The 56,329-nt window shown below is 62.7% G+C and carries 51 protein-coding genes, 1 tRNA gene and 1 riboswitch (2 of these 53 running past the window's edge); of the genes, 25 read left to right on the forward strand and 27 right to left on the reverse strand.

The window, feature by feature from the left end:
* From M0654_RS09460 to M0654_RS09470, 3 genes are all read left to right on the forward strand, one after another.
* Nucleotides 1-762: the 3' portion of a DUF1236 domain-containing protein gene (locus tag M0654_RS09460; protein ID WP_248682867.1), read on the forward strand. The gene continues 33 nt to the left of window position 1, outside the view; 762 of the gene's 795 nt are visible here — the last part of the coding sequence; its start codon lies beyond the left edge, outside the window; its stop codon occupies nt 760-762.
* Between the two features lie 23 nt (nt 763-785).
* Nucleotides 786-971 (forward strand): hypothetical protein, encoded by a 186-nt coding sequence (locus M0654_RS09465; protein WP_248682868.1) that lies wholly within the window; start codon nt 786-788, stop codon nt 969-971.
* Between the two features lie 65 nt (nt 972-1,036).
* A complete protein-coding gene (locus M0654_RS09470; RefSeq protein WP_248682869.1) occupies nt 1,037-1,435 on the forward strand; it encodes a DUF1236 domain-containing protein in 399 nt (132 codons plus the stop codon).
* Between the two features lie 59 nt (nt 1,436-1,494).
* On the opposite strand, the gene galE is transcribed toward M0654_RS09470, so the two are convergent.
* The 3 genes from galE to mscL form a co-directional block, all read right to left on the reverse strand.
* Nucleotides 1,495-2,529 carry a UDP-glucose 4-epimerase GalE gene (gene galE / locus M0654_RS09475; protein ID WP_248682870.1) on the reverse strand — a complete coding sequence of 345 codons (1,035 nt, stop codon included), beginning with the start codon at nt 2,527-2,529 and terminating at the stop codon, nt 1,495-1,497.
* 155 nt (nt 2,530-2,684) lie between these two features.
* Entirely contained in the window at nt 2,685-3,854 is a 1,170-nt protein-coding gene (locus M0654_RS09480; protein ID WP_248682871.1) for a pyridoxal phosphate-dependent aminotransferase, read from the reverse strand.
* A 116-nt stretch (nt 3,855-3,970) separates the two neighbouring features.
* Nucleotides 3,971-4,402, reverse strand: a complete 432-nt coding sequence (gene mscL, locus M0654_RS09485) for a large conductance mechanosensitive channel protein MscL (protein WP_118848639.1) — start codon at nt 4,400-4,402, stop codon at nt 3,971-3,973.
* A 216-nt stretch (nt 4,403-4,618) separates the two neighbouring features.
* On the opposite strand from mscL, the gene M0654_RS09490 reads away from it, so the two are divergent.
* Nucleotides 4,619-8,131, forward strand: coding sequence for a hybrid sensor histidine kinase/response regulator (locus tag M0654_RS09490; protein ID WP_248682872.1), 3,513 nt, complete (start codon nt 4,619-4,621; stop codon nt 8,129-8,131).
* A gap of 229 nt (nt 8,132-8,360) precedes the next feature.
* A complete protein-coding gene (locus tag M0654_RS09495; protein WP_118848637.1) occupies nt 8,361-9,599 on the forward strand; it encodes an OpgC family protein in 1,239 nt (412 codons plus the stop codon).
* 54 nt (nt 9,600-9,653) lie between these two features.
* Here M0654_RS09495 and M0654_RS09500 read toward each other — a convergent pair whose 3' ends face one another.
* Nucleotides 9,654-11,189 (reverse strand): UxaA family hydrolase, encoded by a 1,536-nt coding sequence (locus M0654_RS09500; RefSeq protein ID WP_248682873.1) that lies wholly within the window; start codon nt 11,187-11,189, stop codon nt 9,654-9,656.
* A gap of 24 nt (nt 11,190-11,213) precedes the next feature.
* Nucleotides 11,214-11,915, reverse strand: coding sequence for a FadR/GntR family transcriptional regulator (locus tag M0654_RS09505; RefSeq protein WP_248682874.1), 702 nt, complete (start codon nt 11,913-11,915; stop codon nt 11,214-11,216).
* Nucleotides 11,916-12,092: 177 nt separating this feature from the next.
* Here M0654_RS09505 and M0654_RS09510 point away from each other — a divergent pair, with 177 nt between their 5' ends.
* From M0654_RS09510 to M0654_RS09520, 3 genes are read left to right on the forward strand one after another with little or no spacing between them, the layout of a single operon-like run.
* Nucleotides 12,093-13,100, forward strand: coding sequence for a zinc-binding alcohol dehydrogenase family protein (locus tag M0654_RS09510; RefSeq protein WP_248682875.1), 1,008 nt, complete (start codon nt 12,093-12,095; stop codon nt 13,098-13,100).
* A gap of 43 nt (nt 13,101-13,143) precedes the next feature.
* A complete protein-coding gene (locus M0654_RS09515; protein WP_248682876.1) occupies nt 13,144-13,878 on the forward strand; it encodes an SDR family oxidoreductase in 735 nt (244 codons plus the stop codon).
* 17 nt (nt 13,879-13,895) lie between these two features.
* The gene (locus M0654_RS09520) at nt 13,896-15,173 is read left to right on the forward strand and encodes an L-fuconate dehydratase (protein ID WP_248682877.1); all 1,278 of its coding nucleotides are present in this window, start codon (nt 13,896-13,898) and stop codon (nt 15,171-15,173) included.
* Here the strand turns inward: M0654_RS09520 and M0654_RS09525 are convergent.
* The 3 genes from M0654_RS09525 to M0654_RS09535 form a co-directional block, all read right to left on the reverse strand.
* Nucleotides 15,170-16,573 (reverse strand): mannitol dehydrogenase family protein, encoded by a 1,404-nt coding sequence (locus M0654_RS09525; RefSeq protein ID WP_449289663.1) that lies wholly within the window; start codon nt 16,571-16,573, stop codon nt 15,170-15,172. The genes M0654_RS09520 and M0654_RS09525 overlap by 4 nt on opposite strands.
* A 112-nt stretch (nt 16,574-16,685) precedes the next feature.
* A complete protein-coding gene (locus M0654_RS09530; RefSeq protein WP_248682879.1) occupies nt 16,686-17,090 on the reverse strand; it encodes a hypothetical protein in 405 nt (134 codons plus the stop codon).
* An 891-nt stretch (nt 17,091-17,981) separates the two neighbouring features.
* On the reverse strand, nt 17,982-18,602 hold the full coding sequence (locus tag M0654_RS09535) for an SOS response-associated peptidase (protein ID WP_248682880.1): 621 nt from the start codon (nt 18,600-18,602) through the stop codon (nt 17,982-17,984).
* Between the two features lie 381 nt (nt 18,603-18,983).
* On the opposite strand from M0654_RS09535, the gene M0654_RS09540 reads away from it, so the two are divergent.
* Entirely contained in the window at nt 18,984-19,268 is a 285-nt protein-coding gene (locus M0654_RS09540) for a GIY-YIG nuclease family protein (RefSeq protein ID WP_248683056.1), read from the forward strand.
* A gap of 97 nt (nt 19,269-19,365) precedes the next feature.
* Nucleotides 19,366-20,253 (forward strand): hypothetical protein, encoded by an 888-nt coding sequence (locus M0654_RS09545; RefSeq protein WP_248682881.1) that lies wholly within the window; start codon nt 19,366-19,368, stop codon nt 20,251-20,253.
* Nucleotides 20,254-20,276: 23 nt separating this feature from the next.
* Here the strand turns inward: M0654_RS09545 and M0654_RS09550 are convergent, their stop codons facing one another.
* Genes M0654_RS09550 through M0654_RS09560 form a run of 3 tightly spaced genes read right to left on the reverse strand, consistent with a single transcriptional unit; the run spans nt 20,277 to nt 25,539 of the window.
* On the reverse strand, nt 20,277-22,490 hold the full coding sequence (locus M0654_RS09550; protein ID WP_248682882.1) for an FAD-dependent oxidoreductase: 2,214 nt from the start codon (nt 22,488-22,490) through the stop codon (nt 20,277-20,279).
* A 13-nt stretch (nt 22,491-22,503) separates the two neighbouring features.
* Nucleotides 22,504-23,712, reverse strand: coding sequence for an acetyl-CoA C-acetyltransferase (locus M0654_RS09555; protein WP_248682883.1), 1,209 nt, complete (start codon nt 23,710-23,712; stop codon nt 22,504-22,506).
* Nucleotides 23,713-23,745: 33 nt separating this feature from the next.
* The gene (locus tag M0654_RS09560) at nt 23,746-25,539 is read right to left on the reverse strand and encodes an acyl-CoA dehydrogenase C-terminal domain-containing protein (RefSeq protein WP_248682884.1); all 1,794 of its coding nucleotides are present in this window, start codon (nt 25,537-25,539) and stop codon (nt 23,746-23,748) included.
* A gap of 429 nt (nt 25,540-25,968) precedes the next feature.
* On the opposite strand from M0654_RS09560, the gene M0654_RS09565 reads away from it, so the two are divergent.
* The 4 genes from M0654_RS09565 to M0654_RS09580 all read left to right on the forward strand — a co-directional run bounded on the left by M0654_RS09565 (nt 25,969) and on the right by M0654_RS09580 (nt 32,416).
* Nucleotides 25,969-29,871: an SEL1-like repeat protein gene (locus tag M0654_RS09565; RefSeq protein ID WP_248682885.1), complete on the forward strand. Its 3,903-nt coding sequence runs from the start codon at nt 25,969-25,971 to the stop codon at nt 29,869-29,871.
* A gap of 286 nt (nt 29,872-30,157) precedes the next feature.
* Entirely contained in the window at nt 30,158-31,084 is a 927-nt protein-coding gene (locus tag M0654_RS09570; protein ID WP_248682886.1) for a sulfite exporter TauE/SafE family protein, read from the forward strand.
* A complete protein-coding gene (locus M0654_RS09575) occupies nt 31,084-31,881 on the forward strand; it encodes a TIGR02186 family protein (protein ID WP_248682887.1) in 798 nt (265 codons plus the stop codon). The genes M0654_RS09570 and M0654_RS09575 overlap by 1 nt, the downstream gene beginning before the upstream one ends.
* Before the next feature lie 97 nt (nt 31,882-31,978).
* Nucleotides 31,979-32,416, forward strand: a complete 438-nt coding sequence (locus M0654_RS09580) for a universal stress protein (protein ID WP_248682888.1) — start codon at nt 31,979-31,981, stop codon at nt 32,414-32,416.
* Nucleotides 32,417-32,436: 20 nt separating this feature from the next.
* Here the strand turns inward: M0654_RS09580 and pdeM are convergent, their stop codons facing one another.
* From pdeM to M0654_RS09605, 5 genes are all read right to left on the reverse strand, one after another.
* Nucleotides 32,437-33,189 carry a ligase-associated DNA damage response endonuclease PdeM gene (gene pdeM, locus M0654_RS09585; RefSeq protein ID WP_390919890.1) on the reverse strand — a complete coding sequence of 251 codons (753 nt, stop codon included), beginning with the start codon at nt 33,187-33,189 and terminating at the stop codon, nt 32,437-32,439.
* Between the two features lie 11 nt (nt 33,190-33,200).
* Nucleotides 33,201-35,723 (reverse strand): ligase-associated DNA damage response DEXH box helicase, encoded by a 2,523-nt coding sequence (locus tag M0654_RS09590; RefSeq protein WP_390919891.1) that lies wholly within the window; start codon nt 35,721-35,723, stop codon nt 33,201-33,203.
* A 38-nt stretch (nt 35,724-35,761) separates the two neighbouring features.
* Complete coding sequence (locus M0654_RS09595; RefSeq protein ID WP_390919892.1) at nt 35,762-36,406, reverse strand: YitT family protein; 645 nt, start codon at nt 36,404-36,406, stop codon at nt 35,762-35,764.
* Nucleotides 36,406-37,056, reverse strand: a complete 651-nt coding sequence (locus M0654_RS09600; RefSeq protein WP_245450364.1) for a YitT family protein — start codon at nt 37,054-37,056, stop codon at nt 36,406-36,408. Before M0654_RS09600 ends, M0654_RS09595 begins: the two co-directional genes overlap by 1 nt.
* Before the next feature lie 120 nt (nt 37,057-37,176).
* Nucleotides 37,177-38,121, reverse strand: a complete 945-nt coding sequence (locus M0654_RS09605) for a methyltransferase (protein ID WP_248682890.1) — start codon at nt 38,119-38,121, stop codon at nt 37,177-37,179.
* A gap of 150 nt (nt 38,122-38,271) precedes the next feature.
* Here M0654_RS09605 and M0654_RS09610 point away from each other — a divergent pair, with 150 nt between their 5' ends.
* Genes M0654_RS09610 through M0654_RS09620 form a run of 3 tightly spaced genes read left to right on the forward strand, consistent with a single transcriptional unit; the run spans nt 38,272 to nt 40,378 of the window.
* Nucleotides 38,272-38,538 carry a DUF6460 domain-containing protein gene (locus M0654_RS09610; protein ID WP_118848615.1) on the forward strand — a complete coding sequence of 89 codons (267 nt, stop codon included), beginning with the start codon at nt 38,272-38,274 and terminating at the stop codon, nt 38,536-38,538.
* Nucleotide 38,539: 1 nt separating this feature from the next.
* Nucleotides 38,540-39,022 carry a CAP domain-containing protein gene (locus M0654_RS09615; protein ID WP_248682891.1) on the forward strand — a complete coding sequence of 161 codons (483 nt, stop codon included), beginning with the start codon at nt 38,540-38,542 and terminating at the stop codon, nt 39,020-39,022.
* 3 nt (nt 39,023-39,025) lie between these two features.
* Nucleotides 39,026-40,378, forward strand: a complete 1,353-nt coding sequence (locus tag M0654_RS09620; RefSeq protein ID WP_248682893.1) for an MATE family efflux transporter — start codon at nt 39,026-39,028, stop codon at nt 40,376-40,378.
* Here the strand turns inward: M0654_RS09620 and M0654_RS09625 are convergent.
* Nucleotides 40,354-41,445 (reverse strand): quinone-dependent dihydroorotate dehydrogenase, encoded by a 1,092-nt coding sequence (locus M0654_RS09625; RefSeq protein WP_248682894.1) that lies wholly within the window; start codon nt 41,443-41,445, stop codon nt 40,354-40,356. The genes M0654_RS09620 and M0654_RS09625 overlap by 25 nt on opposite strands.
* A complete protein-coding gene (locus M0654_RS09630) occupies nt 41,442-41,792 on the reverse strand; it encodes a DUF952 domain-containing protein (RefSeq protein ID WP_248682895.1) in 351 nt (116 codons plus the stop codon). Before M0654_RS09630 ends, M0654_RS09625 begins: the two co-directional genes overlap by 4 nt.
* 84 nt (nt 41,793-41,876) lie before the next feature.
* On the opposite strand from M0654_RS09630, the gene M0654_RS09635 reads away from it, so the two are divergent.
* The 3 genes from M0654_RS09635 (at nt 41,877) to M0654_RS09645 (ending at nt 43,897) form a co-directional block, all read left to right on the forward strand.
* On the forward strand, nt 41,877-42,308 hold the full coding sequence (locus M0654_RS09635; RefSeq protein ID WP_248682896.1) for a hypothetical protein: 432 nt from the start codon (nt 41,877-41,879) through the stop codon (nt 42,306-42,308).
* 105 nt (nt 42,309-42,413) lie between these two features.
* On the forward strand, nt 42,414-43,061 hold the full coding sequence (locus tag M0654_RS09640) for a response regulator (protein WP_248682897.1): 648 nt from the start codon (nt 42,414-42,416) through the stop codon (nt 43,059-43,061).
* A gap of 170 nt (nt 43,062-43,231) precedes the next feature.
* On the forward strand, nt 43,232-43,897 hold the full coding sequence (locus M0654_RS09645; protein ID WP_118848610.1) for a S24 family peptidase: 666 nt from the start codon (nt 43,232-43,234) through the stop codon (nt 43,895-43,897).
* A gap of 31 nt (nt 43,898-43,928) precedes the next feature.
* Here the strand turns inward: M0654_RS09645 and M0654_RS09650 are convergent, their stop codons facing one another.
* Nucleotides 43,929-44,825, reverse strand: coding sequence for a transporter substrate-binding domain-containing protein (locus tag M0654_RS09650; RefSeq protein ID WP_248682898.1), 897 nt, complete (start codon nt 44,823-44,825; stop codon nt 43,929-43,931).
* A 59-nt stretch (nt 44,826-44,884) separates the two neighbouring features.
* Here M0654_RS09650 and M0654_RS09655 point away from each other — a divergent pair, with 59 nt between their 5' ends.
* A complete protein-coding gene (locus tag M0654_RS09655; RefSeq protein ID WP_248682900.1) occupies nt 44,885-46,807 on the forward strand; it encodes a glycosyltransferase family 2 protein in 1,923 nt (640 codons plus the stop codon).
* 35 nt (nt 46,808-46,842) lie between these two features.
* Here the strand turns inward: M0654_RS09655 and M0654_RS09660 are convergent, their stop codons facing one another.
* The 3 genes from M0654_RS09660 to M0654_RS09670 all read right to left on the reverse strand — a co-directional run bounded on the left by M0654_RS09660 (nt 46,843) and on the right by M0654_RS09670 (nt 48,369).
* The gene (locus M0654_RS09660) at nt 46,843-47,031 is read right to left on the reverse strand and encodes a hypothetical protein (protein ID WP_248682901.1); all 189 of its coding nucleotides are present in this window, start codon (nt 47,029-47,031) and stop codon (nt 46,843-46,845) included.
* 116 nt (nt 47,032-47,147) lie between these two features.
* Nucleotides 47,148-47,221 (reverse strand) — tRNA-Gly (locus M0654_RS09665).
* Between the two features lie 35 nt (nt 47,222-47,256).
* Nucleotides 47,257-48,369: a 2'-deoxycytidine 5'-triphosphate deaminase gene (locus tag M0654_RS09670; protein ID WP_248683059.1), complete on the reverse strand. Its 1,113-nt coding sequence runs from the start codon at nt 48,367-48,369 to the stop codon at nt 47,257-47,259.
* Between the two features lie 83 nt (nt 48,370-48,452).
* A riboswitch (SAM riboswitch) is annotated at nt 48,453-48,531 on the forward strand.
* A gap of 45 nt (nt 48,532-48,576) precedes the next feature.
* Between M0654_RS09670 and M0654_RS09675 the strand changes: the two genes are divergently transcribed.
* Nucleotides 48,577-49,761 (forward strand): O-succinylhomoserine sulfhydrylase, encoded by a 1,185-nt coding sequence (locus M0654_RS09675; protein ID WP_248682902.1) that lies wholly within the window; start codon nt 48,577-48,579, stop codon nt 49,759-49,761.
* Nucleotides 49,762-49,918: 157 nt separating this feature from the next.
* A complete protein-coding gene (apaG, locus tag M0654_RS09680; protein WP_118848605.1) occupies nt 49,919-50,311 on the forward strand; it encodes a Co2+/Mg2+ efflux protein ApaG in 393 nt (130 codons plus the stop codon).
* Nucleotides 50,312-50,362: 51 nt separating this feature from the next.
* On the opposite strand, the gene M0654_RS09685 is transcribed toward apaG, so the two are convergent.
* The 3 genes from M0654_RS09685 to M0654_RS09695 all read right to left on the reverse strand — a co-directional run bounded on the left by M0654_RS09685 (nt 50,363) and on the right by M0654_RS09695 (nt 53,692).
* Nucleotides 50,363-51,352 carry an Hsp33 family molecular chaperone gene (locus tag M0654_RS09685; protein ID WP_248682903.1) on the reverse strand — a complete coding sequence of 330 codons (990 nt, stop codon included), beginning with the start codon at nt 51,350-51,352 and terminating at the stop codon, nt 50,363-50,365.
* Nucleotides 51,353-51,529: 177 nt separating this feature from the next.
* Nucleotides 51,530-52,447 (reverse strand): ornithine carbamoyltransferase, encoded by a 918-nt coding sequence (gene argF, locus M0654_RS09690; protein ID WP_248682904.1) that lies wholly within the window; start codon nt 52,445-52,447, stop codon nt 51,530-51,532.
* Between the two features lie 48 nt (nt 52,448-52,495).
* On the reverse strand, nt 52,496-53,692 hold the full coding sequence (locus M0654_RS09695) for an aspartate aminotransferase family protein (protein ID WP_248682906.1): 1,197 nt from the start codon (nt 53,690-53,692) through the stop codon (nt 52,496-52,498).
* A 409-nt stretch (nt 53,693-54,101) separates the two neighbouring features.
* Here M0654_RS09695 and M0654_RS09700 point away from each other — a divergent pair, with 409 nt between their 5' ends.
* Nucleotides 54,102-54,641, forward strand: a complete 540-nt coding sequence (locus M0654_RS09700) for a GcrA family cell cycle regulator (RefSeq protein WP_118848600.1) — start codon at nt 54,102-54,104, stop codon at nt 54,639-54,641.
* A 195-nt stretch (nt 54,642-54,836) separates the two neighbouring features.
* Complete coding sequence (locus tag M0654_RS09705; RefSeq protein WP_248682908.1) at nt 54,837-55,274, forward strand: PACE efflux transporter; 438 nt, start codon at nt 54,837-54,839, stop codon at nt 55,272-55,274.
* Nucleotides 55,275-55,279: 5 nt separating this feature from the next.
* Here M0654_RS09705 and phoB read toward each other — a convergent pair whose 3' ends face one another.
* The gene (gene phoB / locus M0654_RS09710) at nt 55,280-55,963 is read right to left on the reverse strand and encodes a phosphate regulon transcriptional regulator PhoB (protein ID WP_248682909.1); all 684 of its coding nucleotides are present in this window, start codon (nt 55,961-55,963) and stop codon (nt 55,280-55,282) included.
* A 26-nt stretch (nt 55,964-55,989) separates the two neighbouring features.
* Nucleotides 55,990-56,329: the 3' end of a phosphate signaling complex protein PhoU gene (gene phoU, locus M0654_RS09715; protein WP_248682910.1), read on the reverse strand. The gene runs 374 nt beyond the window's last position; only the last 340 of its 714 coding nucleotides appear in the window; its start codon lies beyond the right edge, outside the window; the stop codon is at nt 55,990-55,992.

Here is a 56,329-nt window from a genome sequence, read left to right on the forward strand (position 1 = left end):
GCGCTTCTTGCCGGCTCGACACTTTCAGCCACGGCAATCGTCGCGCCCGCCATTGCACAGACCTCCGGTCAGGCATCGGGTCAGGCGTCCGGTCAAGGCTCCGGCCAATCTGCGGCTCCAATCATTCCCGGCCAGGGTTCGGCCGGCGCCGGTGCATCCGGCAGCATGAATTCGACCGGCGGCGCCACGCAGGCACAGCCGTCGCAGGACATGGGCGCCGCACCGCAGTCCGACGCCCCGAAGGCGCAGGACCAGGCACAGGGTTCGACCGGTTCGGCTGATCCGACCATGAAGACCGACAGCCAGAGCGCCGGTGCCGATGCGACGAAGCAAAGCGACACGGCTGAGCAGAAGTCTTCGGATTCCACCACCAAGGAAAACGAGACGGCAACCGACTCCACCAAGACTGACCGCAAGGCGACCGACAGCGCTCAGAAGGCGGATGAAGACAAGTCCGACAAGGACCAGGCTGCCGCGGAGCGTCCGTCGAACGAAACCACCGGCAGCATCAACATCACGAGCGAACAGCGCACCGAAGTTCGCAACATCATCGTTGAGAGCAAGGTCGAGCCTGTCGATATCGACGTGGATGTCAGCGTCGGCGTCGCCGTGCCGAAGACGGTTGAACTGCATCCGCTTCCGCCGCGCATTATCGAGATCGTTCCTGCCTATCGCGGTTACGAATACTTCGTGCTTGCCGACGGCCGGATCGTCATCGTCGAGCCCGGCACCTACGAAGTCGTCTACATCGTAACGGCTTAAAGGGCAGTGGATTGGTGAAGATCATGCCCGACGAAGAGCCAGCGAGCCGCGAGGATGAAAGCGGCGGCTGGTCCATCGCCGTGGTCATCCTGATCGTCATCATCGCAGGTGGGTTCCTGCTTTACGAAGGAGGATACCTCGGCGGCCGCGACAGCAGCATCGATGTGAGCCTGCCGAAGGTCGAGGCGCCTGCACCCAGGACTGACTGATGCCTCGACACTGAAGAGATGGCGCCGAAATGCGCGCCACCTGAAACAGTCAAAGGAGACACGACATGAAGACCAAGATCATCATTCTTTCCGCCGCAGTGCTTGGCGTTCTTGCCCCCGCGGCTTCGGCCCAGCAGAGTACGGTCAATGGTGCAGCAGGCGGTGCGGTGACCGGCGCCATCGTCGGCGGCCCGGTTGGTGCGGCCGTGGGCGGCATCGTTGGCGCCGCAGCCGGTACCGCGATTGATCCGCCGCCGGAACGCGTCGTCAGCTACGTTGAAACGGCTCCTGCACCGAGCTCGGAAGTCGTCGTCAAGGAAGAGATCGTTGTCGGCAAGCCGCTGCCGGAAGCCGTCGTGGTGACCCCGGTCCCGGATAGCCCGAAATATGCCTACGCCGTGGTGGGCGAGCAGCGCGTGATCGTTGATCCGCAGACCCGCACCGTGGTCAAGGTCATCCACTGATATCCGGATAAAACCTGAAAACGCGAAGGGAGAGCCGCGGCTCTCCCTTTTTCTTGTGGTCAGAAGCGCACCGCGGCCAGCCGCCCATGCAGCGAGCGCAGGTCGTTGACCCTGCGGTTGATGAGGCCCCGTTCCCAGTTCAGCGCCGTCTCAACGATCAGATCGAGATCATCGTGGCGCGGCTTCCATTCCAGGAGCCGGCGGGCAAGCGTCGAGTTGGCGATGACACTTGCGGCGTCCCCAGGGCGACGCGGCCCGTAGTTGATCTCGAACCGGTTGCCGCTGACGCGCATCACCGCATCGAGCACTTCGAGAACCGAATACCCGCGGCCATAACCGCAATTGGCGATCAGCGGCTCGCCACCACGGCGCAAGTAGCTCAAGGCTTTCAGGTGCGCCTCAACAAGGTCAGTCACGTGGATATAGTCGCGGATACCGGTTCCGTCCGGCGTCGCGTAGTCGGTTCCGTAGACATCAACGCCGTGCCGCTTGTCGAGTGCTGCCTCGCAGGCGATCTTGATCAGGTGGGTCGCGCCTTCCGTCGACAATCCCGCGCGGCCGAGCGGATCGGCACCCGCAACGTTGAAGTAACGCAGCGCCACGAAGCGGAAGTCATGCGCTGCCGCGGCATCGCGCAGCATCATCTCCGACATCAGTTTCGATTGGCCGTATGGGTTCTTCGGCTGCGGCGTGACGCTCTCCAGCACCGGCACGTCATCCTTCTGGTCACCGTAGACGGCGGCCGTGGAGGAGAACACGAAATGCTTGATGCCGTGATCGACGGCAGCGGCCGCGAGGATCCGGGTCTTGCTGGTGTTGTTTTCGTAATAGTCGAGCGGATGGGCGACCGACTGCGGCACCACGATCGAGCCTGCAAAATGCAGGATGGCGTCGATGTTGTTCTCGGCGAAGATCTGCCGCAGGATCGCTTGGTCGCCGACATCGCCGAAGTAGAACTTTGCCGCACTCGGCACGGCCCAGCGGAAGCCGGTGGACAGGCGGTCGACCACGACCAGCTCCTCGCCCGCATCCAGAAGCGCCCATACCATGTGGCTGCCGATGTAACCTGCACCGCCGGTAACCAGGACTGCCATGTTTTTCTTCCCTGCTTATGTTTTGCAGGAGAAAATCACGGCCGTTCTTCAGCAATGCTTACCCGGCGGCGGCTCCGCCGGGTTTATGTCGAGGTAGAGAAAACAGGCTCTCTACCGAATTATTCGAGTTTTATCGAAAGCGTCCCAAACCGGGATCAGAGCCCTTTGATGTAGTCGGCGAGACGTCCTGCCGCCTCCTCCACATGCGCCGGATTGCGCAGGAAGCAGGCTCTCAGGAACAGCTCGCCACCCTTGCCGAAGGCCGATCCTGGCGCCAGCGCCACGCCGATCTTGTCCACCATGTCGAGCGCCGCCTGGCGGCTGTCGGTAATGCCGTCGACCTTCAGGAAGGCGTAGATCGCGCCGTCCGGCTTCAGGGTCTGGACGCGGTTGGTGGCAATCAGCGCATCACAAAGGATATCGCGGGCCTGGGTTGCCCGGTCGATATTGCTCTGCACGAATGCATCCCCATCGTTCAGCGCCGCCACCGCGCCGCGCTGCAGGAAGTGCGCGACACCCGAGTTGGAGTACTGCACGAGGTTTTCGATCACCTGGCCCATTTCCGGCGGAGCAACGAGCCAGCCGACACGCCAGCCGGTCATCGACCAGTTCTTGGAGAAGGAGTTGGCAAAGATGATCCGGTCGCCCTCTTCCATCACGTCAAGGAAGGATGGCGCGCGCGCCGCACCGGCGTAATAGTAGCGGGCGTAGATTTCGTCGGCGATGATCCAGATGCCGTGCTTGCGGGCAAGCGCGAGGATCGCCTTGAGGTCCTCGAGGTTTGCCGTCCAGCCAGTCGGGTTCGCCGGCGTGTTGATGAAGAAGCCCTTGGTCTTCGGCGTGATCGCGGCTTCAAGCTTGGCGAGATCGAGCGCCCAGCGGCCACCGACGAAATCGAGCGGCAGGCCGACCGAATGGGCACCGGAAATGTCGATGGCCGAGATGATGTTTGGCCAGGTCGGCGACAGGTAGATGATCTCGTCACCGGGCGATGCAACGGCCTGCACGGCCAGCATGATGGCGTGCATGCCCGAGCCGGTCACATAGAAATGCTCGACCGGCAGCGAAACCGAGAAGTGGCGGGCATAATAATCCGACAGCGCCTGGCGCAGTTCGGGAATACCGCGCTGCCAGGTGTAGAAGGTCTCGCCGGCCGCCAGCGACTCGGTTGTGGCACGATTGATGAAGTCAGGGCTTGGCAGGTCGCCTTCGCCCGCCCATAGCGGGATCAGGCCTTCGCGACCGCGCGCGTAGTTGATGACTTCGACAATGCCGCTTTCCGGCGCCGCGACGGCACGGGGGCTGAGACTGCTGATGATCGACATGAGATTCCCTTAAGCGAGTTTCGCTTTTTCTAGCGCAAGCGCAGTTGGAAATCCCATGACTATCATTGAGCACATCATCGATTCCGATGATGAATCCTCAGAGCGTGATCAATAAATCACTTCGCCTTGAGCAGGTCGCGGATTTCGGTCAGCAGTTGCACGTCAGCCGGCGGCGGTGCAGGCGCTTCGTCGGCCGGCTGTTTGGCTTCCATGGCGCGCAGCTTGTTCACGGCCTTGACCATCAGGAAGATGATCCATGCCAGGATCAGGAAGTTGATGAAGACGGTGATGAAGCTGCCGTAGGCAAACACGGCACCCTGCTTGCGGGCTTCTTCCAGGGCCGGCGCGGTGACGGCGCTCGAAAGCGGCAGGAAGTAGTTCGAGAAATCGAAGCCGCCCCCGGTGACGGCGCCCACGACCGGCATGACGATGTCATTCACCAGCGAATTGACAATGCCGGTGAACGCGCCGCCGATGATGATACCGACTGCGAGATCAATGACATTCCCCTTGGCGATGAATGATCTGAATTCGCTGACAACTGACATTCTGGGAGCCCCCGTTTGGCGATCACTTTACAGATGTTAAAATAACGAGTCCCGCGCCGCTGAAAAGACGATTTCGCGTCGCGCCTTCCCATTGGACTTTTGGACGAAACGGCTCCGATTTCCAAGCACATGCTTTTCCCGTAATGTTCGCACTCAGGCAGCGGCAAAACGTCGTGGAAGCGTGCAGGACATTCCGCACGATCGTGGTGAGGATGGATGGTTCCGGGCTGGATCATTTTCGTTTCGGCGTTTGCCTATATCCTGCTGCTCTTCGCCGTGGCCAGCTTCGGGGACCGGCATAGCCGTCGGTTCGGCGTGCCGAAGCAGGGGCGCCCCCTCGTTTATGCCCTGAGCCTTGCGATCTACTGCACCTCCTGGACCTATTTTGGCGGCGTCGGCCTGGCGTCCCTCAAGGGGCTGGAATTTACCGGCATCTATATCGGCCCGATCCTCGTCTTCACGCTCGGCATGCCGCTCGTCCGGCGGATCGTTGAACTCGCCAAGGCGGAAAAGCTCACCTCGGTGGCGGATTTCATCGCCGCGCGGTACGGCAAGAACTCCACCGTCGCGATGATCGTGGCCGGCATCGCGCTGGTCGGCGCGATACCCTATATCGCCCTTCAGCTGAAGGCGGTCTCCAGTTCCGTCGCAGTGATGGTGGATCCGACCGATTACGGCATCGGCAGCGGCAACCTTTATTTCATTGACCTCGCCCTCATCGTGACGCTGCTGATGGCCTGCTTTGCCGTCGTCTTCGGCACGCGCCATACGGATGCCACCGAACACCAGGACGGCCTGATCCTCGCGGTTGCGATGGAATCGGTCGTCAAGCTCGTCGCCTTCGTCACCGTCGGGCTCACCCTCACCTTCCTCGTGTTCGAGGGGCCTGCCGATCTCTGGCAGAAGGCATCCGACAGCCTGCTTGCCACATCGGCGATGAACTATGAGACGCCGCTCAGCCGCTGGCTGATCCTGACCCTGCTGTCGGGGTGCGCGATCCTGCTGCTTCCGCGGCAGTTCCACGTCACCGTCGTGGAAAATCGCACCCCCCGGGAGCGGCGGGCGGCGGGCTGGCTGCTGCCGATCTACCTGATTGCCATCAATATCTTCGTCCTTCCCATCGCGGTGGCGGGGCTGATTGCCTTCGGCGGCATCGGCGACGCTGACCTCTATGTCCTGACCCTGCCGCTGGCGAACGAGCTGAAACTCGTATCGCTGATCGCCTTCATCGGCGGGTTTTCGGCGGCGACGGCCATGGTCATCGTTGAGTCGGTCGCGCTGTCGATCATGATTTCCAACGACATCGTCATCCCGATCTTCCTGCGCCAGCGGTTGATGGCCTCACGCTCCGGCCAAAGCGACGACTTTACCCGCACGCTCCTCAACATCCGGCGGTTGGCGATCTTCTTCGTACTCTTGCTGGGCTACGGTTATTACCGGATGGCCGACAGCCAGTCGGGCCTTGCCTCGATCGGCCTTCTCGCCTTCGCGGCGATTGCGCAGATGGCGCCGGCACTGTTCGGCGGGTTGATCTGGCACCGGGCGAACGCCCGCGGCGCGATCCTCGGCCTCACCCTCGGCTTCCTCGCCTGGGCCTACCTACTTCTGGTGCCAAGCCTTGGCGGGCCTGACAATTCCCACTTGGCCACGGCGGTCTTGAACTTCCTCATCCCCGGCACCGAAGTCTTCAACGGACCGGAAACCGATCCGCTCGTCAACGTGACGATCTTCAGCCTGGCGCTCAATACGCTCGCCTTCGTTCTCGGCTCTCTATCGCGCAACCCGCGCCCGATCGAACGCATCCAGGCGGGCATCTTCGTCAAGCGCCACTTGCGTTCGCAGTTTGCAACGCGCGGCTGGAAAACCCGTGTCAGTGTCGGCGACCTGAAGACCGCCATCGCGCGTTACCTTGGCGAGGAGCGCATGCGGCGCTCCTTCTCCAACTACGAACAGACGGCCGGCCGCACCTTCAGCGACGAACAGCCCGCCGACATGGCGATGATCCACTTTTCCGAGCAGTTGCTCGGCAGCGCCATCGGCTCGTCGTCGGCGCGGCTCGTTCTTTCGCTGATCCTGCAGAAGGCGGAAGATACCAATGCCGACACGGCCTGGCTGCTCGACCAGGCAAGCGAAGCGCTCCAGTATAACCAGGACATGCTGCAGACGGCGCTGTCGCAGATGGACCAGGGCATCGCCGTCTTCGATAGTTCCGAGCGGCTGACGATCTGGAACCGGCGCTTCCGCGCGCTGCTCGACCTGCCGGAGCAGATCGGCCAGGTCGGTTATCCGCTTGCCGACATCGTGGCACTGCTCGCTGAGCGTGGCGACGTGGCGGAAAGCGACCAGGCGGATCTCATCCGTCACTTCCACATGCTCGATGCGCCCTTCTCGCTCGTCCTCAATGGCGGCGAAAGGATCATCGAAGTGCGCTCCAACGCCATGCCGGACAAGGGCATCGTTGCGACCTTCACCGACATTACCGAACGCGTGGCCGCCGACCGCGCCCTCAAACAAGCCAACGAAACCCTCGAGCAGCGTGTCAGCGAACGCACCGCCGAACTCACCCGCGTCAATCGTGAGCTTGCCGAAGCACGGGCATCCGCCGACGAGGCCAACCTGGGCAAGACGCGTTTCTTTGCCGCCGCCGGCCATGACATCCTGCAGCCGCTGAATGCCGCCCGGCTCTACTCCTCGGCTCTGGTCGAAAGGCTCGGCACGGCAGACGGCAACGGCTCGCTCGTGCGCAACATCGACTCTGCGCTTGAGTCGGTGGAAGCCATCCTCGGCGCCGTGCTTGACATCTCGCGCCTTGATACCGGCGCCATGAAACCGCGCATCACCTCCGTCCCACTCGATGACCTGCTTCGCCGCATCGAGACCGATTTTGCGCCGGTCGCGCAGGAAAAGAACCTCGCGTTCCGGGTCATGCCGACCTCGCTGCGGGTTCGGTCTGACCCGAACTTCCTACGTCGCCTGATCCAGAACCTTGTGTCAAACGCCATCAAGTACACGATCGACGGCAAGGTTCTGGTGGGCGCGCGGCGGCGCGGCGAGCATGTAGTGATCGAGGTGCTGGATTCCGGCATCGGCATCCCGCCATCGAAGTTCAGCACCGTGTTCAAGGAGTTTGCCCGACTCGATGAGGGTGCCCGCACCGCGACGGGGCTTGGCCTCGGCTTGTCGATCGTTGACCGCATCTCGCGGGCGCTGAGCCACCCGGTCGAACTTGCCTCCACCCCCGGCCGCGGCACGGTGTTCCGGGTCGAGGTGCCGATGGATACCGCGGCGGCCAAACCTGCTTCCGCTGCCGAGCCGCAGCGGCGCAAACGCTCACAGCCGCTCAATGGCTTGCGGGTGCTGTGCATCGACAACGAACCGCAGATCCTCGATGGCATGGCGCTTTTGATCAGCGGCTGGGGCTGCACCGTCGGCAAGGCGGATTCGATCGAGGCGCTCAAACAACTGATGGACAGCCATGAGCCGCCGCCGGACATCATCATTGCCGACTACCATCTCGACGACGGCAACGGCATCGACGCGATCCTGATGCTGCGCGAGCGCTACGGGAGCGACATCACGGCGCTCCTCATCACAGCTGACCGCACGCCCGATGTGCGCAGCGAGGCGGAACGGCATGATATCACCGTCCAGCACAAGCCGGTGAAGCCTGCCGCCATGCGCGCCTATATCACCCAGGTTGCAGGCCTCAAGCAGGTCGCGGCGGAGTAATTCCCCCCACTTTTTTGTCCCCAGGATTTGCTTGTTCATGGGGCAGTCATCACGGACAGTTTATGGTTGTTGAAGCCTGAACCGCCTATGAAGAGCCTTTCCCCGAGGATCCTTGGCGGAACCAGCCGGCTTTTCGAGACGTTTAGGCGCGTGACTTCCTGGCCCGCAGAGGCCTTACGGACCGAGCGGCAGCCGCTATCGGGACCGGCAGAGACGGAGACCGCGACCGATGAAACGCTTTGATATTATTGATGGGATGCGAGGGTATTTCCTCGTTTTCATGGTGCTCAACCACCTCATCTTTGCCGGCGGCTATTTCCTGGTGAAGATCAACCACAACCAACTGGCTTTCGTCGAGGACGCACAGGGCTTCGTGTTCCTGTCGGGTCTCCTGATCGGGATGGTCTACGCCAAGAAGATGCTGCGCAACGGTTATGAAGCCGGCCGCACCGCCATCTATACCCGCGCCTTCGAGCTTTATCGTTATGCGATGGGCATCATCCTCGCCGTCCTCGTCGCGCAGATGATCCTGCCGGGCGCCTACACGACCTGGTTCAACTGGCTGGGCTACACGAATTTCGATGACCCGCTGCGTCTGGCCGCGATCGCCACCTTCTTCTTCCAGCCCACCTTCATGGATATCCTGCCGCAGTACATCGTCTACATGCTGTTTGCGCCGATGCTCGTGAAGCTCGTGCTGGACGGCAAGTGGCACTATGTCATCGCCGGTTCGCTGATGTTGTGGATGGCAGCCCAGCTTGGCCTGCAGCAGGTGGTTACCACCCCAATCAACGAAATGATCAAGGGCGCCGACGACCAAGGTATCCGCGCATCCTTCAATCTGTTCGGCTGGCAGATCGTCTTCTATTCGGCGCTCGTGCTTGGCGCGCTCACCTCCGCTGGCAAGATCGAGTGGAAGAAGATCCTTTCGCCGGAAAATACCTTCATCCCGAAGGCATGCCTGGTGCTGGTGCTGTTCTTCCTGCCGCTGCGCATCATCACGGCACACGAGATGATGCCGGCGCACATGATCGGCAAGTTCGCCTCGATGGAAATCCGCGCCGATTTCGGCCCGGTCTATCTCCTGAACTTCGCCGCCATGTCGCTGCTGGTCACCTGGTTGCTGATTGCCGGTCCGAAGCACAAGGCTGAATGGGTTCGCCGCGTTGCCGGTGCGCTGACCTGGGTCTTCTCGATCCGTTACCTGCAGCTTCTCGGCCGCCACTCGCTTTACGTCTACGTGTGGCACGTCGCGATCGTCTACTTCGTCTATTACTTCGACGGCCGTACGCCGGAGCTGGACGAACTGACCAAGACCGCCATTGCGCTTGTTGCGATCGCGCTCCTGTCGATCCCCGCCCTGTGGCGCGAACGTGAAAAGCTGTTTGGCACCGCGGCTGAACCCGCTTCCGTCAAGGTTCAGGCGCCGAAGAAGCCGAATGCTCCGCAGCAGATGGTCATTCGCTAAGCGAGCAGAGACAGCAGAACGAAAAGGCAGCGACCTCAGTCGCTGCCTTTTCTTTTAGGTCACGGCCCCGACCTGCCAAGGCACGAATTCGTTGTCGCCGTAGTCGTAGATCTCGCTCAGCGTCTTCTTGCCGGATGCCACCGCAATCACATCCTCGAAGATGCGCGTGCCCGCCTCCTCGATCGTTTCGTCACCGGTGACGATGCCGCCGCAGTTGAGGTCCATGTCCTCCTTCATGTGCTCGTACATTTCGGAGTTGGTGGCGATCTTGATGCAGGGCGCTGGCTTGAAGCCCGAAACGGAGCCGCGGCCGGTGGTGAAACAGATGACATTGCAGCCGCCAGCCACCTGGCCCGTCACGGCGACCGGATCGTAGCCAGGCGTATCCATGAACACGAACCCCGGTTCAGTCACCGTTTCTGCAAACTCATACACCGCCTTCAGCGGCATGGAGCCGCCCTTGGCAACGGCGCCGAGCGATTTCTCCAGGATGGTCGTCAGGCCACCCAGCTTGTTGCCGTAGGACGGGTTGTTGTTGAGCTCATCACCGTTGCGGGCGGTGTAGTCACGCCACCAGTCGATCCGCTGCAGAAGCTTCTGCGCCACATCAGGCGTCACCGCGCGGCGCGTCAGCAGGTGTTCTGCGCCATAGATTTCGGGCGTTTCCGAAAGTACGGTCGTGCCGCCATTGCGCACGATGAGATCGGACGCATAACCCAGCGCCGGATTGGCGGAGATGCCGGAATAACCGTCGGAGCCGCCGCATTCGAGCGCGAGCTTCAGCTTCGACAGCGGCTGCGGCGTGCGCACCGCAGCGTTCACGCCCGGCAGCATTTCCTTGATGATGGCGATCGCAGCATCGATGGTTTTCTTCGTGCCGCCGTGCTGCTGGATGTTCATGGTGCGCAGCCGGTCGCCCTCTTCCATCCGGTAGTGCTCCAGAATGGGGGCGATCTGGTTGGTTTCACAGCCGAGGCCGATCATCAGGATGCCGCCGAAGTTCGGATGCTTGGCATATCCCTGAATGGTGCGGATCAGCAGCCGGTAACCTTCCGACTTGGTGTTGAGCGCACAGCCGCCGCCATGGGTGAGCGCCACGACTCCATCGACATTGGGGAAGCCGTCCAGCCCGCCCATGCGGTTGAAGTAGTCGGCAATGTAGCGTGATACGGTCGCCGAACAGTTGACCGACGAAATGACGCCGATGAAGTTGCGCGTTCCTGCGCCACCGACACCGCGATCGAAGCCGAGGAAGGTTCGCCGTTCCGCTTCTGGCAGCATTCCCTTTTCTTCGATATCGACGCTGAACTGGTGTTCATGCTCCGACGGCAGCATGGCGAGGTTGTGCAGGTGGACATGGCTGCCGACCGCGATGTCCTGCGTCGCAAGGCCGATGACCTGGCCGTATTTCTTCACCTCATGTCCGGCCGGGATCGGCTTGATCGCCACCTTGTGGCCGCGGCCGATCAGGTCGCGCGCAACAACATCGCCGTAGCCGGTCGGGCTGCCGGCCTGGATTGACTTGCGCGCCACGGCGACATCGTCAACCGGGTTGAGCACGATGACGGGCGAGATTGCAGTGATGTCCATTGTCATTCCTCCCAGCCGAGCGTGTTACCGCGGCTCCTGGTTCATCCATCTCTGTTTCGATTCTTCCAGATGCGCATGCATCCTGGCCTGGGCGAGCAGCGGGTTGCGTGCTTCAAGGGCGCTGTAGATTGCTTCGTGTTCGGCAAGCGCCGCGATCCAGGTCTGTGGCGTCTCGTAGCGCACCCGGATCTGCGCCGAGATCGGGCTGTGCCGCTCGTCGAACAGGTCGCCTACGATATGGGCCAGGATCGAGTTGCCGGATTGTGTGGCGATCGCAAGGTGGAACAGGCGATCCTGGTCGATCGGCTTGCGGTTTTCGTCGATCTCCACCTTCATCTGGTCCAGCACCTGGCGCAGTGAATCGAGGAACTCTTGCGTCACCCGCGCCGCGGCCAGCAGAACGACCGCACCCTCCACGGTCGCGCGGGCCTGCATCAGTTCCAGCGGACTTTCGCCCATCGAGCCCAGTTGCCACGGGCGACGGTCCTGCTCAGCCGTCACATAGATGCCAGACCCCATGCGGATCTCGACACTGCCTTCGATTTCAAGGGCGATCAGCGCTTCGCGCAGCGAGGGACGGGACACGCCGAGTTGCTGGGCGAGATCGCGTTCGGCTGGAAGACGCGCGCCTGGAAGAAGCTGCCCGTCCTGGATCAGGCCGCGGATCTGGTCCGCAACCTGCTGATAGAGCCGACGCGGCTCCGGTCCCTTGATCATGTTGTTCATGAGATACCGCAGATTGATGATGCGGCCTTACCATAACACGCGAGATTGCCGCAGCAAAGCCGCACCTGCAGCACGCGTGCGAAATTGGCTTGACCAGTTTCCGCTCCGGCAATAGCACTTAAAGCCAGCGGAGGAAAAATTCGCTGTCTTTGTCGTGCCACCAGCCCCGGAGGATCCATGCTGACCATTATCTGTGATGAACCGGGCAAGCTGCGGGCCATCGAACGGGTGCGCCCGGTGCGCGCCGATGCTGAAGTGCTGATCAGGCTCAGCCGCATCGGCGTCTGCGGAACCGATCTGCATATCTTCGGCGGCAACCAGCCGTATCTCTCCTACCCGCGGGTCATGGGCCACGAACTGGCCGGGATTGTCGAGGAAGCGCCAGTGGGCAGCAGCCTCGCCCCCGGCGATACAGTCTGCATCATCCCCTATATCTCCTGCGGTCACTGCAATGCCTGCGTCCGCGGCAAGACCAACTGCTGCCGCAATATCGGCGTGCTCGGCGTCCACCGGGACGGCGGCATGACGGAATATCTGAGCCTCCCGGAAGAATTCGTGGTGAAGGCCGATGGGCTTTCCGTTGACCAGGCGGCAATGGTCGAATTTCTGGCGATCGGCGCACATGCGGTGGCTCGAGCACGCATAGAGCCGGGTCAGAAGGTGCTGATCACCGGCGCTGGGCCGATCGGGCTGGCCGTGGCGCTCTTTGCCCGTCTCGATGGTGGCGAGGTCACGCTGCTGGACGGTCGCACTGACCGGCTCAGCTTTGCCCGCGAACAACTCGGCTTTGGCTCCACGGTGCAACTCGGCGCGGACGACGAGGAACAGCTATCCGCCATCACTGGCGGCGACTTCTTTGACGTGGTCTTCGACGCCACCGGCAGCCCAAAGGCGATCGAGCGCGGTTTTGCCTTTGTCGCGCATGGCGGCACCTATGTGCTGGTCTCGATCGTCTCTAGCGACATCCGCTTTTCCGATCCGGAATTCCACAAGCGGGAAACGACCCTGCTCGGCAGCCGCAACGCGACGCGCAGCGATTTCGAGCGCGTGATGGCTGCGATGCGCGACGGCAAGATCCCCGCGAGCCTCATTACCCATAGAATGACACTTTCGGATGTGCCCGAACGCTTCGCCCAACTGACGGAACCGTCGGCCGGTGTCGTCAAGGCGCTGATCGAGGTATGAAGGCAAGGTTGCAAGAACACGGTGCAGGTTTAGGAGGAAAACCATGACGATCAGACTGGACGGAAAAACGGCATTGGTCACGGCGGCCGGGCAAGGCATTGGCCGCGCGACCGCACTCGCATTCGCCGAGGCCGGCGCCACCGTTCACGCCACCGACGTCAACGAGGCGCTGCTTGCCGCGCTGCCCAAGCAGGCAAACCTCATCCCCGCCAGACTTGACGTGCTTGACGAGAACGCGGTGAAGGCGTGCGTCGCCAGCATCGGCACCGTCGACATCCTCTTCAACTGCGCCGGTTTCGTGCATGCGGGCTCCATCCTGGAGATGAAGGACGAAGATCTCGACTTCGCGATGGATCTCAACCTGCGCTCGATGATCCGCACGATCCGTGCCGTGCTGCCGGGCATGCTCGCCCAACAGGACGGCGCGATCATCAACATGTCCTCCGTCGCCTCCAGCATCAAGGGCGTGCCGAACCGCTTCGCTTATGGCGTCACCAAGGCCGCCGTCCTGGGGCTGACGAAATCGGTCGCCGCCGATTACGTGGCACAGGGCATCCGCTGCAACGCGATCTGCCCCGGCACGGTCGAAAGCCCGTCCTTGCAGGAGCGGATGAAGGCGCAAGGCGATTACGAGACCGCCCGCGCCGCCTTCATTGCCCGCCAGCCGATGGGCCGGCTCGGCACGCCGGAAGAAATCGCCGAACTCGCCGTTTATCTTGCCGGCGCGACCTACACGTCGGGCCAGGCCTACGCCATCGATGGCGGCTGGACCATCTGAATCGCCAGGGGACATCGATGACCCGCATTACCGATCTTCGCGTCTTCGACCTCCGGTTCCCGACCTCGCAGAGCCTCGACGGCTCGGATGCGATGAACCCCGACCCGGATTATTCCGCGGCCTATGTCATCCTCGACACCGATGAGGCAGGCCTTGCCGGTCATGGCCTAACCTTCACGATCGGCCGCGGCAACGATATCTGCTGCATGGCGATCAAGGCGATGCGCCACCTCGTTGTCGGGCAGGAGCTTGAGGCGTTTGCCGAGGCGCCCGGAAAATTCTGGCGACACCTGACAGGCGACAGCCAGTTGCGCTGGATCGGCCCCGACAAGGGGGCCATGCATCTGGCCACCGGTGCCGTGGTCAACGCCTTCTGGGACCTCTACGCCAAGCAGCAGGGCAAGCCGGTCTGGCAGCTCGTGGCCGAGATCCCGCCGGAGAAGATCGCCGACATTGTCGACTATCGCTACCTGACGGACGTCCTTTCCCGCGACGACGCGTTGCAGATCCTGCGTCGGGCGGAAGCCGGAAAGGCGGAGCGGATCGAGACGCTGAAGCGTGAGGGTTATGCCTGCTACACGACCTCGGCGGGCTGGCTGGGTTACCCCGAAGACAAACTGCGTCGCCTTTGCCAGGAGGCGGTCGATGCCGGTTTCAACCACGTGAAGATGAAGGTCGGGCGCGATCTGGAAGACGATATCCGCCGGCTGACGATCGCCCGCGAGGTCATCGGCCCGGACCGCTACCTGATGATCGACGCCAACCAGGTCTGGGAGGTGGACCAGGCGATCGACTGGGTGACGAAGCTCGCCTTCGCCAACCCCTTCTTCATTGAGGAGCCGACAAGCCCGGACGACATTGCCGGGCACCGCAAGATCCGCCAGAACATCCAGCCGGTGAAGGTGGCGACTGGCGAGATGTGCCAGAACCGCATCATGTTCAAGCAGTTCATAGCCGAGGGCGCGATCGACATCGTGCAGATCGATTCCTGCCGGATGGGCGGATTGAACGAGGTGCTGGCGGTGCTGCTGGTGGCGGCGAAGTACAACCTGCCGGTCTGGCCGCATGCCGGCGGTGTGGGCCTGTGCGAATACGTGCAGCACCTGTCGATGATCGACTACCTTGCCGTTTCCGGCACCAAGGACGGCCGGGTGATCGAATATGTCGATCACCTGCACGAGCACTTTATCGACCCCTGCGTGATCCGCAACGCCGCCTATATGCCGCCGACGCGGCCGGGGTTTTCAATCGAGATGAAGCCGCAGTCTATCGCCGACTACACCTTCCGCGGCTAGAGGCGCGCCATCTCCGCGTTGACGAGGTCGCGCCAGGCGCGGTTTTCGACAAGACGCTGCGGGAAGAGGCCCGGAAGCTCAAAGAACGGCGCGGACGGATCATCCGGCGTCGAGCGGGCGGCCGCCGCCTTGAGTTCCGCGGCGCGCGGGTCGTTGATGTCGTCCACCTTCATGAGATAGACAAGCCAGACCGCCGCAACGTAAGCGAAGGCTGACGCGTCATTACCCTTGGAGAGTTCTTCCACGGCGGGGGTCATTATGCGCGGCGGCAGCTTCTGAGAGCCATCCATGGCGACCTGGCGGGTGAGATGCGCAACGCCCGGATTGGAGAAGCGCGCGATCAACTGGTCCTGGTAGGCGGCAAGATCAACGCCCGGAACGGGATCCAGCGTTTCCAGGACGGCGGCCATGTGCCGGCGCACGGCATCATGATATTCAGGCACGGCGATAACGTCGCGGATATAGGTCAGGCCCTTCATCTGGCCGAGATAGGCCATCATCGAATGCGAGCCGTTGAGGAGCCGCAGCTTCATCTTCTCGTAGGGCTCGACATCATCGACAAACAGCGCGCCGCCGGCTTCCCAGCGCGGGCGGCCGAGGGTGAAGTGATCCTCGATCACCCATTGCATGAAGGGTTCGGTATCGAGCGCCAGCCGATCTTCGACGCCGAGCAGGTTCCGGGCACGGGCGCGGGTCTCTTCGGTCGCGGCGGGCACGATGCGGTCCACCATGCTGGACGGGAACGCGCCTTCGCCGGCAATCCAGTTGGCAAGCGCCGGATCTCGGGCGCCGGCCATCTCGATCACCAGCCGCCGGACGATGCGGCCATTGGTCGGCAGGTTGTCGCAGCACAGCACCGTGAAGGGGGAAAGCCCTGCGTCGCGGCGGCGCGCCAGCCCCTCGACGAGGTAACCAACGATGCCGACCGGCGCTTGCGGCGCGGCAAGATCGGCGGCAACCGCCGGATGGTTGCGGTCAAGCCCGCCGGTTGCCGGGTCAAGCCCGTAAGCCTTTTCGGTGACGGTCATCGTGACGATGCGGATGGCGGGATCGGCCATCAGCGCCAGGATTTCCTCGCGGTTTTCAGCGCCCGACAGGCCCTTGACGATCGAACCCACCACCTGCGCCCGGTCGCCTGCGGCGCTGCGGGTGATGACCGAATAAAGCCCGTCCTGCGCGGCAAGATCATGCACCACATCGACCGAGCGCAGGCTGACCCCGACGATGCCCCAGGCGCCGAACTCTTCGCCGAGCGCCGCATCGGTATAAACGGCCTGGTGGGCGCGGTGGAAGGCGCCGAGCCCCAGATGCAGGATACCGGGTTTCAGCGCCTGCCGATCAAAACCCGGCCAGGTGATGCCTTCGGGCAGGACGGAACTGGCGGACAGACGCGGCATGATCTTCAACAATGCCGGGCAGAGCCCCCGGCATCCTCCCCGGTGCAAGACCCGGGAGTTCTAGCCGTGCGCCAGCCCGCCGGTCAACGGCAGGCTTTGGGCGTTATCGGGCGCGTCACCCGAACTCCGGGCCGCCGTCCGGTCCGCGGCCGGCATATTTCGGCTCCTCATCCTCATCCGGGGGATAACCGAAGGCGGCGTTGAAACTTGCAAGCACCTCCTGCTGGCGCGCACCACGCGGGCCGACGCAGGGCGGGTAGGAACTGTGGTAACGGGGATTGCTGTTGTACTGGGCCTCGGTGAGGAAACCGCGGCAGGCCCTGGCGCGGCGGCAGGCGGAAAGGTTGCAGGTTTTCCAGAAGCCGAGGAAGCTGGTGACGTGCTGGGTGAGCTTCTGGTATTCGCGCGACTTCTGGCGCTCGGACAGCGCCTTGAACTCGCCATAGGTATATCCGGGGAGATAGGGTTCCTTGTCTTCCTCGGCGGCAAGGCGGCGCCATTCCTCTTCGTTCTGGACCATGATGTCGTCTCCCAAAGGCATGGTTCGGCGGTCACGCGGACCGGCGGCCAGCGTGTTGCGGGTTGTCAATTCTGTTGCCGCAGCGTCCCGGAAACCGATTCCCGTTTTTCGGGGCGCTGCACGATCGGAGAGCGCACGCGAATGCGAAACCTCTCTTAAATGTAATTCTGTGGCTCCGCATTCGCGTGGCCTTCGGCGTTTTTTCGGGACTTCCGGTCCCTACTGGTGATCGCCTCGCCTCGCTGCGTGCCCCGATTTCTCAGGAACACTTGCACGGCTCAACAGTACCTGGCCTGTCGACCAGGGGGAGGCTTGATAGGGCGCGGGACTACACAACACATCCGCTGCCATGGCTTTCACCTCTCATCCGCTCCCCGCACGTTACGGTTTGAAGGATGAGCGCCGGCTCCCGCCTGCCCGCGAACGTCTCGCGAAACACTCCGGCGGCGGAAGCAGGCACAGAATAACGGGTGCCGAAAAGGCGGGGATGAAAAAGCGCTTAAGCCGTTGATGTGATTGAAGCGGGGCCGCGAATTGTCCACGGGTTGCGTACGGTGATGGTTGTGTTGACCCCCCTCTGCCCTGCCGGGCATCTCCCCCTCAAGGGGGGAGATCACACGTGGCCGGGCTTCAAATTCCATCCATCCCCTGCACCTGGAGCAGCAGGAAGAGGATGCGATCGGCAGGCTCAGGGTTCGGGGTACGGGGCCCGGGGCTCGAGGCACAGGGCTTGATGTTATGATCCCAGTCGCAGCCGTCGATGGTCGGGAGGCCGGTGCATCTGGCTGATCTCCCCCCTTGAGGGGGAGATGCCCGGCAGGGCAGAGGGGGGTGCAAACCTCCCAAGGCTCATGCCCAGCGGGGAGCACCGCTTCGCCATGACCGCGTGCCTCAGTCCCGACCGGGGCGCACCTGCTCCACGGCGAGCGAACCGGCCGGCAGCGGGCGCAACAGTTCGGCTTCGGGTTTGCTCAGATGAAGCCAGTGGCGCCAGTCTTCCGGTTTCAGAACGACAACCTGCCGGTTGTGGATCGGCGCGACATCGGGGCCCGGCGCGGTGGTGAGCATGGTGAAGGCCGGCGGCTGGTTGGTCTCGCCCTTGCCCGCCGCATCACGCCAGAGTCCGGCAATGCACAGGAACGGTGCGGCATTCAGCGTGAAACGATGCTTGGCCTTCGGGTATTTCGTGCCGGTGAACTCGAAGAAGGCCGAGGCTGGAATGAGGCAGCGACGACTTTCGCCAAAGGCGCGGCCTTCCGAGCGGAAGTTGAAGACGGGCGCCGCCTTCTTCTTGCCCCCTTGGCCCGCCGGTGGCGGGAAACCGAAGGTCATGGGCGACAGCGTGACGACATCGCCATCCAGCCGCATCACCGGTCCAAGATCGCCGATGCGGATGTCATCGGCCTGGGGCAGATCCGCCTCGCCCTGGTGCACGGCCGCTTTCAGCCCCGCCTCCTCCACCGCGCGGAGATATTCCGCATACCGGATGTGTTGTTCGTAGTCGTTGCACATGGGCGGGATGTAGGGCGGGAGGGGGTGCGTGGGGAGAGGTGGTTGTGTCTGGATCCTCGGGTCAAGCCCGAGGATGACGAAAGAGAGGGAGCAGTGTGGTGCCACGAGTGAGGGCCGAACGAGAATGCGCAGAACGTGCGGTGCAGTGTTCCCAAAGAGTGGCCTTGCTCTTGTAAACCAGATACTTCGCTAGGGAAGCCGACGGATCCGCTCGTTGCTGACTCTCAGGCAAGATGGCCGTTGATCGCGCGCCACTACCACAAACCTCTCTTGGGGCAGCCTGGCACGCCCTCGCCGTTCGTCATCCTCGGGCTTGACCCGAGGATCCAAACCCAAGCCTGCCGCTTGACGAACACGCACCCGCCCAACCATGCTGCACGCATGACGGGATATGTCTACATCGTCACCAACCATAAAAACGGCACGCTCTATATCGGCGTGACGCCCGATCTCGAACGCCGCATCTATGAGCACCGGGAGGGTCTGACGCCGGGCTTCACCTCGAAATACGGACTGACACAGCTCGTCTGGTACGAGGAGTTCTGGGACATCCGCGATGCCATCCAGCGCGAGAAGACGATGAAGCAGTGGTACCGCAAATGGAAGATCGCGCTGATCGAGACAATGAACCCGGACTGGCGGGACTTGTATTTCGAGCTGTGGTGAGAGGCTTGTGTCTGGATCCTCGGGCTTGACCCGAGGTCCAAACCCGAGAACATTATACACATGAAGCTCGAGATCAGGCATCTGTTCGACTCCACTATTGAGAAGCGATATCGAAGCTTTTTCATCGGCTTCCGAAGACACCGAAACTCTTAATTCGCAAGATCAAGATCGCCGGCGGAAGAAGCTTCAGCACATTCTGGATAGCGATCCCGAGTTCTACGTTCTCCATCGATGTACAAATATTGCAGCCACGTGGCTCTCCTTGTTAGCAGTTGCCCTCCTGCAAGATCTTCCTTTAGCCGAAGAAGAGATCGAGCCAACCGCCGAAAAGCTTGCGGCAATCTCGTTCTTGTCGCGGCTGGCCAACGATTTATGGGCGATCATTGAACTAATAGAAGCAGGATTTGATCTGCAGGCCAGAGCACTCACACGAGCTTATCTGGAGCACGTGGATGTGCTGATATGCTGCATCCATGATGAGCAACTAACAGCGCAATTCGTAGCAGCTGTTGAACCTGACGAAGCCAATGAGTTTTGGCACCGCCATGTAAGCAAGAATAAGATTAAGAGACGTGTATCGGAATTCGTCTCGTCCGTCATCCAAGCGCCGGGCAGCCAAGTGGTTGATTTTCTTCGTGAGGATGCCGAGCTAGCCGGATCAATGCTTCTTCACCCGACAATCACTGCGGGGTTCGCAGCAGCCTTCGGTATTGAGGAAATTGAGTATGATAGCTACCCAATATTTCCCACGTCGACGGCTTCTTCTGCCGGGACATTCAGAGCCATCCTAATACACCTTTTTTGGCTATGGTTCGCGATGGGGCCATTACCAACGAACGCCAATGGCCGCTGGAGGCCCCTTTTGACGAATCCAGAGTTGTCAAACAATATAACGCTTGTGCGCTTCTCGATATTGATATCGGAAATGCTCGGCTTTCTTCTAGAGTCTCACTTGCTGATGAGGCCTAGTTCGACTGATGACTAGCCGTTACGAGAAGAAAAGGCGGCCTAAGCCGCCTTCCCCACGTTACCGTACGGGTCAAACCGCGTGTAGAAGGTCTCGCCCTTGGCGGCCATGTCCTTCAAGAGCGGGGTGGGCGCGAAGTGATCGCCGTATTGGGCCTCGAGCTTTTCCGCCAGCGCCACGAAGTTCGAAACACCCATCCCATCGATGTAAGACAGCGTGCCGCCCGTGTAAGGCGCAAAACCGAAGCCGAGGATGGAGCCGACATCGGCTTCGCGCGGATCCGTGACGATGCCTTCTTCCACCGTGCGGGCGGCTTCGAGCGCGATCGTCACCAGGAAGCGCTGCTTCAGGACGTTGACGTCGACTTCCGACGCCGGCTTCTGCGGATAAAGATCCTTGAGGCCCGGCCACAGGAACTTTTTGGCGGGCTTTGCCGGATATTCGTAGAAGCCCCTGCCATTCTTGCGGCCACGGCGGTCCAGCTCGTCGACCATCTTGTCGATGAGCTTCATGTGCCCCGGCTTGACGGAGGCTTCGCCGAGATCGGCGATCGAGGCACGCATGATCTTCTGCGACAGGTCAACGGCAACCTCGTCGTTGAGCGACAGCGGGCCCACCGGCATGCCGGCCATCTTGGCGGCATTCTCGATCATCGCCGCCGGCACGCCTTCGGCCAGCATGTCATAGGCTTCGTTGATGTAACGGAAGACGCAGCGGTTGACGAAGAAGCCGCGCGTATCGTTGACGACGATCGGCGTCTTCTTGATCTTGGCGACGAAATCGAGCGCCATGGCGAGCGCCTTGTCGCCGGTCTTCTCACCCAGGATGACTTCGGTGAGCATCATCTTCTCGACCGGCGAGAAGAAATGCACGCCGATGAACTGCTCCGGGCGCGTGGAGTTTTCGGCGAGCCCGGTGATCGGCAGGGTCGAGGTGTTGGAGGCGAAGATGGTGGTGGGGGCAATGACCGCTTCCACCTGCTCGATGACCGCCTTCTTGACGGCGCGATCCTCGAACACGGCTTCGACCACGAGATCGACATCGGCGAGCGTGGAGTAATCCGGCGTCGGGGTGACGAGCGAGAGGAGCTTTTCGCCCTCTTCCTTCGTCATGCGGCCCTTGCCGACCTGGTCGGAGACGAGCTTTTCGGAATGCGCCTTGCCCTTGTCGGCGGCCTCCTGGTCGCGGTCGATGAGGACCACGGGAATGCCGGCGGCGGCCGTGACATAGGCGATCGAGGCGCCCATGAAGCCAGCGCCGACGACGCCGACCTTTCTGATCTGCGTCTTCGGCACGCCAGCCGGGCGGCGGGCGCCCTTGCCGAGTTCCTGCATGGAGATGAACAGCGAGCGGATCATCGAGAAGGCTTCGGTGGTGCCGAGAACCTGGGTGAAGTAACGCTGCTCGACCTTGAGCGCGGTATCGAAGGGAAGCTGCAGGCCTTCATAGACGCATTTGAGGATGGCAAGCGCGCCCGGGTAATTGCCGGCGGTTTCGCGCCGAAGGATGGCAGGCGCTGCCGGGAAGAGCTGGGCTGCCGCTGGCGTCCAGACGCCGCCACCCGGCACCTTGAAGCCCTTTTCATCCCATGGGGCGACGGGTTTGAGGCCATCCTTGATCATCTGTTTGGCGGCTGGGATCAACTGGTCGGGCTCGACCACCTGGTGCACGAGGCCCATGGCCTTGGCGCGGCTGGCGGTGAGCGACTGGCCCGTCGTCATCATCTGCAGCGCCGACTGCGCGTCGGTGAGGCGGGATACGCGCTGGGTGCCGCCGGCGCCGGGGAAGATGCCGACCTTGACCTCGGGCAGCGCGATCTTGACGGACTTGGCGTTGGAGGCGACGCGGCCGTGGCAGGCAAGCGACAGCTCGAATGCGCCGCCCATGCAGGTGCCGTTGATGGCGGAGACCCAGGGCTTGCCGTTGGTCTCGATCTTGCGCCACAGCCAGGACATGCGGCCGGCGGCCTCGAACAGCTTCTGCTTGGCGGCCTGCGGATCGCGCGCCTGTTCCTCATGCAGCATGGTGAACATGCCGCGGATCATGGTGAGGTCTGCGCCGCCGGAGAAGGTGGACTTGCCGGAGGTGAAGACGACGCCCTTGACGGCGGCATCTGCCACGGTGGCGGCGAGGATCTGTTCGATCTCCTCCATCACCTCGACGGTGAAGACGTTCATCGACTTGTCCGGCATGTCCCAGGTAACGAGCGCAATGCCATCGGCGTCGGTTTCGACGGTGAAGTTCTTGTAGGTCATCGTCAATCCTCCCTCAGACGCGTTCGATGATGGTGGCGGTGCCCATGCCCGCGCCGATGCAGAGCGTGACAAGGGCGGTGTTGAGGTCGCGGCGTTCCAGTTCGTCGAGCACCGTGCCAAGGATCATCGCGCCGGTGGCGCCGAGGGGATGGCCCATGGCAATCGCGCCGCCGTTGACGTTGATCTTGTCGTGGCTGATGTCGAAGGCCTGCATGTAGCGCAGGACGACGGCGGCGAAGGCTTCGTTGAGCTCGAAAAGGTCGATGTCGGAAAGCTGCATGCCCGAGCGCTTCAGGAGCTTTTCGGTGACGTCGACCGGGCCGGTCAGCATCAGCGCCGGGTCCGAGCCGATATTGGCGAAAGCCTTTATGCGGGCGCGGGGCTTCAGGCCCATGGACGCACCACCGTTCCTGGAGCCGAGCAGCACGGCCGCGGCGCCATCGACGATGCCCGACGAGTTGCCGGCGTGGTGGACATAGGTGATCTTCTCGACTTCCGGATGCGCCTGGATGCCGACGGCTTCAAAGCCGCCCATTTCGCCCGGCATCTGGAAGGACGGGTTGAGCGACGCCAGCGCCTGCATGTCGGTCGTCGGGCGCATGTGCTCGTCCCGATCGAGGATGGTGAGGCCGTTCTGGTCCTTTACCGGGATGACGGACTTGTTGAAGTAACCGGCCTCCCAGGCCTTGCCGGCGCGCTTCTGGCTTTCCACCGCGTAGGCATCAACGTCGTCGCGGGTGAAGCCGTACTTGGTGGCGATGAGGTCCGCGGACACGCCCTGCGGCATGAAATAGGCCGGGAAGTTCACCGAGGGGTCCATGTACCAGGCGCCGCCGGACATGCCCATGCCGACGCGCGACATGGATTCAACACCACCGGCGATGACGATGTCATCAGACCCGGCGATGACCTTGGCGGCACCGAAGTTCACCGCATCGAGACCGGAGGCGCAGAAGCGCGAGATCTGCATGCCGGGGGCGGAGAAGGAATAACCCGCCTCAAAGGCGGCCGCCTTCGGAATGACGGCGCCGGAATCCATCACCGGATCGACGCAGCCCATGATGATGTCGTCGACCTGGGACGTGTCCAGGCCATTGCGGTCGCGGATTGCTTCCAGCGTCTTTGCGGCAAGGCGAACCGCCGGCACTTCGTGCAGGGATCCATCCTTCTTGCCGCGACCGCGCGGCGTGCGCACGTGGTCGTAGATGTAGACTTCGCTCATAATGTCATCTCCCTTGTGGCGCGGCGCCAGTCGTCAAAACGCTTCTGCGGCCAGTTCCATCAGTGTATCGGCGCCGGCCTCGATACGGGCCTTGCGCATGGCAGTCTCCGGCATGATCTTTTCCATGTAGAACCGTGCCGTGACGAGCTTGTTCTTCAGGTATTCCTCGCGCGGGTCGCCCGCAGCCAGGCGATCCTGCGCGGCCTTGGCGATCTTGCCCCACATGTAGCCCAGCGTCACCAGGCCAAACAGGTGCATGTAGTCGGTCGAGCCGGCACCGGCGTTGTCGGGCTTTGCCATGGCGTTCTGCATGAACCACATGGTCGACGCCTGCAGGTCGTTGAGACCCTTCTTCAGGTGCTTGGTGTAGAAGCTCATCGCTTCATCGGCACGGTTTTCCTCGCAGAAATCGCCGATTTCCTTGAACATGGCCATGACGGCGCGGCCGCCATTCAGGGCAAGCTTGCGGCCCACGAGATCGAGCGCCTGGATGCCGTTGGCACCTTCGTAGATCATCGCGATGCGGGCATCGCGGACATACTGGCTCATGCCCCATTCTTCGATATAGCCGTGGCCGCCGTAAACCTGCTGGGCCATGACGGCGTGATCGAAACCCTTGTCGGTCAGCACGCCCTTGAGGATCGGGGTGGCGAGGCCAAGCAGGTCATCGGCGTTCTGCCGTTCTGCCGGATCTTCCGAGCGATGGGCGATATCGGACTTCAGCGCCGTCCACAGCATGAAGGCGCGGCCTGCCTCGTTGAAGGCTTTGATGGTCATCAGCGAGCGGCGGATGTCCGGATGGACGATGATCGGGTCAGCCTTCTTGTCCGGCGCCTTCGGGCCGGAGAGCGAGCGGCCCTGGATGCGCTCGCGGGCGTAGTTGACGGCGTTCTGGTAAGCCACTTCGGCGATCGACAGGCCCTGGAGGCCAACGCCGAGACGGGCCTCGTTCATCATCACGAACATGGCCGAAAGGCCCTTGTTCTCCGCACCGATGAGATAACCGGTCGCCTCGTCATAGTTCATGACGCAGGTGGCGTTGCCGTGGATGCCCATCTTTTCTTCGATCGCTCCACAGGACACGCCGTTGCGGGATCCGAGCGAACCATCCTCGTTGACGAGGAACTTCGGCACGATGAAGAGCGAGATGCCCTTGGTACCTTCAGGCGCACCCTCGATGCGGGCGAGCACGAGGTGGATGATATTGTCCGTCATGCCGTGTTCGCCGGCAGAGATGAAGATCTTCTGGCCGGAGATCTTGTAGGTGCCGTCGCCAGCCGGAACGGCCTTGGTGCGCAGCAGTCCAAGGTCGGTGCCGCAATGTGGCTCGGTGAGGTTCATGGTGCCCGACCAGGTGCCTTCGACCATCTTCGGCAGGTAGGTCTGCTTCTGGGCATCCGTACCGTGGACGAGGATCGCCGCGATCGCGCCCTGGGTGAGGCCCGGATACATCATCAGCGACATGTTGGCGGACGACATGTACTCGCCGACAGCAGCGTGCAGCGTGTAAGGCAGGCCCTGGCCGCCGAACTCTTCCGGAACGGCAAGCCCGATCCAGCCGCCCTGGCAATACTGGTCATAGGCTTCCTTGAAGCCCTTCGGCACGGAGACCGTTCCGTCGTCATGCCGCGTGCAGCCTTCCTGGTCGCCCGACAGGTTGAGCGGGAACAGCGCATCTTCCGCAACCTTGGCGGCCTCGCCGACGATCGCTTCCAGCATGTCCGGGGTTGCATCCGCAAAACCTGGCAGGTTGCCGTAACGCTCAAGACCCAGGACATCGTTCAAGATGAAAAGCGTGTCGTTAACGGGCGCCTTGTACACTGGCATGGTCGAGCTTCCTCCATATCCTCTTTGGCCGATCCTCAGCCAAGTCTCGTATGGCATAAATAATTGACGTTTGCGTAAACGTCAAACGGAGCTGGTCGGCTTTTTTGGCGCATGCGGCGCGGCCGGTGATGGATGTGAGCCGAGGCTTCGAGCCGGGCACCCCGCGTGCACGAAATCCAGCAACACAAGGGGCAAGATCTTCCGAAAAGGTTAAAATCTTAACCGGTGTTAACGGGTTGTTTACCACGTCTGGCGAAATAGTAGGCCCTTGAAGCGGCGCAAATCATCTTTCCACGCGATGAGACCGCGACCGCCGAACGGACAGTCTTGCGTAAGGCATTTCAAAACGACTGAGAAATTCCCGAGAGTTCGCCGATGCGGCTGGGCTCTCTTGTCAGAGCGCAGGCACAAGGTCGAACGAGCGAGCACATGAACGGATCACGATCAGCCCCTTCCCGTACCGGCGACCGCTCCTCCCTGGAGGCATTGAACCGCACCATCGAGGGCCTGGAGGCAAGGATCGAAGGGCTGATGTCGGGCACGGCGCGGGATCCGCGAGCGGCCATGCCGACGCCGCCTGCTGCACCGCGCGCGGCGAGCCCCGCACGTTCTGGCGCTTTCCCGAGCGATCCGCTGGCCGAAATCCGCGAGCGCCAGCGCATGCTCGACCGCAACCGCAACAGCCAGTTCCATGACGAGCCAAGGCGTGCGGCTGCACCCCGTCATGAGGCGCAGCGCGCGCCCATTCGTCCGCCGGAAGCACAGCGTGCACCGGAGCGTTACGCCCCTGCCCGCAGCGAAAACCTGCGCTATGCCGATGCGCGCCCTTCCGCGCCGCTGCCGCGTCGTGAGGAACTGCGCCGCGAGGATTTGCGCCAGCCGATCCCGGCCCGGGCGCCTGCCCCGCAGGCACCACGCGTCGACCCTGCCATGCAGGAGATTGCCCAGGCGCTTGTGAGCCTGCGCCAGGAGCTGAAGCAGGATATTTCCGAAGGCGTTGCCCGCGAGATGAATGCGCTGCGCTCCGAAATCCGCTCGATCCGCTCTGTCGCCGAAGACCAGCGCTTCAACGAAGAACTGCGCAGCGACCTGACGCAGCTTGCCGAAAGCATCAATCAGCTGGGGCACCAGGCAACGCCTGAAGTGGCGGCGCTGAAGGAAGAGTTCGAAGAGCTGCGCGCCGTGATGGACGGTCTGGCGCGCGAAGACTCGGTTCGCCGGATGGAAACCCGCTGGCAGGGCCTGGAAGACCGGATGCAGGAGCAGGATTCGGCCGCGCTGCGCGAGGAACTGGTGGCGCTCGCCTACCGGATCGACGACATCAAGAGCCAGCTTGGCGAGATGAGCGACAGCCCGGTGATCCGGGCGCTGGAGCAGAAGCTGCTCGCGGTGGCCGGCGCCATGGAGCAGCTCGGCACCCGCATGCAGCCGAACGATGCCGCTTATGGCGAACAGTTTGCGGCGCTCGACCAGCGGCTCGACGAGATCAGCCGGGCGATTGCCGCAAGCAGCCATGCTGCTTCAGCGGCCCGCCTGGACCAAGCCTTCCTGCAACGCGTGGAAAGCCGCATCGGCGCGCTTGCCGAACAGATCGACATGATCGGCCAGACGGCTTACCAGCAGCCTGACCCAACCGAGGCGCTTTCGGCGCGGCTCGAAGCACTGACGGCGCGGATTTCGGACCTTGCCGACGAACAGGCCGCCATGCGGCTCGAGGAGCGGCTGGAACAGCTTTCGCGCATGCTGGAGCAGAACCAGCGCCCGGCGCATGACAGCGAACTCGTTGACTACCTTGCCGACATTTCCCGCAAGATCGACGGGCTGGAGCAGGGTTCGGTCAATGACGCGCTCGGCGAGCGGCTGGATTATCTTGCCCGCCGGATCGAGGAAATGGAGATTGCGCCGCGCCTGCAGCCGGCCGAACTGCAGGCATTCGACCGGATCGAGGACCGGCTGAGCGACATCGCATCGCGGCTCGACGAGGCGACGGCGCAGCCGCGCCATGACGAAAGCGCGCTGCGCAGCCTCGAAGACCAGATCGCCCATCTTTCGGTGCTGATCAGCCAGCCGCAGCCGGCGGCCGGGCTTCCGGCCGATTTCGACAACCGCATGTCGGCGATCGAAAACTACATGGCCACCAATGATGAGTATGTCATCGAGGCCGCACGCCAGGCCGCCGAAACGGTGGTCGAGGCCTATTCGCGCAATGCCTCCGGCGGCGCACCGATGGCGGCGGCCGACATGGCGGCGCTCACCGCGCTTGCCGACGACCTGCGGCATCTGGAAGACCTGACCCGCTCTTCCGAAGAGCGCACCCACCACACTTTCGAAGCCTTGCACGGCACGCTGGTGCAGATCGCCAACCGGCTCGACGGCATGGAAGAGCGTTTTTCGGCGCCGCAGCCGGTTTCCGACGGCGGATATACCGGGCCTGAGCGGCGCGAGCTGGCACGCGGCGGTTCTGCCAACACGGCTTTTGTGCAGGCGCCAGCCTCTCCTGAAACGGTGATGCAGGAAGAACTGGCGCATGTGGCCTGGGACCAGACATCGGAGCGGGCATCCGGCGGGGCATCGGCTCCGGCAGCCGCTCCCCGCGAGCAGGCTGTCGAACCGGCAGAGGACCATGCCGCCTACGCGGAGCAGCCCGAGGCAGAGAGCCGCATCGCGGCCCCGCAGGCTGCAAAGCCGAGCCTGCTGACGCAGCTTTCGCGCCGGTTCATGCCGGGCTCCAAGGCTGAGGCGGCAACGAGCCAGCGCGCCGTCGTCGATCCGACGCCGTCGCTTGATCCGACGGACGTTCTGCCGGCTGACCTGCAGAACGACCTGATCGAGCCGGGTTCGGGTGCGCCGGACGTGAAGAAGATCCTGGAGCGGGTGCGCGCCAGCCAGGCTTCCGGCGATTTCGACGCCGAGCGCTCATCCGGTGCCGCACGTGCCGATTACATTGCCGCTGCCCGTCGCGCCGCAAAGGCCGCCGCGCAGGAGGTCGATCCGTCGCAGCCGGCCGCTGCCACCAAGGATTATCGCCGGGCGATGAAGAGCGCCGGCAAGCCGGCCGCTGCCGGAAAGATGTCGCAGTTTCGCCGGCCGATCCTGATGGCGGTGGGTGCGGTCCTGCTGGCGCTGATGGCGATGCCGCTTGCCCGGACGCTGACGAGCGGCTCCGAGGCCCCGTCCGCTGCCCTTCCGACGGCGCAGGTGGAAGCGCCGGCCGAGCCGACGGTTGCCGAGATGCAGCCTGAAGGCCAACTGCCGGCGAGCGAAGACCAGGCTGCGACCGATGGCGCCGATGACATGGATTTTGCGGCAGCGGAGGCTGAGCCACCGGCGCCGGAACCGGAGCCGGTGCAGAGCGCCAATCGGCTTGCCGATCCCAACCTGACGAACGGCCAGCCGTCTGCCATCGAGCCGCCGGATGCAGCGCCCGCGCAGCAGGATAATTTCATTGCGGCGTCGACGACCGCCGACGCGCCGATTGCCGTTCCGGCCGGGCTCGAACCGAAGTCGCTGGCTGATGCGGCGGCGGCGGGTGACCCGAACGCGCTCTTCGAGATCGGCGCCCGCTATACCGATGGCCGCGGTGTAAAGGCCGACCCGTCGGAAGCCGCCAACTGGTACAAGCTTGCCGCAGACCGCGGCCTTGCGCCGGCGCAATACCGGATCGCCAACATCTTCGAAAAGGGCACCGGCGTCGCGCGCGACCTCAACAAGGCGATCAGCTATTACGAGAAGGCCGCCGAGGCCGGCAATGCCAGCGCCATGCATAATCTCGCGGTCCTTTACGCCTCCGGTGCGACGGGGCAGCCGGATTACGTCGCGGCGGTGAAGTGGTTCGCCAAGGCCGCCGACTTCGGCGTCGCCGACAGCCAATTCAACCTCGCGATCCTTTATGCGCGCGGCAATGGCGTGAAGCAGGATCTGGAACAGTCCTACAAGTGGTTTGCCGTGGCCGCCAAGGATGGCGACCAGGACGCGGCCCAGAAGCGCGACGAAGTTGCCAATGCGATGCGCAAGGAGCAGCTCGAAAGCGCCAAGGCGAAGGTCGAGGCCTGGTCGCAGCAGCCGCTCGACCCGAAGGCGAACTCCGTCGATATTCCGGATGAATGGGCGACCGGCCAGGCGGTGACCACCTCTTCCGTCGACATGGAAAAGGCGATCCGCAACATCCAGGGCATCCTGACCAAGAACGGCTTCGACGCCGGGCGCCCGGACGGCAAGATGGGAGCCAAGACGATTGCCGCGATCAAGGCCTTCCAGACCTCCGTCGGCCAGGAGCCGACCGGCAAGATCAACGATGCGCTGGTGAAGGAACTGCTGGCCCGCAACAAGTAACGGCGGGGCAACGGGGCAACGGGCAAAGGGTCTCGGGTAAGACGACTTACCCGGCCGAGATTGAAGATCAAGGCTATCTTAGGCACGCCTGCATGAAAGCAGGCGGTCTGCCGACAATCTTAAGCCTTCCGAATTGACTATGGCCGAGGCTGGCCGCATGACGAAGGGGCTCTTCATGCCTCGTTCATCCGGCATGTGGAAGTGATTTCGTCTTCACGAGAGCGAGGGCTGCGACGAACCGTCGGGCGCTCGTTAAACGTCGTTCTGCTTGCCTCGGGATCCAGCCGTGACTGTGTACCTGCCCATCGCTGAGCTTTCGGTGAACATCTTCATCATTCTCGGAATGGGTGCGGCTGTCGGCTTCCTGTCGGGCATGTTCGGCGTTGGCGGCGGCTTTCTCATCACGCCGCTTCTGATCTTCTACAACATCCCGCCGGTGGTGGCGGTGGCGACGGGCGCCAACCAGGTTGTCGCCTCGTCCATCTCGGGCGCGATTACTCACTTCAGGCGCGGCACGCTGGACATCAAGCTCGGCACGGTGCTGCTTGTTGGCGGTCTCGCAGGCGCCACCGTCGGCGTCTGGGTCTTCTCCTGGCTGCGCCGGCTCGGCCAGCTCGACCTGTTCATCTCGCTCCTCTACGTCGTCCTCTTGAGCACGATCGGCGCGCTGATGCTGCAGGAAAGCCTGCGGGCGATGCGACGCGCCAAGAACAGCGAGAGCGCGCCGCTGAAGCGGCCCGGCCAGCACAGCTGGGTGCACCGGCTGCCGCTCAAGATGCGCTTCAAGAAATCGAAGATCTACCTGTCCGCCATCCCGGTGGTGGCGCTCGGCTTTGCGATCGGCGTGCTGACCTCGATCATGGGTGTCGGCGGCGGCTTCATCATGGTGCCGGCGATGATCTATCTCCTGCGCATCCCGACCAATGTCGTCGTCGGGACCTCGCTGTTCCAGATCATCTTCGTGACCGCCTATACGACCATGGTGCAGGCGGCGACGAACTATTCGGTCGACATCGTGCTTGCCACGATCCTGATGGTCGCGGGCGTCATCGGCGCGCAATATGGCGTGCGGGTGGGACAGAAGCTGCGCGGCGAACAGCTGCGCGCACTGCTTGCGCTGCTCGTGCTCGCGGTTGGTATCCGCCTGGCTGTCGGCCTGGTGCTGACGCCGGATGACATCTATTCCGTTGCGGTGGGAGGCCTGTCCTACTGATGCGCCGGCTGCTTTCATCCCTCGTTGTTCTCGTCTCGCTCATTTCGCCCGCGGCAGCGCAGGTGCCGTTCGGTGAAGCGTCGACAGTGAAGGAAGGGCTGGAGATCGGTGCGTCCACCAGCGAAATCGCGATCGCTTCCGACTTCCAGGGCGCTGACCTGACCATCTTTGGTGCGCTCACCAATGCCGACGAGCTGTTCCTGGCGATCGGCCAGTATGATGTCGTGGTGACGCTGGAAGGGCCGAAGGACTATGCGACGGTGCGCCGCAAGGAGCGCGTGCTCGGCATCTGGATGAACACCCAGTCGATGACCTTCGAGCAGGTGCCGGAAAGTTATTCCCTGGCCAGCACCCGGCAGATCGAAAGCATCGACGAGGCGCCGAGCCTCAACAATATCGGGGTGGGGATCGACCACCTGCCGCTGAACCCGGTCGGTTACATTCCAAATTCCGGGCTGATCGGCGAGTTCCGTGATGCCTACCGACGCCTGAAGCTCAGCAACGGGCTCTACCAGCGCGACACGAACGGTGTGCGCTTTGTGTCTTCGAGCCTGTTCCGCGCGTCGCTGAGGCTGCCGGCCAATATTCCCGACGGGATGCACATGGTGCGGGCCTATCTTTTCAAGAGCGGCGCGCTGATTGCCCAGAAGGAAATGCCTCTGCGGGTCGTCAAGACCGGCCTGGAACAGGCGATCACTGATGCCGCGCACCAGCGGCCCTTCGCTTACGGCCTGATCTGCGTGCTGATTGCCGTCATTACCGGATGGGGTGCGAGCCTGATCTTCCGCAAGGACTGATCCGTTTGAGCTGACCCCGGCGATCGAGGTTGACGCACATCAATGTCGTCGGGCCGCTTGTGGCAGACGTTTCGCGCGATCAAACGGAGGCTCGATCATGTTCAAGACAGTTCTCATTCCGACCGATGGCTCGCCGCTTTCGACCCAGGCACTCGAGCAGGCGCTGGACTTCGCGCGCGAGATTGGTGCCGAGGCAACGGTGCTGGCCGTGATCGAGCCGCTGCAGGTCTTCACCATCAACCCGGCCGGCATGGAGATCGCCCATGCAGAATATGAGCGCCGGGCGCACGAGGAGGCCGATGCATTCCTGGCCAATGCCAAGGAAGCGGCAAAGCAGCGGCAGGTTGCCTGCGACACGGTGAAGCTGGTTGGTCTCGATCCGGCCCGCTGCATCACCGAAACGGCCGAGAAGCGCAATTGCGACGTGATTGCCATGGCCTCGCACGGCCGTTCGGGCTTCAAGGCCTTCATGCTGGGCAGCGTCACCATGAAGGTGCTCGCCGGCTCTAAGGTGCCGGTGCTGATCTATCGTTGATCCAAAGCTGATCGGCTGGTTCAGCCGATCAGGTTTCCATAACGCACCGAATAGATCCGGTCGCGCCCCAGAAGATGCGCGACCAGGGCCTCACGGTCGAAGAGGCCGTGCATGGCCTTGTGGTTGAGGTCCAGCCCGCCGGCGAACACTCCAAAGGCCGGCATCAGGAGCCGCTGGCCGTCCGAGGCAAAACAGGCCCGGCGCACCGACTTTTCGCGCCGACGCACGGTGGCCGAGGGATGAAGATGGCCAGCGACCTCCCCCTTGCCCGAAATCAGGCTCGGTTCGTGGCGGAACACCAGACCGCCATAGAGCAGTTCATCCGTCGAGATGCCCGGAAGGTCCACCGTTCCATCCGGGTCATGGTTCCCGTTGATCCAAATCCAGTCGCGGCCGCGGGCCATGTTGGTGATCAGGGCGCGAAGATCGGCCGGCAGCAGCTGCGAGCCCTTGCGATCATGGAAGTTGTCGCCGAGCGACACCACGACCTTCGGATCATAACGGGTGATGACAGCCGACAGGATGTTGAGCGTCGCAATGGTATCGTAAGGCGGCAGCATCATGCCACGGCGGGCAAAGGCTGCCCCTTTTTCCAGGTGCAGGTCGGAAACCACGAGCATGCCGAGTTCCGGCAGGTAGAGCCCGCCCAGCGGATCGCAAACGGCCGATACGCCGTGGACGACGATTTCTTCGGCACCCGAGGGTGCCGCTGTCGTGGATAAAGTTCGGGCCGCGAGGCCGATGCGGGTCAGCAAGTCGTCGTCTCTTAACATCGCGGATCGCATCAGCCCATTGCCTCCGCGATCAGTTCTTCGGCAGCCTCTTCCAGCACCGCATCATTTGCTTCACCCGGCACCGTTTCCTTGCCGAGCTCCAGCATGATGGGAGCGGCAAGCGGCGAAACACGGTCGAGATCGCGGTGGGTAATGTGCCCTTTGATTCGCGCCAGCATATCGCCTAGCCGGCCAATATCCAAAAGACCCGTTGCCGCATCCCTGCGCGTCGCCTCCAGCAGGATGTGATCCGGCTCGTGGGTACGCAGCACGTCGTAGATCAGATCCGTCGACACCGTAACCTGCCGGCCCGTCTTTTCCTTGCCCGGGTGACGGCGCTCGATCAAACCGGAGATGATGGCGCAATTGCGGAAGGTCCGCTTCAGGAGGTAGCTTTCCGCAAGCCACGCTTCGAGATCATCACCCAGCATGTCCTCGTCGAAGAGGTCCGAGAGGCTCATGCGGCCACTGGCAATCATGCCGCCCATGTCGTTCATGCTGTAGACGGCGAGAGAATAGTCGGTCGCGACGAAGCCAAGCGGCCGGGCACCGGCACGTTCCAGCCGCCGCGTCAGCAGCATGCCGAGCGTCTGGTGGGCAAGCCGGCCTTCGAAACAATAGGCGATCATGAAGAAGCGCTTGCCGCGCGGGAAAGTCTCGATCAGCAGTTCGTCGCGCCTCGGAATCATCGATCGCTCGCGCTGGATGGCGAGCCAGTCATGCACCTGGTCGGGCAGGACGTCCCAGCGATCGGGATCGGCGAGCATGGAGCGCACCTGGTCCGCAAGATAGGTCGTCAGCGGAAACTTGGCACCGGCATAGGCCGGGATCATGGGGTCGGTGGAATAGGTGGTGGACACGAGACATTCGTTTTCGCGGATGGTCTCGAAGCGTAGCACCTTGCCGGCGAACAGGAAGGTATCGCCCGGGCGCAGCTGTTCGAGGAACTGCTCTTCCACCTTGCCGAGCGACATGCCGCCCCGCCCGAGCGTGCCGGTGGCGCTGCGCCTGACGAGGCGCACGTTGAGCTCCGTCGCCTCGACGATGGTGCCGATGTTGAGCCGGTATTGCTGCGCGACATGCGGGTTCGACACCCGCCATTTGCCCTCCGGCGTCTTGCGGATCCTGGCATATCGCTCATAGGCGCGCAGCGCGTATCCGCCGGTCGCGACGAAATCGACGATGCGCTCGAACATCTCCCAGGAAAGGCCGGCATAGGGCGAGGCGCTGATGATCTCGTCGTAGAGCTCCAGCGGATCGAAGGGTTCGGCACACGCCATGCCGAGGACATGCTGGGCGAGCACATCCAGCGCCCCCTCTCCGACCGGCGGCGTATCCTGGGCGCCGAGATAATTCGCATCGAGCGCTGCCTGGCACTCCATGACCTCGAAGCGGTTGCCGGGAACGAGGATCGCCTTCGAGGGCTCGTCCATGCGGTGGTTGGCACGGCCGATGCGCTGCGCAAGCCGCGAGGCGCCCTTTGGTGCACCGATATGGATGACGAGGTCGATGTCGCCCCAGTCGATGCCCATGTCGAGCGTCGAGGTGGCAACGACGGCGCGCAGGCGGTTTTCCGCCATCGCGGCTTCCACCTTGCGCCGCTGCCCGGCATCAAGCGAGCCATGGTGGAGCGCAATCGCCAGGTTGTCGTCATTGGCGTTCCAGAGCGCCTGGAACAGGAATTCGGCCTGGAAGCGGGTATTGACGAAGATCAGCGTCGTGCCGTGGTTCCTGATCTCGCGGTAGACATCGGCAATCGCATAAGCCGAGACATGCCCGCCCCAGGGAATACGGCTTTCGGTGCCGAGGATGCTGATGTTGGGCGCGGCACCCCCCGTGACATGGACGAGGCCGGCGGGTGGCGCCGGGTTTTCCCCTTGCGGCACCAGCCAGCGCTGCAGTTCCATCGGATCGGCGACGGTGGCCGAGAGCCCGATCGTCTGCATGCCGGGCGCATGGCGGCGGATGCGCGCGAGGCCGAGCGACAGAAGATGGCCGCGCTTGGAGGTAACCAGCGAATGAAGCTCGTCGAGGACGACGTATTTCAGGTCCTTGAAGAAACGTGCCGCTTCCTTGTTGGCGAGCAGCAGCGTCACCTGTTCGGGTGTCGTCAGGAGGATGTCTGGCGGGTTGAGCTTCTGGCGCTGGCGTTTGGACTGGGACGTGTCGCCGGTGCGGTTTTCGACCGTGACGGACAGGCCCATCTCGGTGACAGGCTTCATCAGGTTGCGCTCGATATCGACCGTCAGCGCCTTCAGGGGCGAGATGTAGAGCGTGTGGATGCCGGTGAAGGCCGAGCCCGGCGGGATCTTGCCGCGTTGGACGAGATCGGTGAGCGAGGGCAGGAAACCGGCGAGCGTCTTGCCCGCGCCGGTCGGCGCAATGAGCAGCATGTTCTCGCCGCCCTGCGCGCGCGCCAGAAGCTCCAGCTGGTGGGCGCGCGGGGCCCAGCCCTTTTCGGCAAACCATTTGAGGAACGGCCGGGGCAGAGTGGCGGCGTCGCGGCCGGGGGATGGGGTCTCGATCAGGTCCACGACGGTTAAGATAAGCCGCCGGCGTGGAATAAGAAGAGCTACCGGACGATGTAGCGGTCGGCGCGGTGGTTGATCGCAAGCGTCAGGTTCAAGGTGACGGCGGCGAGCACCGAGCAGGCGATGACGGCGGGGCTTGCGACAAAGAAGGAGAGGATCAGCACGACGCAATCCAGCCCGAGCTGGACGAAGCCGGCGCGCCAGCCGAAACGGTCCTGCAGGTAGAGCGCCAGGATGCCGAAGCCGCCGAGCGAGGCGCGATGGCGAAAGAGCACCAGCATGCCGCAGCCCATGAGAAGGCCGCCGAACACCGCCGCCGTGATCGGCTCGACGGAGCTGACCGTGATGAGCTGCGGCAGGATGCTGGTGAGGATCGCCGTCAGGGCAACGGCGGCAAAGGTCTTCACCGTGAAGGGAAGGCCAAGGCGGCGATAGGCTAGCCAGTAGAATGGCAGGTTGAGGATGAAGAAGGCGGCGCCGAAGCTGATGCCGGTGGAATAGCGCAGCAGGAAGCCGAGGCCAGCCGTGCCGCCGACCATCAGTTGCGCCGTGGCAAGCAGCGTGACGCCGAGCGCCGCCAGCATGCTGCCGGCGGCGACACCCTGGATATCCTCCAGCAGCGAATGCCTTTCCGGGCTCGAGGACCAGAAGCCGACGGGTGTCTTCATGGGATTTTGGAATGTCATCAACGCACCACGATATAACGGTCGGACCGGTGATTGATCGTCAGCAGCAGGTTGAGGACGACGGCGCTGACCAGGGACCAGAGCACGGTGACCGGGCTGACGACAAAGAAGGCCGCGACCATGACGCAAAGATCAAAGCCGAGCTGGACGAGGCCGGCGGGGATCTTGAACCTGTCCTGCAGGTAGATGGCGAGGATACCGATGCCGCCGAGCGAAGCGCGGTGCCGGTACATGCCGAGCAGGCCGTAGCCGATCAGGATGCCGCCAAGCAGGGCTGCCCAGAACGGGTCGAGATATTCGATGACCAGGAAACGCCGCTCGAGTTCGGTGATGACCGAGACGACGAGGATGGCGACAAACGTCTTCAGCGAGAAGCCTAGCCCGAGGCGCTTGAAGGAGAGGTAATAGAACGGCAGGTTGACGAGGAAGAAAAGCAGGCCGAAAGGAAGGTCAAAGGCATAGTGCAGCAGGAAGGCGACGCCCGCCGTACCGCTGGTCAGAAGCCCGACCTGATTGAGGAAGTAGAGGCCAAGCGCCACCGTCATGGCACTGATGAAGATGCCTTGTGTATCTTCGAGAGGCGTATGCTTCGACGGATCTGCGCTATAGAAGCCAATACTGCGCTTCTGCACCTGCTCGCTCTGCGCCAAAGGCCATTCCTTCCGGATCATCTCGTCACGACTTGAAAATATTGCACTGCAATATTCCGCCCCGCAAGGCAGTTCAACCGCCTGCATGCGCAAGACTTAAATCCGCAATAAATGCTGCGTTCAGGCGCCCAGGCGCGACAGAAACAGAATGCCGCGGACCGGATTTCCGCCATCGGTGCGGATCACGGTGCGCTGCAACTCGGCCAAGGTGAAGCCGTGCTGGGCAAGCAACATCTCGATATAGGCTTGCGAATGGGCATAACGCAGGCTCTCGCGCAGCACGAAACCGCCGTCTGGCCCGGCATCCTCGACAGAAAAGGCAAAGAGGCCGTTCGGGCGCAGAAGCGCCGTGACCAGAGGAAATACGGTTTCGAGAGAACCGAGATACATCAGCACGTCGGCTGCCGAGACGAGATCGGCGCGATGAAGGGCGAGACTTTTGGAGAAGAGGCCAGCTTCGTGGTGCGGCAAGCTCAGGTCCGCCTGGCCGAGATGGTCATAGATGGCCTTCTGTTCGGCCCGCACCAGCATGTTGGCGGAGATGTCGAAGCCCTCGAGCCGCGTCACGGAGCTACGGATGGCTTCCCCCAAAAGCCCAGTACCGCATCCAAGGTCAACGACATGATCGAACGGTGCATGGGGCGCGATGAGTGCTGCAAGCTTCTCCGGCACTGAGTAGTTGAGCTTCTCGACCAGCGCGGTATCGAAACGATCGGCATAATCGTCGAACAGGCTTTCGATATAACCGCTCGGCGGCAGGTCGGGCACGCTCTCCTCGCCAAGCAGCGCGAGCTTCAGCGTGGCGCCGAACACGTCTTCAGGCTCGAGCTCAAGCGTCTGACGGTATGCATCGGCGGCATCGGGTCGGCCCGCCTTTTCCCGGTATTCCCCGAGCATGAACCAGCCGGCTGCCCAATGCGGCGAAAGCTCGAGCGCCTGCTCGATCAGTTCGGCGGCGGCGGCATGATCGCCGGCCTCGGCCAGCATGCGGGCATAATCTACGCGGCGGTCGGCAAGGACGTCCCCCGAGGAGAACTGATTAAAGGCAGAAGATGTGGGGGCCATGTGGTTTTCCGGAGGAATTGCCTGCTATTGCCGAAGCCACAAAAAAACTCAAGTTCTATCTGAGAGGCGGAGCAGAGCCATCGCTGCTTGCCCGGCGCATCCGTGGCGGCTATGGCACAGTACTTGGCATCAGTATTCTGGAGACTTTGAATGGCGGATGGGGTGAACAGGTTTCTCGGTGATACGCCGGCGCGCACGATCATCAAGCTAATCGTCGTGTGCCTGATCGTCGGTTTCGTTCTCGCCATCTTCGGCTTTACGCCCGACAACATCATTGACACGATCCGCTACTGGTTCCTCGACCTCTGGTACAACGGCTTCCGGGCACTTGGCCGCGTTGGCGACTATCTCGTGCTGGGCGCGATCATCGTCATTCCGATCTTCCTCGTGATCCGCCTCCTGAGCTACCGCCGCTAAGATGACCGTGAACACCACGGCCTCGCGCCGCCGCTTCCTTTTCCTCTCCGGTCTCGGCCTGATCGCCGGCTGTTCCACCACTTCGGTGCTGACACCGACGCCGGGTGTCGAGGATCATACGGCTGCCGCCCTGCTGATCGTCAACAAGCTGCGAGAGGCCAAGGGTCTCCCTGCCCTTTCAAGCAATGGACCAGCGCGCAAGGCTGCCGCGGTGCAGGCGATCCGCATGGCAAAGGCCGACCAGATGAAGCACCTGATCGGGCTCGGTGACGATTTCGCAAGCCGCATGAAGCGCTCCGACGTATCGCTGCCGGCGGCAGAAAACATCGCCACCGGCCAAAGCTCGGTGGAGGCCGCCGTCCAGGCCTGGATCGATTCGCCAAAGCACCTGCACAACATGCTCGGTGGCTTCAGCGGCCTGGGCGTTGCTGTTGCCAAGGCCAAGGACGGACGTCCCTACTGGGCCATGGTGCTGTCCGGCTAAACCATGCAGCAAGCATCCTCGGAAGCGACCGCGATCAAGCCATTTCCTGTGACGCACCGCCTGGTGCTCGGCATCGCCATTCCGATGACGCTCGGTTTTCTCACGACACCGTTGCTCGGCCTGACAGACACGGCCGTCGTCGGGCATCTGGGCAAGCCGGAAGCGCTGGCGGGCCTTGCCATCGGCGCGATCCTCTTCGACCTCATCTATGGAAGCCTGAGCTTCCTGCGCACCTCGACCACCGGGCTCGTGGCGCAGGCTTTCGGGCGCGGCGACCGCCGCGAACAACAGGCGGTGTTCTGGCGAGCGCTGCTGAGTGCAATGGCGCTTGGGCTCGTGATGCTGGCGCTGGCGCCGCTGATCCTTGCCTTTGCGCCGGACCTGATGACGGGCGATCCCGCTGTCGCGGCCGTGACACGCCAGTATTTCGGCATTCGGGTGCTGACGAGCCCCGCGACTTTCGCCAACTTCGCCATCCTCGGTTTCGTGCTCGGGCGCGGCCAAGGCGTGATGGGGCTGGTGCTGCAGATCATCCTCAACGGCACGAACATCGTGCTCGCCATCCTGCTCGGCCTCGTGCTTGGTTATGGTGTCGCTGGCGTCGCCTGGTCGACGGCGATCGCCGAAGTCACGGCCGTCGTCATCGGTCTGGCCCTGGTCAGCCGCGAGTTTCGCTCCGGCGAACGACCAAGCCACGCAGAACTGTTTGATCCGGCCAAGCTGAAACAGCTGTTCCAGATGAATGCGGATATCCTCATCCGCTCTCTGGTGCTGAACGCCGCCTTCACGCTGCTTACCCGCGTCGGATCAAGCTTCGGGGCCGTGACGCTGGCGGCCAATGCCGTGCTGATGAACATCTTCATGCTGTCCGCCTTCTTCCTCGACGGGCTGGCCGGGGCTGCCGAACAGCTGGCGGGTCGCGCCGTGGGTGCACAATACCGCCCATCCTTCGATCGGGCGCTGAAGCTCACCGGCCTCTGGTCCTTTGCAATGGCAGCGGCTGTCGGTATGTTCTTCCTCGTCTTCGGCCAGCCGATCATCCACCTGCTGACGACCTCCGATACGGTGCGGCAGGAAGCCTATGTCTATCTCGGATGGGCGGCGCTGACGGGCCTGACGGGGGCGCTCGCATTCCAAATGGATGGCGTCTTCATCGGCGCCACCTGGTCGCGCGAGATGCGCAACATGATGCTGCTGTCGTTTGTCGGCTATTGCGCCAGCCTGGCGGTGCTCGTGCCATGGATCGGCAATCACGGGCTGTGGCTTTCGCTCAACCTGTTCCTGCTGATGCGCGGCTTCTTCCTCGCCGCGATGGTCCCGCGCAAGGCGCGTCAGAGTTTCGTCGCCGCCCACTGATCGACTCGGCTGTCGCGCAGTTGCCGGATGCTTGAGACCTTCTCCCGGTCCAGCAAGCCGGACAGGCCCTTGACGATGGCAGACGCCAGGCCCGGCCCCTCATAGACCATGCAGGAGTAAAGCTGCACGAGATCGGCGCCGGCGCGGATCTTTTCCAGCGCGTCCGCAGCGCTTCCAACGCCGCCGACACCGATGAGCGGCAGGTCGACACCGACGCGCTGGCGCATCTTGGCAAGCACGGCGGTGGACCGCTTGAACAGGGGCGCGCCGGAGAGGCCACCCGTTTCCTTCGACTCCACCTGGTTCTTCAGCCCGTCGCGCGCCAGCGTCGTGTTGGAGACGATCAGCCCGTCCAGCGGATGCGAACCCGCTTCGGCAGCGATGTCATCGAGCCCCTCTTCGGTGAGGTCCGGGGCGATCTTGAGGAAAACCGGGACCGAGCGGCCATGCCGCAAGGCTTCCTCGGCCCGTGCGGCAAGCACGGCATCAAGCAGCGCCTTCAGGCTTTCGCGCGCCTGGAGATCGCGAAGTCCCGGCGTGTTCGGCGAGGAGATGTTGACGGTGAAATAGGTGGCGTGGGCATAAAACCTGGCGATGCCGGCGACATAATCGGCGATGCGATCTGACGCATCCTTGTTGGCGCCGATGTTGACGCCAAGGATGCCGGGCGCCTTGCCACGCGCGGCGAGCCGCTGGAGCGCCGCCTCATGGCCTTCGTTGTTGAAGCCGAGGCGGTTGATGACGCCGCGGTCTTCGATAAGGCGGAAGATGCGGGGCTTGTCGTTGCCGGCCTGGGGCTTCGGCGTCAGCGTGCCGACTTCCGTGAAGCCGAAACCGAGCCGCAACATGGCATCCGGAACCTCGGCATTCTTGTCATAACCGGCGGCAAGGCCAATCGGATTCGGGAAGCGGATGCCGGCCACCGTCTGCACCAGCCGCGGATCCTCGGCCAGGCGGCAGGGCGGGATGAGGCCGCTTTTCAGCGCCTTGATCGACAGCCCATGGGCCGTTTCCGGATCAAAGGTGAAGAGACCACGGGAGGCGATCCCGGCCAGGCGGCCGATCACGGAATTTTCTCCGGAAAGGCATGCTCGCCATCCACACCGACGAGCAGCGGCATTTCCCACAGCACCGCCTTCAGCGACAGCGGCGCATAAAGATGCGGGAAAAGGTCGCCGCCGCGCGAGGGCTCGAACTTCAGGGCGTCACCCAGCGCATGGACGTTGAGCGCCACCAGGATCAGCCCGGTGACGCCGGCAAAATGCAGCCGCGCCGTTTCCTTGGCCTGCGTCCCGGTCGACAGATGGATGTAGCCATCCTTGAGGTCGATCTCAGCGCCTTCGAAAACGCCTGTTTCCTTGGCCTGGCGCCAGAGCGTTTCCGGCACGATCTTGTACACTATATCCGTCATCATCAGCTTCCGGCAGATCTCTTGTTGTCGGACCGTTTGCCGCAAAGCCCGGCGCTTGTCCACCGGAACCATGAGGAGGACTGCAAGATGAAACTGGCTCTCTCGATCCCGATCGCGCTTCTGCTGTCGGTCAGTGCGCATGCGCAACAGGCTGAGACAAAAGGTGATTCGGCGCCCTCCACCAACCGCTTCCAGCTGGAGCGGACCGAAAAGGGCGTGGTGCGGCTCGACACGCAGACGGGCGCCATGACACTTTGCCGCGACGAGGACGGCGTGCTGGCCTGCCGGATGCAGCCGGATGAGCGGGCGGCCTATGAAGAGGAACTGGAGCGGCTTGAAAAGCGGGTGACGGCGCTGGAAGAGCGGTTGAGCCACACGCCGCCCAATGCGCTGCCCACCGATGAAGAAGTCGACCGCTCGCTTTCGATCATGGAACGATTCCTGCGCACCTTCATGGGCATTGTCGGCGAGTTTCAAGACAAGCGGGACGCCCAGAAACCGCAGCCGGATCGCACGTGACTGTTCTACTTGTGTCTGCGGGCCTACTTGTGCCTGCGGGACGAGAGGTTTACAACCTCCGTTACTAGAGGCAGCACGACTATGCTCTTGGGAGGGGGCGTGGGCATGCAGACACTGACAATCATCATTGCAGACGACCACCCTCTGTTTCGCGGTGCGCTGAGCCAGGCTCTTCAAGGCATGGCGGAAGAGCTGGTGATCATCGAGGCCGGCGATTTCGACGCCGCCCGACGTGCCGCCCAAAGCAATACCGATACCGATCTCATGCTGCTGGACCTTGCGATGCCCGGCGTCAGCGGCTTTTCCGGCTTGATGAGTCTCAGGGCCGAATTCTCCGCGCTGCCCATCGTGATCGTGTCCGCGACCGACGATGGCGCGACTGTGCGCCGTGCGCTCGATCTCGGGGCCTCCGGCTTCATCTCCAAATCCTCGGGGCTGGACGACATCCGCTCCGGCATCCATGCGGTGCTGGAAGGCGATATATGGGCGCCGAAAACGGACCTTTCCGCAGTGGAAGAAGACCCCGGCGTGACCGATCTGGTGGAAAGGCTGAAGACGCTCACGCCCCAGCAGAGCCGCGTGCTCGCCATGCTGGGCGAAGGGCTCCTCAACAAGCAGATCGCCTACGAGCTTGGCGTCTCGGAAGCCACCATCAAGGCGCATGTCTCGGCCATCCTGCTGAAGCTCAATGTCGACAGCCGCACCCAGGCGGTGATCAAGCTCAGCAAGATCAATACGGCGCTCGTGGCCTGACCTTCCGATACAGGATTTTATTCCTCTAAGACCCTTTACGGAACACGCTGCCCCCGCTACATTTAGCGGGTAGGCTCTGGGCATCGGCATGAGATGCAGGGCAGGTTTCGCTTGGAAGTGTCGCGACGGCTGGGGGTTCAGGCGTCTGCCGATCACGGGTTACGGTCAAGATGTTGTCACACGATACGATCTGGAACGCGATCGATACGCTTGCCGAACGCCATCAACTAACCCCTTCCGGGCTGGCCCGACGGGCGGGGCTCGACCCGACATCCTTCAACAAATCCAAGCGGCTGGGGCCGGACGGGCGGCTGCGCTGGCCCTCGACGGAATCGATTGCCAAGGTCCTCGAGGCGACGGGCGCGACCGTCGACCAGTTCATGAGCTACCTGCCTTCGGCGGGCGGCCGCAACGTGCTGCCCGAGGGGAACTTCCCGCCGCAGGGCGGCACCATTCCCCTGCTCGGTTTTGCGCAGGCGGGTGCCGGCGGTTTTTTCGATGATGGTGGTTTTCCCGCCGGCCAAGGCTGGGATGTCGTTGAGTTTCCGGTCGACCCGTCCCGCAAGAGCGGCGTTTATGCGCTGGAAGTCCAGGGCGAATCCATGATGCCGCTTTACCGAGACGGCGACGTGCTGATCGTCGAGCCGGGCGCCCAGGTGCGGCGCGGCGACCGCGTGGTGCTGAAGACGAAGGAGGGCGAGGTGATGGCCAAGGTGCTCGCCCGCCAGACGGCGAAGACGGTGGAACTGGTGTCGCTCAACCCCGAGCACCCGAACCGCAGCTTTGATCTCGCCGAAGTGGACTGGATGGCGCGGATCATCTGGGCCAGCCAATAAGCAGACAGGAATATATGCCTCGGGTCGCGGCCTAATAGAGACCGTGCGGGAAATAACGCAGGTAGATATCCTGCAGCCGGCCGTTGCGCGACAGGACGCTCAGGGCCTGGTCGAAGGCGGCGGGAAGCAAGGGATCACTCTTGGCGAGCATGACCGCCACCCCTTCCCCCAGGAACTTCTCCGACAGATATGGCCCGTCGAACAGGGCGCAGCAGTTGGCCGACGCCTCGCCGGCGACCCAGAAGGGCAGCCGCAAGCCATCTGCAAACACCGCATCCACCTGATGCGACTTCAATGCCTCAAGCATCGCATCGGCATTGTCGAATGGTTTTGGGGTGAGCTTCGGGAAGAAGGCCTTCAGCATCGCCTCATGGGTCGTGCCACCGACGACGCCGACAGTCTTTTCGGCCAATGCGGTCGCCGCCGGGCCTTCCAGCTTGACCTCCTTGTGCCGGGCAAACCGCGCCGGGATGCCGAGATACGGGCGGGTGAAGTTGAACCGCGTGCGCCGCTCCGGCGTGATCGCGACACCGGCCATCACCGCCTCGCCGGCGCCGCTTTCCAGAGCCTTTTCCAGCTCATCAAAGGGCATGGCCTGGATCTGGCACTTGGCCTCGATCTTCAGCTCTGTGCAGATCTCGCGGGCGAGATCAACGTTAAAGCCGGCAAGCCGTCCTGTCTGGTCGGCGAAGTTGAAGGGCGGGAAATCGGCACTGGTGAGGATACGAACACGCACCACGGACGAGAGATCCGGCCGCGAGAGGCGCTCGCGCGCGTCAAACATCAGCGGAAGCATGGTTTCTTCCGCGGCGGATGCCGGGATATGGCCCGCCAGCAAAAGGCCCGAAAACAGGCCCGCCTTGATGAGACGGAGCGGCGAAAGGTTAAGAAACCCCAAACTTTTGAGGGATGCGCTCCAAGCGGGCATGTTTATGATCCTTAACAGGACAGGGTGGAATATCCACTTGCGGGCGGTGTAACAGAGTCATGCGTTTAGGGGAATATCCACCGGCGCCGCAGTCGCCGCAAGATCTGACGCCGGCGTCACCTGCCGAACCCCTCGATGCCGCACAAGACCAGCCGGAAACACCCGACGACCCCGCCTACCTCGCGCTACGGGCGCTCGGTTTTTCCAAGCCGCTGCTCGCCTCGCTTTCCCTGAAAGCCGAACAACACGGAACGAGCCTCGAAGACGAACTGCTCCACAGCGGGCTGGTGACCGAGAAAGCCTATTACGGGGCGATGGCGCGCTTCCTTCGCCTGCCCTTTGTCGACCGGATCGACCCCGACAGCGTGCTCGACATTCTCAATCTCGACACGCAGTTCCAGCGTCCGCTGCAGGTCAGCATCAATTATCAATATCGGCCGCGGCAGACGGCGATGGTGCCGGAAGCTGCAACGCTTGCAGACCGCGCCGCCTCGCTTGAGGTGATGCCGCAGTTGCGGCAGAACCTGGTGGTTACCACGCCATCGGCCATTCGCGAGGCCGTGTGGAAGGCGGGGGCGCAGCGCCGCGTTCGCCATACCGTCACCGACCTTTTCGACCGCACGCCGGATTTTTCCGCCCGAACGGTGATGACCGGGCGCCAGGGTTTTTATGCCGGCCTGGCGCTTGCGGTGCTGCTTTCCGCCCTGGTGGTGGCGCCGTTCGAGACGCTCTACATCCTGCATGTGACGCTGTCGCTCACCTTCTTCGCATCGCTTTTGTTGCGTTTCGCGCCCATCGGGCTTGGCTCCAATGCGCAGATCGAGCGTTACCGCCAGGAGCCGAGCGGACCGCTGCCACGATACACGGTGATGGTGGCGCTTTACCACGAGGCGGAGGTGGCGGCGCAATTGATCGAAAGCCTGCGGCGGATCGAGTGGCCGCGATCGCTTCTCGACATCAAGCTCGTTTGCGAGGCGGATGACCGCGAGACGATCGATGCGTTGCGGGCACTGCGGCTGGAGCCGCATTTCGAGATTGTCGAGGTGCCGGATTTCGGTCCGCGCACCAAACCGAAGGCGCTCACCTACGCGCTTGCCGCCGCCCGCGGAGAGTTCCTCGCCGTCTATGATGCGGAAGATCGCCCGCATCCGCAGCAATTGCGCGAAGCTTATCGTCACTTCCGCAATGTACCGAAGCGTATCGCCTGCCTGCAGGCGCCGCTGATCATCAGCAATGCCAGGGACAGCTGGATCAGCGCGAACTTCTCCATGGAATATTGCGCGCTGTTCCGGCGGCTGCTGCCGATGCTGGCAAGCCTGCGGCTGCCCTTGCCGCTCGGTGGCACCTCCAACCATTTCCGGACGGAGGTGCTGCGCGAGGTCGGCGGCTGGGATCCGTTCAACGTCACCGAAGATGCCGATCTTGGCATGCGGCTCTACCGGCTTGGCTACAGGTCCGAGACATTGATGCGCCATACATTCGAAGACGCGCCAGTGACGGCGAAGGTCTGGATCGGCCAACGCAGCCGCTGGTTCAAGGGCTGGCTGCAGACATGGCTGGTGTTGATGCGCGCACCGCAACGGCTGGTGCGGGAGATGGGCCTGGGCGCCTTCCTGATCTTCCAGTTGATGATTGGCGGCATGCTGATGTCCTCGCTCCTGCACCCGCTGATCTTCCTGTTCATCGGCATGGGGATCGCGGCCATGCTCCAGGCGCCGACAAGCGAGCTTCCGCTCGATGCCGCGGTGCTTTTCGGCATCGACCTCACCAATATCCTCGGCAGCTATGCCCTGTTTCTGGCGCTCGGCATGAGCACCATGACCACGACTGAGAAAACCAGGATCGGGCGCCGCTGGCGGTGGTTGCCAATCTACTGGCTGATGATTTCGGGAGCCGCCTGGAGAGCGGTCTACGAATTGCGTTTCAAGCCGTTCTACTGGAACAAGACGCCGCACATTCCGTCGAGAAAGCCGGCGGATTAAGGAGCCGGTTGGGCGGCGACTGCTTAACCCGTCCGTCAGCCTGGCGGACGCGACAGTTCCTTGATGATCGACAGGTAGAGGCTCGCGACGCCTTCGATCTCCCTGATCAGTTCCTCATTGTTGGCGGCTTCGGTCCAGAAGCAGGTCTGGTGCAGCCACTCGATGTCGGCACGCAGGCGCTCGATGGTTTCTTCGTGACGCTGGATACGCTCTTCCGGGGTCATGCGTCCTCCCTTGCAACTTCACCTCTGCCTCGCGGCACTCGCTAACGACGGAGATAGGGCACCTCAGACGGCGCACCACCGCCCGCGAGCGAGATCAGGATATTTGGAGGAAAAGCTGGAGCGGGTGAAGGGAATCGAACCCTCGTATTCAGCTTGGGAAGCTGCTGCTCTACCATTGAGCTACACCCGCCGACGCCTCAGATGTCCAACAGAAGCCGGCGGCTGTCAAGCACCGGATGCTGGGCTGGAGCGGAAGTGCTTGGAGAGTTTCAGTCCCTGCGCTTGGTAGTTGGAGCCGAGACCGGAGCCGTAAAGTCCTTCCGGCCGTTCGAGCATGTGCTCGTAGACCAGGCGGCCGACGATCTGGCCGTCTTCGAGGATGAATGGGACTTCGTGGCTGCGCACTTCAAGCACGGCGCGGCTTCCCCTGCCCCCGGCGGCCTCGTGGCCGAAGCCCGGATCAAAGAAGCCGGCGTAATGGACGCGGAATTCGCCCACCAGCGGGTCGAAGGGCGTCATCTCGGCCGCATAAAGCGGCGGCACATGCACGGCCTCGCGCGAAACGAGGATATAGAATTCGTCCGGATCGAGGATCAGTTCGTTGCGGCCGCGGCTGTAGAGTGGCTCCCAGAAATCGAAGATGTCGTGCTGGGCCTTCTTGTCGACGTCGACCACGGCCGTGTGGTGCTTGCCGCGGTAGCCGATCAGGCCTGCCTTGTCGCCAGCAAGGTCGATCGACAGCGCAATGCCGCCGCCGGAGATGTTCGGCTTTGCCGACGCCACCAGCGTTTCGTCATTGTGGAGTTGCAGGAGATCCGGCTCGCTGAGGAGCGCGTTGCCGATGCGGAAGCGGATCTGCGACAGGCGCGAACCGCGACGCACGACGATCGGGAAGGTGCGCGGCGAGATCTCGAGGTAGAGAGGGCCGCAATAACCGGCCGGGATCTTGTCGAACTCCTGCGCGTAATCGGTGATGACACGGGTGAAGATGTCGAGGCGGCCGGTGGAGCTTTTGGGGTTTGCAGAGGCCGACATGTTGGCCGGCAGGTCGAGACGCTCCATCAACGGCACTATGTAGACACAGCCGGTTTCAAGCACCGCGCCTTCCGACAGGTCGATCACATGCAGGCTCAGCCGGTCGAGCTTGTCCGAGACGAGGCTGTTCGGGCCCGGCATGAAGCTCGCACGCACGCGGAATGCCTTGGCGCCCAGGCGCAGGTCGAGGCTTGCCGGCTGGATCTGGTCGCGATCCAGTTCCTTCTCGGCAATCAACCGCTTCGTTTCAAACAGTTCCGCAACCGCGCGGTCGGCCAGAATTCCCGTTGTCCGAGCCATCATGCTCACCCTTGGCTCCCATATTTTCAGGGGCCGACAAAACCAAATGCTTGCCATTGACGCAAGCGGCCCACGGCGCTATGGCAATCTTATCCCGTGGTGATTTGGCCGGTCGGCTTGCAGCCACGTTAAATAAGTGGCTAAAAGGACCGGGTGCGAAACCGGTCTGCTTTTTGCGGCCGGTTTTTTTGTTTTGGAATGAGGACCAGCATGACAAACAAATGGCGCCCGGCGACCCAGCTCGTTCACGGGGGAACACTCCGCTCGCAGTTCGGCGAAATGTCCGAAGCGATCTACATGACGCAGGGTTTCGTCTACGAGACCTCCGAAGCGGCGGAAGCCCGTTTCAAGGGCGAGACGGAAGGTTTCATCTACGCCCGCTACGGCAGCCCCACCAATGACATGTTCGAAAAGCGCATGTGCATGCTGGAAGGTGCCGAGGACGCCCGCGCCACGGCATCCGGCATGGCCGCCGTCAGCGCCGCCATCCTTTGCCAGCTGAAGGCCGGCGACCATATCGTTGCCGCCCGCGCCCTGTTCGGCTCGTGCCGCTGGGTGGTGGAAACGCTGGCGCCGAAATACGGCATCGAATGTACGCTCGTTGACGGGCGATCGCTCGAAAACTGGGAAAAGGCGATCACGCCGAAGACCAAGGTGTTCTTCCTGGAAAGCCCGACCAACCCGACGCTCGAAGTGGTCGATATTGCCGGTGTTGCCAAGCTCGCCAACCAGATCGGCGCGAAGGTGGTGGTAGACAACGTGTTCGCAACGCCGCTCTTCCAGAAGCCGCTCGAACTCGGCGCCCATATCGTGGTTTATTCCGCGACCAAGCATATCGACGGCCAGGGCCGTTGCCTCGGTGGCATCGTGCTGTCGGACAAGGCCTGGATCGACGAGAACCTGAGCGACTATTTCCGCCATACCGGCCCGGCCATGTCGCCATTCAATGCCTGGACGCTGCTCAAGGGCGTCGAGACGCTGCCGCTGCGCGTCAAGCAGCAGGCGGCCAATGCGGCCAAGATCGCCGACTTCCTGGCTGACCAGAAGCAGGTCGCCAAGGTTATCTATCCGGGCCGTGCAGACCATCCGCAGGCCGACATCATCGCCAGGCAGATGAAGGGTGGCTCGACGCTCGTCTGCTTCGAGCTGAAGGGCGGCAAGGAAGCAGCCTTCAAGCTGCAGAACGCGCTCGACGTCGTGACGATCTCCAACAACCTTGGCGATACGCGCAGCCTGATTACCCATCCGGCGACCACGACACACAAGAACCTGAGCGAAGAAGCCCGTGCCGAACTCGGCATTTCGGCTGGCACCGTTCGCCTGTCGGCGGGCATCGAGGACACCGACGATCTCCTGGAAGATTTCGCCCAGGCGCTTGCCAAGGTCGGCGCCTGACGCCGCAGCCTCATAGGGTGGATCCGTGAAGGATTCACCCTATCGATTACCCTTAAGATCAAGAATGCGGGGGGCTGCCCGCCCCAAGCGGCAAGATTTCTTGACCTTTTATCGCTTGCGTACAATATCGCGTAGCTGAGTTCCGTTGAGGTGCAACATGTATCGCGCCCGCACAAGAGATATCGAGGTTTCGGTCGAGCCCTATTACCTGGAGGAGCAATCCTGCCCGGAAGACAGCCGGTATGTCTGGGGCTACCGGATCGTGATCGAGAACCACTCGCCGCTCACTGTCAAGCTCGTGCATCGCTACTGGAACATCACCGACCAGAACGGCATCGTCGACGAGATCGATGGACCGGGCGTGGTGGGTGAGCAACCGCAGCTCAAACCCGGCGACAGCTACGAATATTCCTCAGGCTGCCCGCTTGATACGCCGTCCGGCGTCATGTTCGGCCATTACGAGATGGTGACCGACGAGGGCGAAGCCTTCCATGTGACCATTCCAGCGTTTTCGCTCGACAGTCCGGGGCTGATGCGCGTCCTCAACTGACAAAAAGGCGGGACTTGCGCCCCGCCTTCATTTTCTTCAACCCGCGACGCCTCAGGCGTCGGCAAACTCCGTCGCCTCGTAGCGATAGGTGGTCGAGCAGAATTCGCAGGTGACGGAGATGCGCCCGTCCTCCTGGCTTGCCTCGATTTCCTCGGCGCTGAACCCATCCAGCACACTCTTGATCCGTTCACGCGAACAGCTGCAGCGATCAAGCACCGGCTGCGGCTCGTAGACGCGCACGCCGCGCTCATGGAAGAGGCGGAACAGCAGCCGTTCGATCGGCACCTGAGGATCGGTCAGTTCGTCCGTGTCGATGGTCTCGACCAGCGTGCGGGCCTCGTTCCAGGCATCGTCCTCGGTCCACTCCGTTTCGCTCTCGTCGCCATCGCCGCCATGCAGATCCGGGTGGCGCATGCGCTCCGGTGCTTCCGGCAGGAACTGCGCAACAAGGCCACCGGCGCGCCAGTTGTGGCGTGCCTTGCCGTTGTCGTCACGATCGTAGAGTTCGGCAACGCCGAGGCGCACCTTGGTCGGGATCTGCTCCGACTGCCGGAAATACAGACCAGCAATCTCTTCCAGCGACGAGCCGTCGAGCGGCACGATTCCCTGGTAAGGTGTCATGCCGCGGCCCTGGTCGATGGTGAAGGCGAGGATGCCTTCGCCCAACAGGTCAGGCGGCGTCGTCTTTCCGGCCTCTACAGCTTCGGCAAGCCGCTCCTCATTGTAGCGGGCATAGGCGCGAAGGCTCTGCGGCGTCGAAAAATCGGCAACCAGCAGGTCCACCGGTCCGGCGCTCTTGGTCTGCACCGTGAACTTGCCGTCAAACTTCAACGAGGTGCCGAGCAGCGCGGTGAGCACGATGGCTTCGGAAAGCAGCCGGGCAACCGGGGCCGGATATTCGTGACGCTCCAGGATGGTGTTGAGCAACGGCCCGAGCTGCACGGCGCGCCCGCGCACATCAAGACCTTCCACCTGGAAAGGAACGACGCGGTCGTCTCCGGCAAAGTCGAGTTCGTTGAGTTCTACAGTCGCTTCCGCCATGACCTACTCCTTCGCGCCGACAGGGGCCTTTTACACATGCGCGCACCCAAGCGGAACCACCGGGCGGGGATGAAAAGCGTCGACGATGTTTGTTGAAGCGCCTCGAGCTCTGTCAGGAAGCGCAGCTGAAAGCCGGTAGATGGTACCAGCTTTTGCCGAATTCAAGTTGTTGGACGCTCAGACAGCGCCCAGGCACCAGGCGAGGATCGACTTCTGGGCGTGCAACCGGTTTTCCGCTTCGTCGAAGACCACCGACTGCGGTCCGTCGATCACCTCGTCGGTCACTTCCTCGCCGCGATGTGCCGGCAGGCAGTGCATGAACAGCGCGTCCTTGTCGGCGTGCTTCATCAGCTCGCCATTGACCTGGTACGGCTGGAAGATGTTGTGGCCGCGCGCCTTGTGTTCCTGGTTCATCGACACCCATGTGTCGGTGACGACGCAATCGGCACCCGCCACGGCGCGCTCCGCATCATGGCAGAGCATGATGTTGCCGCCGTTGTTGCGTGCCCAGTTCAGGAACTTGTCATGCGGCTCGGAGCCCATCGGCACGGCCATGTTCATCCGGTAGCCGAAGCGTGCCGCACCTTCGACAAAGGAGTGGAGCACGTTGTTGCCGTCGCCGGTCCAGGCGATCGTCCTGCCTTCGATCGACCCGCGATGCTCCTCGAAGGTCATGATGTCGGCCATGATCTGGCAGGGATGCGTGTCGTCGGTCAGCGCGTTGATGACCGGCACCGTTGCGTGTTCGGCAAGCTCCAGCATGCGAGCGTGATCCGTGGTGCGGATCATGATCGCGTCAACGTAACGGGACAGGACCTTGGCCGTGTCGCCAATCGTTTCGGCGCGGCCAAGCTGCATTTCCGTGCCCGACAGGAACAGCGTCTCGCCGCCGAGCTGGCGCATGCCGACATCAAAGGAAACACGCGTACGGGTGGACGGCTTTTCGAAGATCATCGCCAGGACCTTGCCGGCCAGCGGCTTTTCCGCCGTGCCCGCCTTCGTCGCCTGCTTTCGAACCTTCGCGTCTTCAAGAATGACGCGCAGATCCGCGGCGGAGACTGCGGAAAGATCAAGGAAATGCTTCGGAGATGCCATGTTCTGCTTCCTATGAAGAGGGAACCGTCAGGCGCCCCCTCTCACCCTTCAGGCCGATTTCTTCATATTGGCTGCGGTGAGCTTTTCCGCTGCCTTCTCGATGCGCGCCAGCCCCTCGCGAGCCTCATCGACGGTGACCGTCAACGGCGGCAGCAGGCGCACGACGTTATCTCCGGCCGGTACGGCCAGCATGTGCTCGTCGCGCATGGCGCCCACGAGTTCGCCGGCAGGCACCTTGGCCTTGATGCCGAGCAGGAGGCCTTCGCCGCGGATGTCCTCGATGATGTTCGGGAAACGATCCTTGAGGCTTGCGAGCCCCTGGCGGAAGAAGAGCGAGACGTCGCGGACACGCTCCAGGAACCCCTCCTCCAGCATGACATCGAGGACGGCATTGCCGACTGCCATGCCGAGCGGGTTGCCGCCGTAGGTCGTTCCATGCGTGCCAGCCGTCATGCCCGAGGCAGCTTCTGCCGTGGCAAGGCAGGCGCCCAGCGGATAACCGCCGCCGATACCCTTGGCGAGCGCCATGATGTCCGGGGTCACGCCGGTCAGTTCGTGGGCGAAAAGCTTGCCGGTACGGCCCATGCCGCACTGGACTTCATCGAAGATCAGCAGCAGGCCGTTGTCGTCGCAGAGCTTGCGCAGCGTCTGGAGGAATTCCTTCGGCACCGGACGGATACCGCCCTCGCCCTGAATCGGCTCGATGAGGATCGCTGCGGTGTTCTCATTGATCGCCGCCTTCAGCGCCTCGACGTCACCGAACGGGACCTGGTCGAAACCTTCTACCTTGGGGCCAAAGCCTTCCAGGTACTTTGCCTGGCCGCCGGCCGCGATCGTCGCCAAGGTGCGGCCGTGGAAGGCGCCTTCGAAGGTGATGATGTGGAAGCGGTCCGGGTGGCCCTTGGTGTACTGGTAGCGGCGCGCGGTCTTGATGGCGCATTCCAGCGCTTCCGCACCGGAGTTCGTGAAGAACACCTTGTCGGCAAAGGAGTTGTCAGCCAGCCGGCGCGACAGCGTATCCTGGCCGGTCACCTCGAACAGGTTCGATGTATGCCAGACTTTTTCGGCCTGCGACTTCAGCGCCTCGACGAGGTGCGGATGCGCGTGACCGAGCGAGTTGACCGCAATGCCGGAACCGAAGTCGAGATATCGCTCGCCACCTTCCGTCACGAGCCAGACACCCTCGCCTCGCTCGAAGCGCAGCGGAGCCCGGGCAAAAGTGTCGAAAAGCGCCGATTCAGCCATGGCGACATCACTCCTAAAGCCAGTCATCGCCGAGCGTCCCAAAAGCCCGGCGCAACAATTAAAAATGCCGCCCACAGGGCGGCGGTGGCACTATTGATCCTTCACCTTGGCTTGTCAACAAATCCCGGGCTTTCGACGGCATTTCAGCGGATTTTATCGCCTGGGTTGATCTGTGGCAAAAATGACTCGCCCGGACAGCAAGTTGGGGAAAACCGCAAAATCGATTCGCGCTGATTCCACCGACTCTTGCCACGGAGTCAGCGTGGCACTAGGTTAATCATCAATTACTAGAACGCATGCGGCGGAACTAGTCACCTACATCATAGATATAGTGGTTGCTGCGGAATGTTTCCGCAGCAAGGGTGGAAGGATTCTGCATGCCAGCAACGTTCAAAGGCGGAGAACGGGCATGAACTGGACAGACGAGCGCGTCGAAAAACTCAAGAAGCTTTGGGCCGAAGGCCTCAGCGCCAGCCAGATCGCGGCACAACTTGGAGGCGTAAGCCGAAATGCCGTGATCGGCAAGGTGCACCGCCTCAGCCTGCCCGGCCGAGCGAAGGCAGGTGGCGGTTCGGTGGCCAGCAATCGTGCGGCGGCTCCCAAGCGCGCGACCTCCGCGCCGCGCGCTCCGAACTTCGCTTCGCGCGTTGCCACCAAGACGGTAACGCGTCCGGTTGGCGCGACCGTTCTCAAGGAAGAGATCGAAGTTGAAGCCTACGAGGAAATGGAATTCCGCCCGGCAAGCAATGTTGTCGTGCCGATCTCGCGTCGCCTGGGCCTGACGGAACTGACCGAGCGCACCTGCAAGTGGCCGGTTGGCGACCCGCTGAAGGACGACTTCCACTTCTGTGGCTGCGAAGCCCGCGAAGCCTCTCCTTACTGCGGCTACCACGCGAAACTGGCCTACCAGCCGGTGCATGACCGCCGCCGGGCCGTTGCCCGCGCCTGATCCGGCAACATAGCGACATTTCAAGAGCGGGCCACGGGCCCGCTTTTTGTGCCTGCCGCGCGGGCATAGCTGGGTTGCGCCGGCGCTCTTGTCCCTTCGCTCCGGATTGATTATCTCAAGACTTGAGAGGACGACCTCCCCCCTGATGGGCCTGAACTTCGGGACGACCCGGAACAACCCGTATAGGGGTTTGCCATGCGCTCGACACGCGACCGTATCCGTCACGCCTTAAGCTTCGAAATCATCGCTCTCCTGATCGTCACGCCGCTCGGCGCGCTGTTCTTCCACAAGCCGATCGAGGACATTGGCGTGATCGCCATCGGCGGCGCCACGATCGCCACCGGCTGGAACTACCTCTACAATCTCGGCTTTGACCACCTGATGCGCCGGATGACCGGCGGCACGCAGAAATCGCCCGCGATCCGCGTGGCGCACTCGATCCTGTTCGAGCTTGGCCTGCTGATCGTGCTCCTGCCGTTCGTGGCCTGGTATCTCGACATCAGCCTCTGGGAAGCGCTGGTGATGGATATCGCCTTTGCGCTGTTCTACGTGGCCTATGCCTTCGTCTTCAACTGGGCTTACGACCGGATCTTCCCGCTGCCGGAATGGAAAGAGCAGGCCGAGGCGCGCTAGGCGCCTCAGGCCTCCATCGAATAACCGGCGCCGCGCACCGTGCGGATCACATCCTGCATGTTGGAGAAGTTGAGCGCCTTCCTCAGGCGCCCGACGTGGACGTCGACGGTGCGCTCATCGACATAGATGTCATGGCCCCAGACGCCATCCAGCAGTTGCGAACGTGAGAACACGCGGCCGGGAGAGGCCATCAGGAACTCCAGGAGGCGGAATTCAGTGGGCCCAAGCCGCACTTCGCGGCTCTTGCGGTGGACACGATGGGTCTCGCGATCGAGCTCGATATCACCGCAGCGAAGGACGCTGGACAGCACTTCCGGGCGCGCCCGCCGCAGCATCGCCTTGACGCGCGCCATCAGCTCGGGCGTCGAGAAGGGCTTGACCACATAATCGTCTGCCCCCGTGACAAGACCCCGGACCCGCTCGCTTTCCTCGCCACGCGCCGTCAGCATGATGATCGGCAGGCGCTCGGTTTCGGGTCGGGCGCGCAGGCGGCGGCAAAGCTCGATGCCGGAAACGCCCGGCAGCATCCAGTCGAGGATCAAGAGATCCGGGGTGCGCTCCTGCAGCCGGATCTCGGCTTCATCGCCCCGCATGATCGTTTCGACATCGTAACCCTCAGCTTCAAGGTTGTAGCGGAGAAGCACGCTCAGCGCCTCCTCATCCTCTACGACAGCAATCCGTGGCAGCATGTGAGGCCAGCTCCGTCAGCGTTGGCTTACTTGGTGATCGCGCCGAGCGTGTTCGACGAGTCATCCTTCGGTCGATCACCTTCCGGTTGCGAGCCGGTCTTCATGTAGTAGATGGTCTCGGCGATGTTGGTGGCATGATCGCCGATGCGCTCGATGTTCTTGGCGCAGAACAGGAGATGCGTGCAGGGGGTGATGTTGCGCGGATCTTCCATCATGTAGGTGAGAAGCTCGCGAAACAGCGAGGTGTACATCGCGTCGATTTCCTCGTCGCGGATGCGGATCGCCTCGGCCTTTTCCGCCGAGCGGTTGGCGAAAACATCCAGCACCTCCTTGAGCTGCACGAGCGCAAGGTCCGACAGATGTTCA

This window comes from Neorhizobium turbinariae (assembly GCF_023223505.1).
Taxonomy (GTDB): domain Bacteria; phylum Pseudomonadota; class Alphaproteobacteria; order Rhizobiales; family Rhizobiaceae; genus Neorhizobium; species Neorhizobium turbinariae.

Coding starts and splice junctions, on each gene's coding strand:
- M0654_RS09465 (WP_248682868.1), top strand. CDS start 786: ATGCCCGACGAAGAGCCAGCGAGCCGCGAGGATGAAAGCGGCGGCTGG.
- M0654_RS09470 (WP_248682869.1), top strand. CDS start 1,037: ATGAAGACCAAGATCATCATTCTTTCCGCCGCAGTGCTTGGCGTTCTT.
- galE (WP_248682870.1), bottom strand. CDS start 2,529: ATGGCAGTCCTGGTTACCGGCGGTGCAGGTTACATCGGCAGCCACATG.
- M0654_RS09480 (WP_248682871.1), bottom strand. CDS start 3,854: ATGTCGATCATCAGCAGTCTCAGCCCCCGTGCCGTCGCGGCGCCGGAA.
- mscL (WP_118848639.1), bottom strand. CDS start 4,402: ATGTCAGTTGTCAGCGAATTCAGATCATTCATCGCCAAGGGGAATGTC.
- M0654_RS09490 (WP_248682872.1), top strand. CDS start 4,619: ATGGTTCCGGGCTGGATCATTTTCGTTTCGGCGTTTGCCTATATCCTG.
- M0654_RS09495 (WP_118848637.1), top strand. CDS start 8,361: ATGAAACGCTTTGATATTATTGATGGGATGCGAGGGTATTTCCTCGTT.
- M0654_RS09500 (WP_248682873.1), bottom strand. CDS start 11,189: ATGGACATCACTGCAATCTCGCCCGTCATCGTGCTCAACCCGGTTGAC.
- M0654_RS09505 (WP_248682874.1), bottom strand. CDS start 11,915: ATGAACAACATGATCAAGGGACCGGAGCCGCGTCGGCTCTATCAGCAG.
- M0654_RS09510 (WP_248682875.1), top strand. CDS start 12,093: ATGCTGACCATTATCTGTGATGAACCGGGCAAGCTGCGGGCCATCGAA.
- M0654_RS09515 (WP_248682876.1), top strand. CDS start 13,144: ATGACGATCAGACTGGACGGAAAAACGGCATTGGTCACGGCGGCCGGG.
- M0654_RS09520 (WP_248682877.1), top strand. CDS start 13,896: ATGACCCGCATTACCGATCTTCGCGTCTTCGACCTCCGGTTCCCGACC.
- M0654_RS09530 (WP_248682879.1), bottom strand. CDS start 17,090: ATGGTCCAGAACGAAGAGGAATGGCGCCGCCTTGCCGCCGAGGAAGAC.
- M0654_RS09535 (WP_248682880.1), bottom strand. CDS start 18,602: ATGTGCAACGACTACGAACAACACATCCGGTATGCGGAATATCTCCGC.
- M0654_RS09540 (WP_248683056.1), top strand. CDS start 18,984: ATGACGGGATATGTCTACATCGTCACCAACCATAAAAACGGCACGCTC.
- M0654_RS09550 (WP_248682882.1), bottom strand. CDS start 22,490: ATGACCTACAAGAACTTCACCGTCGAAACCGACGCCGATGGCATTGCG.
- M0654_RS09555 (WP_248682883.1), bottom strand. CDS start 23,712: ATGAGCGAAGTCTACATCTACGACCACGTGCGCACGCCGCGCGGTCGC.
- M0654_RS09560 (WP_248682884.1), bottom strand. CDS start 25,539: ATGCCAGTGTACAAGGCGCCCGTTAACGACACGCTTTTCATCTTGAAC.
- M0654_RS09565 (WP_248682885.1), top strand. CDS start 25,969: ATGAACGGATCACGATCAGCCCCTTCCCGTACCGGCGACCGCTCCTCC.
- M0654_RS09575 (WP_248682887.1), top strand. CDS start 31,084: ATGCGCCGGCTGCTTTCATCCCTCGTTGTTCTCGTCTCGCTCATTTCG.
- M0654_RS09580 (WP_248682888.1), top strand. CDS start 31,979: ATGTTCAAGACAGTTCTCATTCCGACCGATGGCTCGCCGCTTTCGACC.
- pdeM (WP_390919890.1), bottom strand. CDS start 33,189: ATGTTAAGAGACGACGACTTGCTGACCCGCATCGGCCTCGCGGCCCGA.
- M0654_RS09595 (WP_390919892.1), bottom strand. CDS start 36,406: ATGACATTCCAAAATCCCATGAAGACACCCGTCGGCTTCTGGTCCTCG.
- M0654_RS09605 (WP_248682890.1), bottom strand. CDS start 38,121: ATGGCCCCCACATCTTCTGCCTTTAATCAGTTCTCCTCGGGGGACGTC.
- M0654_RS09610 (WP_118848615.1), top strand. CDS start 38,272: ATGGCGGATGGGGTGAACAGGTTTCTCGGTGATACGCCGGCGCGCACG.
- M0654_RS09615 (WP_248682891.1), top strand. CDS start 38,540: ATGACCGTGAACACCACGGCCTCGCGCCGCCGCTTCCTTTTCCTCTCC.
- M0654_RS09620 (WP_248682893.1), top strand. CDS start 39,026: ATGCAGCAAGCATCCTCGGAAGCGACCGCGATCAAGCCATTTCCTGTG.
- M0654_RS09630 (WP_248682895.1), bottom strand. CDS start 41,792: ATGATGACGGATATAGTGTACAAGATCGTGCCGGAAACGCTCTGGCGC.
- M0654_RS09635 (WP_248682896.1), top strand. CDS start 41,877: ATGAAACTGGCTCTCTCGATCCCGATCGCGCTTCTGCTGTCGGTCAGT.
- M0654_RS09640 (WP_248682897.1), top strand. CDS start 42,414: ATGCAGACACTGACAATCATCATTGCAGACGACCACCCTCTGTTTCGC.
- M0654_RS09645 (WP_118848610.1), top strand. CDS start 43,232: ATGTTGTCACACGATACGATCTGGAACGCGATCGATACGCTTGCCGAA.
- M0654_RS09650 (WP_248682898.1), bottom strand. CDS start 44,825: ATGCCCGCTTGGAGCGCATCCCTCAAAAGTTTGGGGTTTCTTAACCTT.
- M0654_RS09655 (WP_248682900.1), top strand. CDS start 44,885: ATGCGTTTAGGGGAATATCCACCGGCGCCGCAGTCGCCGCAAGATCTG.
- M0654_RS09660 (WP_248682901.1), bottom strand. CDS start 47,031: ATGACCCCGGAAGAGCGTATCCAGCGTCACGAAGAAACCATCGAGCGC.
- M0654_RS09670 (WP_248683059.1), bottom strand. CDS start 48,369: ATGATGGCTCGGACAACGGGAATTCTGGCCGACCGCGCGGTTGCGGAA.
- M0654_RS09675 (WP_248682902.1), top strand. CDS start 48,577: ATGACAAACAAATGGCGCCCGGCGACCCAGCTCGTTCACGGGGGAACA.
- apaG (WP_118848605.1), top strand. CDS start 49,919: ATGTATCGCGCCCGCACAAGAGATATCGAGGTTTCGGTCGAGCCCTAT.
- M0654_RS09685 (WP_248682903.1), bottom strand. CDS start 51,352: ATGGCGGAAGCGACTGTAGAACTCAACGAACTCGACTTTGCCGGAGAC.
- argF (WP_248682904.1), bottom strand. CDS start 52,447: ATGGCATCTCCGAAGCATTTCCTTGATCTTTCCGCAGTCTCCGCCGCG.
- M0654_RS09695 (WP_248682906.1), bottom strand. CDS start 53,692: ATGGCTGAATCGGCGCTTTTCGACACTTTTGCCCGGGCTCCGCTGCGC.
- M0654_RS09700 (WP_118848600.1), top strand. CDS start 54,102: ATGAACTGGACAGACGAGCGCGTCGAAAAACTCAAGAAGCTTTGGGCC.
- M0654_RS09705 (WP_248682908.1), top strand. CDS start 54,837: ATGCGCTCGACACGCGACCGTATCCGTCACGCCTTAAGCTTCGAAATC.
- phoB (WP_248682909.1), bottom strand. CDS start 55,963: ATGCTGCCACGGATTGCTGTCGTAGAGGATGAGGAGGCGCTGAGCGTG.